The following is a 56,357-nucleotide window of genomic DNA, read 5'->3' as shown; positions in this document are numbered from 1 at the left end:
GTACGGGTCCTGACCACTCTCCTGCGCCCCGACAGCGGCAGGGCGTTCGTGGCCGGCATCGACGTGCTGAAGAAGCCCAACGAGGTACGCCGCAGCATCGGGCTCTCCGGTCAGTACGCCGCGGTCGACGAGTATCTGACCGGCCGCGAGAACCTTCAGATGGTCGGGCAGCTCTACCAGATGAGCGCCCGCGACGCGAAGGCCCGGGCGGGCGTCCTGCTGGAGCGGTTCAACCTCGCCGACGCCGCCGACCGTACGGCCAAGACGTACTCCGGAGGGATGCGCCGCCGCCTCGACCTCGCGGCCGCCCTGGTCGTCTCGCCGCCCGTGATGTTCATGGACGAGCCGACGACCGGCCTCGACCCGCGCAACCGGCAGCAACTGTGGGACGTCATCGAGGACCTGGTGGCAGGCGGTACGACGCTGCTGCTGACCACGCAGTACCTGGAGGAGGCCGACCGCCTGGCCCACGACATCTGCGTCATCGACCACGGCAAGGTCATCGCCCGCGGCACCTCCGACGAGCTCAAGGCCCGCACCGGGGGCGAGCGCGTCGAGGTCGTCGTGCACCGCCCGGACGAGATCGAACCCGCCCGGTCGGTGCTGGCCGCCCTCGGCAAGGGCGAGGTCACCGTCGTACGGCTCTCCCGCAAGCTGACCGTCCCGGTGAGCGGCGGGGCCAAGCTGCTCGCCGAGATCATCCGCGAGCTGGACAGGAGCGGCGTGGAGATCGACGACATCGCCCTGCGCCGCCCGACGCTGGACGATGTCTTCCTCTCGCTCACCGGCCACGCCGCCGCGGCGGACGACAGCGACGACGCCGACGCCGACGCCGACGCCAAGGAGGACACCCCGTGAGCGTCACCACCAAGGACGCCCCTGCCCTGGCCCCCCGCCCGTCCGGCGGTGTGGTCCAGTCGGTCAGGGACTCGCTCGTCGTCGCCAAGCGGAACCTGATCAGGATGACCCGGATCCCCGAGATGGTGCTCTTCGGGGTCATCCAGCCGGTCATGTTCGTCGTGCTGTTCACGTACGTCTTCGGCGGCTCGATGAGCGTCGGGGGCACGACCGATCCTGACGTCTACAAGAACTTCCTCATGGCCGGGATCTTCGCGCAGACCGTCACCTTCGCCACCGCGGGGTCGGCGGCCGGGATCGCCGACGACATGCAGAAGGGCCTCGTCGACCGCTTCCGGTCCCTCCCGATGGCGCGGGGCGCGGTGCTCACCGGCCGGACCGTCGCCGACCTCGTGCAGACGTGCATCACCCTGCTCGTCCTGGCGATCGTCGCGCTGATCGTCGGCTGGCGCACCGGCTCGGCCGAGCCGACCAACGCCGGCCGGGTCCTGGCCGCCTTCGGCCTGCTGCTCCTCCTGGGGTACGCCTTCACCTGGATCGGTGCCCTGATCGGGCTGTCGGTCCGGACCCCGGAGGCCGCGACCTCGGGCGGGATCATCTGGCTGTTCCCGGTCACATTCATCTCGAACGCGTTCGTCGACTCCAGCCAGATGACGCCCTGGCTGCGGCACGTCGCCGACTGGAACCCCTTCAGCGCCACCGTCCAGGCGTGCCGCGAGCTGTTCGGCAACCCGGGAGTGGTGGAATCCAGCGCCTGGCCGATGCAGCACCCCGTCTGGGCGTCGCTGCTCTGGTCCGTGCTGATCATCGTGGTCTTCCGCACGCTCGCGGTCCGCAAGTACCGGCGGTCGAGCGGCTGACGTGTCGTGGCCCGTCCCGCATCCGTGACGCGGAGGGAGCCCCGGCCTACACAGGCCGGGGCTCCCTCCGCGTTCCGTCGTGGTGGCCGGGCGTCAGCCCGTGTACGGCTTCGCCGCCAGGATCTTCACCGTGGCCGTCTTGCCGTTCGGCAGCTCGTACTCGGCTTCCTCGCCCGTGCGCTTGCCGTTCACGCCGATGCCGAGCGGGGACTGCGGGGAGTACGTCTCGATGTCCCCGCTGGCGTACTCGCGGGAGGCGAGCAGGAACGTCGTCGTATCGTCCTCGTCGCCGTCGAAGGCGATCGTCACGACCATGCCGGGCTCGACCACGCCGTCGTCGGCCGGAGCCTCGCCGACCTTCGCGTGCTCCAGGAGCTGGGTGAGCTGGCGCACCCGCAGCTCCATCTTGCCCTGCTCCTCCTTGGCCGCGTGGTACCCGCCGTTCTCCCGGAGGTCACCCTCCTCACGGGCCGCCGCGATCTTGACGGCGATCTCCGTGCGCGCGGGACCAGACAGGTACTCCAGCTCGGCCTTGAGCTGGTTGTACGCCTCCTGCGTGAGCCAGGTGACGTTTTCGCTGGTCTGGGTCACAGGTGCTCCTCGTCGGTGCTGGGAATACAAAGCATCGCCCTACCCGGAAGCATGCGCTTCCTCGGGTGGGCGAAACCACGAGCCTAACAATTCCCCAGGAAAAGGGGGAGAAGGTAAACCGTCACACGTCCGGGTGGGCTGCCCCGCTGACGGAAGATGCAGGTCAGAGGGGGTGCTCCGGATCAGGTGCGGTGGAAAGTCGGCCGGCGGCGAGTCAGCCGGCGGGAGAGTCGCCGGCCGTGCAGCCCGTGAGCTCGACCGCGGTGGCCCGTGCCCGCGTCCGCATCACCACCAGCTCGTCGACCCGGCCCGCGCCCGGGCCGAAGCGGGTCTCCTTGCGGCCGACCTCGCTGCCGTCCTTGCTCAGGGCCCGTACGGTGCAGTAGCCCTCGGTGCCGCTGTCCTTGCGCACTTCGAGGTGGGCCTCGGTCCGTACGTCGGAGACGATGTCGAACTTGATCAGCTCGGCGCTGATGCCCTGGCCGGTCACGTACCCGAAGCCGATCCATCCGACCACGCCGAGCAGGGCGACACCCAGCACCGAACCGACGATCTTCAGCTTGCGGTCCGCGCGCTGATCATCGGTCCTGCCGTACCGCCCCTCGGGCGTGGCTTCGCGAACCGCCGTCATGATCTTTCCTTCCGGTCCGTGCGACGAGGAATTTTCGACCTCCCCGTTCGGTCACTATAGAAGTCGCCCATGCGTCATCCGACCACGCCCCACATCGCGACCACATCACTGAGGATCGAGCCTTGACTGAGCAGCTGCGACTGATGGCCGTGCACGCCCACCCCGACGACGAGTCGAGCAAGGGCGCGGCCACCATGGCCAAGTACGTGTCCGAGGGGGTGGACGTGCTGGTCGTGACCTGCACGGGAGGCGAGCGCGGCTCCATCCTCAACCCGAAGCTCCAGGGCGACGCGTACATCGAGAAGAACATCCACGAGGTGCGCAAGAAGGAGATGGACGAGGCCCGGGAGATCCTGGGCGTCCAGCAGGAGTGGCTCGGCTTCGTCGACTCCGGGCTCCCGGAGGGCGACCCGCTGCCCCCGCTGCCCGAGGGCTGCTTCGCCCTGGAGGACCCCCAGGTCGCGGCCGGGCGGCTGGTGGCGAAGATCCGCGCGTTCCGGCCGCAGGTCATCACCACGTACGACGAGAACGGCGGCTACCCGCACCCCGACCACATCATGACGCACACGATCTCGATGATCGCGTTCGACGGTGCGGCCGACGCGGAGGCCTTCGGCGAGGACGAGTTCGGGCCGGTCTGGCAGCCGAAGAAGCTCTACTACAACCAGGGCTTCAACCGGCCGCGCACCGTCGCGCTGCACGAGGCGCTGCTCGCCCGCGGCCTGGAGTCGCCGTACGGGGAGTGGCTGGAGCGCTGGAAGGAGTTCGAGCGCGTCGAGCGCACGCTGACCACGCACGTGCCCTGCGACGAGTTCTTCGAGATCCGCGACAAGGCGCTGATCGCGCACCGTACGCAGATCGATCCGGAGGGCGGCTGGTTCCGGGTCCCGATGGAGATCCAGCGGGAGGTCTGGCCCACCGAGGAGTACGAGCTGGCGAAGTCTCTGGTCGATACCTCCCTCCCCGAGAGCGACCTCTTCGAGGGCATCCGCGACAATGCCTGATATGTACGCGACCCAGGCACTGACGCACGTCGTCCCGCTCGCCGCCGAGCTCGACAAGAACAAGGTCACTCCCGGTGTCCTCGGCTTCCTCGTCTTCGCGGCCCTCGCCGTCGGCGTGTGGCAGCTGATGAAGTCGATGAACCGGCACATGGGGCGGGTCAACTTCGAGGAGGCCCCGGAGCCGGGGGCGGCCGCGGCCGCCGAGACCGGGGTCTTGGGGGGTTCCGCCGAGAAGTAGGCCCGGGGCCCCCGGGGGGCGGACTTCCGGGCGGAGCGGGGCATGGACCTGGAGGACGGCTTGGCAGGCCCGGGCGGGGACGTCTGTTCCTCGCGGCGGCCGGGCTGCCCCAGCCCGTCGTGATCCCGTGAACGGCGGAGCAGGGCTTCGGCCCGGTCCCTCCCGGCTCACCCCGCCATGCCGCCCCCGCCCGGCTGCCGCGGTCCGAGCGCGGCGCGTGCTGGAGGCGCTCGGGCTCACGGCGGCCATCCCGTCCACGGTCTCGATGCCGGCGCACTGCTCCGCGGACCAGGAGTCGTACTGCTCCGCGCCGATCTGCGTGTGCATCCACGCGGGCGCCACCATGTCGGCGGTCATGGTGTGCCTCCTTCGGGGAGCTTCCGCAGTTCCGGCACTGCCGGGCTCGGCCTAATGTCCTGTGAGGCGGAGGCGCCCGACTTCGCAAGGGCGCGGTTGCCCCGCCACCACCCCGTTCCCGCCGCCCGGCCCGTGGCGCGCGGGTGTCCTGGAAGGGGGTGCGCGAGGATGGGGTGTATGGCCAACCGACTTGCGCAGACCACCTCCCCCTATCTTCTCCAGCACGCCGACAACCCCGTCGACTGGTGGCCGTGGTCGCCCGAGGCGTTCGAGGAGGCCCGAAGGCGGGACGTGCCGGTGCTGCTCAGCGTCGGGTACTCCTCGTGCCACTGGTGCCACGTCATGGCCCACGAGTCGTTCGAGGACGAGACCGTCGCGGCCTGCCTCAACGAGCGCTTCGTCGCCGTCAAGGTGGACCGGGAGGAGCGGCCCGACGTCGACGCCGTCTACATGGAGGCCGTCCAGGCTGCCACCGGGCACGGCGGGTGGCCGATGACCGTGTTCCTCACGCCGGACGCAGAACCCTTCTACTTCGGGACCTACTTCCCGCCCGAGCCCCGGCACGGCTCGCCCTCCTTCCAGCAGGTGCTCGAAGGGGTGAGCGCAGCGTGGACCGACCGGCGCGAGGAGGTCGCCGAGGTGGCCGAGCGGATCGTCGCCGATCTGGCCGGGCGGTCGCTGGCCCACGGGGGCGAGGGGGCGCCGGGGGAGCCGGAGATCGCGCAGGCGCTGCTCGGGCTGACCCGGGAGTACGACGAGCAGCACGGGGGGTTCGGGGGGGCGCCCAAGTTCCCGCCGTCCATGGCTGTGGAGTTCCTGCTGCGGCATTACGCCCGTACCGGGTCCGAGGGGGCCCTCCAGATGGCCGCCGACACCTGCTCGGCGATGGCCCGCGGCGGGATCTACGACCAGCTCGGCGGCGGGTTCGCGCGCTACTCCGTGGACCGGGAGTGGGTCGTCCCGCACTTCGAGAAGATGCTCTACGACAACGCGCTGCTGTGCCGCGTGTACGCCCACCTCTGGCGTACCACCGGGTCCGCCGAGGCCCGGCGGATCGCCCTGGAGACCGCGGACTTCATGGTGCGGGAGCTCCGTACCACCGAGGGCGGCTTCGCCTCCGCGCTCGACGCCGACAGCGAGGACGCGGACGGCAAGCACGTGGAGGGCGCCTTCTACGTGTGGACGCCCGAGCAGCTGCGTGAGGTGCTCGGTGAGGAGGACGGGGCCTTCGCCACCGCGTACTTCGGTGTGACGGAGGAGGGGACCTTCGAGGAGGGCGCCTCCGTGCTCCAGCTCTCCGGTGAGGCGCGGCCCGTGGACGCCGGGCGCGTCGCCGACGTACGGGCCCGGCTGCTGGCGGCACGCGCGGAGCGGCCGCGTCCCGGGCGGGACGACAAGGTGGTCGCCGCCTGGAACGGGCTGGCCATCGCCGCCCTCGCCGAGACCGGCGCCTACTTCGACCGGCCCGACCTCGTCGAGCGCGCCACCGAGGCCGCCGACCTGCTGGTCCGGGTCCACCTGGGCGAGGTCGCCCGGCTGACCCGGACCTCCAGGGACGGGCGCGCCGGCACCAACGCCGGGGTGCTGGAGGACTACGGGGATGTGGCCGAGGGCTTCCTCGCGCTGGCAGCCGTCACCGGTGAGGGCGCGTGGCTGGAGTTCGCCGGGTTCCTGCTCGACATCGTGCTGGAGCAGTTCACCGGCGAGGGCGGGCAGCTCTACGACACCGCCCATGACGCCGAGCAGCTGATCCGGCGGCCGCAGGATCCGACCGACAGCGCCACCCCGGCCGGGTGGACAGCCGCTGCGGGGGCGCTGCTCTCGTACGCCGCGTACACCGGGTCCGAGGCCCACCGCACCGCCGCCGAAGGCGCGCTCGGGGTGGTCAAGGCGCTGGCCCCGCGCGCGCCCCGGTTCATCGGCTGGGGGCTCGCCGTCGCCGAGGCGCTGCTGGACGGGCCCCGCGAGGTGGCCGTGGCCGGACCGGTCGGCGGTGAGCTGCACCGTACGGCGTTGCTGGGCCGGGCCCCGGGGGCGGTCGTCGCGGCGGGCGAAGGGCCGGGCGCGGGCGCCGAGTTCCCGCTGCTGGCGGACCGGCCGCTGGTGGGCGGGGAGCCGACCGCGTACGTCTGCCGGCACTTCGTCTGTGACGCGCCGACCACGGACGCGGCCGAGCTGGCGGTGAAGCTGGGCGGCTGAGGCCGCAGAGGATGAGTGAGGGGCCGGTCGTTGCTCGCGACCGGCCCCTCCCCCTGCCCGTACGGCCTATCCGTGCTGGTACGCCACCAGCGAGATGCCCACGTAGTGCGCCACGAACGCCGCCAGTGTCAGCGAGTGGAAGACCTCGTGGAAGCCGAACCAGCGCGGCGACGGGTTCGGCCGCTTGATGCCGTAGATCACGCCGCCCGCGCTGTAGAGCAGCCCGCCCACGATGACCAGCACCAGCACCGCGATGCCGCCCGTCCGCATGAAGTCGGGCAGGAAGAAGACCGCGGCCCACCCCATCGCGATGTAGCACGGCGTGTAGAGCCAGCGCGGGGCGCCGACCCAGAAGACCCGGAACGCGATGCCGGCCGCCGCGGCCGCCCAGACCGCCCAGAGCAGGGGCCGTCCGGTGGATTCGGGCAGGAGCAGCAGGGTCAGCGGGGTATAGGTCCCCGCGATGATCAGGAAGATGTTGGCGTGGTCCAGGCGGCGCAGCACCGCCTCCCCGCGCGGGCCCCAGGTGCCGCGGTGGTAGACCGCGCTCACGCCGAAGAGCAGGCATGCGGTCGCGATGTAGATGGCGCACGCGATCCGGCCGCGGGTGCTGTCGGTGAGGGCGATCAGGGTGATCCCGGCGATCAGCACCGCGGGGAACATGCCGGCGTGCAGCCAGCCGCGCATCCGGGGCTTGACGGGAACGGGGTCGAGTTCGACGGGTCCGGCCGTCGGCTCGGCAGGCCCTGGGGTCGCGGCGGCATCAGTCATATCCGCATGCTACCTACGCAACCGTAGGTAACGGATACGAGTGGCGATGCTCACGTGTGCGGCCCCCTGGACATATGGGCGAAACGGTCGGATGATCAAATGAGTGCGGTCGGCACCGGATGAGCGCCAGGGGATCGAAGGGTACGAAGCATCCGGGTCGCAGCCCCCACGGGGCACCTGACAACACACACCCTCATCAAGGAGCGATCGTGGCGCGCGACATCGCGGCTCCCCTCACTGTCCCCACCCACCACCAGGAGCTGATCTCCTGGGTCGACGAGATCGCAGCGATCACCCAGCCGGACCGGGTGGTCTGGTGCGACGGCTCCGAGGCCGAGTACGAGCGCCTGTGCGGGGAGCTCGTCGCCAAGGGCACGTTCACCAAGCTGGACGAGATCAAGCGGCCGAACTCGTACTACGCCGCGTCCGACCCGAGCGATGTCGCCCGCGTCGAGGACCGTACGTTCATCTGCTCCAAGGAGGAGAAGGACGCCGGGCCGACCAACCACTGGAAGGACCCCGCCGAGATGCGGGAGATCTTCACCGGTACCGAGGGCGTCTTCCGCGGCTCCATGCGCGGTCGCACCATGTACGTCGTCCCGTTCTGCATGGGCCCCGTCGGCTCGCCGCTCTCCGCGATCGGCGTCGAGATCACCGACTCGGCGTACGTCGCCGTCTCCATGCGCACCATGACCCGCATGGGCCAGGCGGTCCTGGACGAGCTGGGCACCGACGGCTTCTTCGTGAAGGCCGTCCACACCCTCGGCGCCCCGCTGGCCGAGGGCGAGCAGGACGTCCCGTGGCCCTGCAACAGCACCAAGTACATCTCGCACTTCCCCGAGGACCGCGAGATCTGGTCGTACGGCTCCGGCTACGGCGGCAATGCCCTGCTCGGCAAGAAGTGCTACGCGCTGCGCATCGCCTCCGTCATGGCCCGCGACGAGGGCTGGCTCGCCGAGCACATGCTCATCCTGAAGCTCACGCCCCCGCGTGGCGAGTCCAGGTACGTCGCCGCCGCGTTCCCGAGCGCCTGCGGCAAGACCAACCTCGCCATGCTGGAGCCCACGATCCCCGGCTGGACGGTGGAGACCATCGGTGACGACATCGCCTGGATGCGGTTCGGCGAGGACGGCCGGCTCTACGCGATCAACCCCGAGGCCGGGTTCTTCGGCGTCGCGCCCGGCACCGGCGAGCACACCAACGCCAACGCCATGAAGACCATGTGGGGCAACTCCGTCTTCACCAACGTGGCGCTGACGGACGACGGCGACGTCTGGTGGGAGGGCATGACCGAGGAGGCGCCCGCGCACCTCACGGACTGGAAGGGCAACGACTGGACCCCCGAGTCCGGCACGCCCGCCGCCCACCCCAACGCCCGCTTCACCGTCCCGGCCGGGCAGTGCCCGATCATCGCGCCCGAGTGGGAGGACCCCAAGGGCGTGCCGATCTCGGCGATCCTCTTCGGTGGCCGCCGCGCCTCCGCCGTACCGCTGGTCACCGAGTCCTTCGACTGGCAGCACGGCGTCTTCCTCGGCGCCAACGTCGCCTCCGAGAAGACCGCCGCCGCCGAGGGCAAGGTCGGCGAGCTGCGCCGCGACCCGTTCGCCATGCTGCCGTTCTGCGGCTACAACATGGGCGACTACATGAACCACTGGGTCAAGGTCGGTGCGGACAAGGCCGACCAGTCGAAGCTCCCGAAGATCTACTACGTGAACTGGTTCCGCAAGAACGACGCGGGCAAGTTCGTGTGGCCCGGCTTCGGCGAGAACAGCCGCGTCCTGAAGTGGATCGTGGAGCGCCTGGAGGGCAAGGGCGAGGGCGTCGAGACGCCGATCGGCATCCTGCCGGCCAAGGGCGCGCTCGACACCGAGGGCCTGGACCTCTCAGAGGCCGACCTCGACTTCCTGCTCACGGTCGACAAGGAGGTCTGGCGCGAGGAGGCCGCCCTGGTCCCCGAGCACCTCAACACCTTCGGTGACCACACGCCCAAGGAGCTGTGGGACGAGTACCGCGCGCTGGTGGAGCGGCTGGGCTGAGCCCGGCACTCCCGCGATCTCCGCGGCAGGGTCCATCGGACATCCGCCCTGACCTGTGGGTACGACGACCCGCCGCGGTACGGGGCCTGTCATCGCTGACAGCCCCGGGGCCGTCCCCGACCACGGACAGCCCCTCCGGCCCCCGGAACCCCCTCACGGTTCCGGGGGCCGCCCCCGTTCCGGGGAGGACGTCGTGGCACCCGGTCCGTGCGCCGAGGCGGCACGCGGACCGGGGCCGTCAGCGGGCGCCGACCAGCTGCTCGGCGGCGGTGGAGGCGAGGGCCTCGGTGTGGGCGTCCATCCGCTGCGCGGAGAGGATGGCGGCGGTGGTGTCGGCGCGGGACGCGGCCACCACGAGCGCGCGGCCCGCCAGGGCGTGGGCGCGGCGGTGCAGGGACGCCGGGGCGGCGTCGGTCAGGGCGGCGTGCCGTGCGGGCGGGCCGCCGCGCAGCCGCGCCACCTGTTCGGCGATGCGGTCGCCCGCCGGGACGAGGCCGAGTTCGTCGGTGACCGCGAGGAGGGCGGCGAGGTGCCCCGCGAGCTGGATGTCCAGCTCCTCCTCGCGGCTGCGGTGCGGAAAGTCCGCCTCGTCGGCCGGGCTGTGGACCGATGGGGTGCGGATCGGCTCGTACATGGATGGCCTCCCGGTGATGCTGGGATATCCATCCTACATTGGATTGAGTCTAAGTTTGTGCCCGGTCCGGGTGAGGCCCGGGCGCACTTCGGGGAGTGGGCGCCCTACGGCTGTCCGTAGCCGTCCAGGAACGAGCCGATCCGGGTCATGGCGTCGGTCAGCTCCTCCGTCGCCGGCAGCGTCACGACCCGGAAGTGGTCGGGCTCCGGCCAGTTGAACCCCGTCCCCTGCACGACCATGATCTTCTCGGCCCGCAGCAGGTCCAGGACCATCTGCCGGTCGTCCTTGATCTTGTAGACCTTGGGGTCGAGCCGGGGGAAGAGGTACAGCGCCCCCTTCGGCTTCACACAGGTCACCCCCGGGATCGAGGTCAGCAGGTCGTACGCCACGTCCCGCTGCTCCAGGATCCGGCCGCCCGGCAGCACCAGGTCGTCGATCGACTGCCGCCCGCCGAGCGCGGTGGCCACCGCGTGCTGGGAGGGCATGTTGGCACAGAGCCGCATGTTGGCCAGGATCGTGAGCCCCTCGACGTACGAGGTGGCGTGCGCCTTCGGACCGCAGACCGCCAGCCAGCCGGAGCGGAAGCCGGCCACCCGGTAGTTCTTCGAGAGGCCGTTGAAGGTCAGCACCATCAGATCGGGTGCCAGCGCCGCCGTCGGGGTGTGGGTCGCGCCGTCGTACAGGATGCGGTCGTAGATCTCGTCGGAGCAGACGACCAGGTTGTGGCGCCGGGCGATCTCGGTGAGACCGCGCAGCATCTCGTCGTCGTACACCGCACCGGTCGGGTTGTTCGGGTTGATGATCACCAGGGCCTTGGTGCGGTCGGTGATCTTCCGCTCGATGTCCGCCAGGTCCGGCATCCAGTCGGCCTGCTCGTCGCACCGGTAGTGCACGGCCGTCCCGCCGGCCAGCGAGACCGACGCCGTCCACAGGGGGTAGTCCGGGGCCGGTACGAGCACCTCGTCGCCGTCGTCGAGCAGCGCCTGCATCGACATCTGGATCAGCTCGGAGACCCCGTTGCCCAGGTAGATGTCCTCGACGTCGAGGTCGATCCCCTTGGTCTGGTAGTGCTGCACCACCGCTCGCCGCGCCGAGAGCAGGCCCTTCGCGTCCCCGTAGCCGTGCGCGCCCGCGAGGTTGCGCAGGATGTCCTCGAGGATCTCCGGCGGGCACTCGAACCCGAACGCGGCCGGGTTGCCCGTGTTGAGCTTGAGGATGCGCTGACCGGCTGCTTCGAGCCGCATCGCCTCCTCCAGCACGGGGCCCCGGATCTCGTAACAGACATTGGCGAGCTTGGTGGACTGGATGACCTGCATGTCCGCGAGCTTACGGCCGCGTTTCGCGCGGTGCGCGGAGATTGCGCCGTCCTCGCGACCCCGGTCGCGCCCGCCGCCGCGCCCCGGCTTCCATCGGCAAGGCCGCCCGGCCCCCGACCGTGGGAAGGGCCGGTCCGGGCGGCGTCGCGGCTTGGAATGGGGCGTGAGCCACCCGGCCGGGTGAGATGCGCCACGCGGCGGCGCGCCCGGGCGCCGGCCACTCCGGCCGCGGGGGCGGGCCGTCACCCGGCGGGTTCACGCGGGCAGCACGGCACCCTCGGGGACGCGGATGCCGAAGCTGTCCTCCAGCACCTGGTGGAGTTCGCCGGGGCCGGACAGCAGCCGCTCCTTGATCGTCCCGTCCCCGGCCGTCTCGACCAGGTCGAGCCCGGCGAGCGACCGATGGGAGGAGTCGGGCAGGGCGCGCTGCGCGTACACCGCCTGCTGGAACGGTGAGTGGGGGCTGGTCGCGACGTACCAGTTGATCATCTCGAAGTCCGGGCCCTCGAACGGCTCCCGTGTGAAGGCGTACTGCGCCTCCCAGCTCCCGCCCTTCTCCGCCTGCAGCTCCCACATCTCCAGCGGCCCGCCGTGCGCCACCGTGACGAGCCGGTGACGGCGCGGAGCGTCGTGCAGTTCCGCCCCCGCCACCAGCTCGATCGGCTCCAGGAGCGCGCCGATGCTCCCGAATCCGACATCGGCCACGTACGGGGTCGCCACGCCCGGCACGTCCACCCGCAGCAGTAGGTGGCTGCGCGGCCGGATGTCCCCCGGCGCCGCACCCAGCACCACCCGGCCGGCTAGCAGCGTCACGGTGAAGCCCAGCTGCCGCAGGGCGGTCCCGAAGAGGGTGTTGTGCTCGTAGCAGTAGCCGCCCCGCCCGCCGCGGACGAGCTTGGCCTCCAGATCGGCCACGTCCAGGGAGGGCGCCGAGCCGAGCACCGGGTCCAGGTTCTCGAACGGGATGCCCAGGGCGTGCGCCCGGTGCAGGGACCGCAGCACCTCCACCGTGGGGTGGGGCTCCCCGGTCCAGCCGATCCTGGCGAAATAGGCGTCGAGGTCGAGTGTCATACCCCGACCGTACGCAGGCGGGGCCGCGCGGCGCCTCAGGCTGTGTGACCAGGCGCCGCGACCGGGGGGACCAGGACTTCGGACCGAGCCCGAACGGGCCCAGCGGACCCAGGGCCTCGTTCAGCGAGACGCCCCGCGGCGTGAGCGAATACTCCACCCGGGGCGGCACCTCGGCGTGCTCCTCGCGGTGCACGGAGCCCTACGCGAGCACGTTCTCCGCGGTGCGCGGGCCGACGCGGCCGCGGCTGGAAATGACCCCTTGTGATGGCCTGACATCTGCGCCACCATGCGCATGTCAAAAGCCGGAAGATCTCCGGTCCTTGGCGTCACTGGAGGGGACCCCCCACATGCACAAGCCTCTCATCGGTGCGTTTCTTGCTGCCCTGCTCCTGGGGGCGGGCGTCACGCCCGCCGCCGCGGCCGCATCCGTACAGGCGCGAGAAGCCGCCACCGAGACCACCCCCACCGCGAAGGCCGTGACCTTCGCCGGGACCGTCGCACTCAGCAACTGTTCGGGTTCCGTCGTCCGTTCGCCCGACTCCGCCCCCACCGACCCCGCCCTCGTGCTCTCCAACGGGCACTGCCTGGAGACCGGTTTCCCGGGCCCCGGCGAGGTGCTCGTCGACCGCCCGTCCACGCGGACGTTCACGCTGCTCGACGCCTCGGGCAGTGGCGTCGGCACGCTGAAGGCGAGCAGGATCGCGTACGGCACCATGACCGACACCGACCTCTCGCTCTACGAACTCACCTCCACCTACCAGCAGATAGACGACAGCTACGGCATCCAGGCGCTGGAGCTGGAGACCGCGCACCCGGTGGCGGGCACCGCCATCACCGTCGCGTCGGGCTACTGGAAGCGCACCTACAGCTGCGACATCGACGGCTTCGTCCACCAGCTCAAGGAGGGCCGGTGGACCTGGAAGGACTCCGTCCGCTACACCCCGGAGTGCCGGACGATCGGCGGTACGTCGGGTTCGCCGGTGATCGACGACGCCACCGGAAAGGTGGTCGCCGTCAACAACACCGGCAACGAGAGCGGCCAGGAGTGCACGGACAACAACCCGTGCGAGGTCGACGAGAACGGCGAGGTGACCGTCCGCGAGGGCATCAACTACGCCCAGCAGACGTACACCATGGTCCCGTGCATCGGCACCGGCAGCAAGATCGACCTGGACCGGGAGGGCTGCGGGCTGCCCAAGCCGTAGGGGTACCCACCCCGTAGGCGTGGGGTACCCACCCCGTAGGCGTGGGGTACCCACCCCGTAGGCGCGCCGGGCGGCCCTGGGCCTCAGTGCCGCCCGGTGTCCGTCGTGGGGGGTTCAGGCCGCCCCCGCGCCCCGGACCGCCCGGCCCGCCAGCACCGAGGTGCGCCGGCCGTCCTCGATGACGAAGCGGCCGTCGATCAGCACGTGCGGGATGCCCACCGGCGGCGTGCGCGGCTCCTCGAACGTGGAGCCCGCCGCCACCGTCTCCGGGTCGAACAGCACCAGGTCCGCGCGGTACCCCTCGCGCACCAGGCCCCGGTCCGCCAGCCGCAGCCGGGCGGCCGGACGCGAGGTCAGGCGGGCCACGCACTCCTCCAGCGAGAGGATGCCCAACTCCCGCGCGTAACGGCCAAGATACTGCGGGAACGTGCCGTAAGCCCTCGGGTGCGGCTTGTCGCCCTGGAGGATGCCGTCGCTGCCGCCGGTGTGCACCGGGTGGCGCATGATCTGCTGGACGTTCTCCTCGTGCCCCACGTGCTGGAGGATCGTCGTCCCGAGCCGGTCCTCGGTGAGCAGCCGCCGCGCGGTCACCCAGGGCTCCTCGCCCCGCAGCGCCGCCGACTCCGCCACCGTACGGCCCACGTACTCGGCCAGGTGAGGTGCGCTGACGCCCGAGATCTCGATGGTGTCCCACTCGATCGGCACCCCGTGACAGCCGTCCGAGCCCAGCACTTCCAGTTGGTGCCGGATCTTCTCCGCGCTCTCCGGGTCCGCGAGCCGGGTCAGGACCGATTCCGGGCCGCCCTCGCCCGCCCAGCTCGGCAGCATGGCCACGAGCGTTGTGCAGCCCGGGGTGTAGGGGTAGGTGTCGAGCGATATGTCGGCCCCGGCGGCGAGCGCGTCGTCGAGCAGGGCGAGAAGATCCGGCGCTCTGCCCTTGTTCACGCCGAAGTTCATGGTGGCGTGGGCGAGATGCAGGGCGCAGCCGGCGTTCCGGGTGAGCTGCACCATCTCCTCGTACGCTTCGAGAGCTCCGGCCCCGTAACTGCGGTGGTGGGGGCAGTAGTAGCCGCCGTGGCGGGCCACCACCCGGCACAGTTCGGTGAGTTCGGCGTCGTCCGCGTACATCCCGGGGGTGTAGGTCAGCCCGGACGACATGCCGACCGCGCCCTCGCCCATGCCCTGGTCCACCAGTTCCTTCATCCGGGCCAGTTCGGCGTCGGTGGCGGGGCGGTCGTCCCAGCCGACGGCGTACATCCGTACCGTGCCCTGCGGGATCAGGTAGGCGGCGTTGACGGCGATGCCCTGGCCGCCGAAGTTGCGGTCCAGGCGGTCCAGATAGCCGCCGACCGTGCGCCAGTCGAAGTCGATGTCGGAGCCGTCGCCGTTCCAGCCGGTGATGGAGCGGCGCACCTCGGCGAGTGCGCGGTCGTCGACGGGGGCGTACGACAGGCCGTCCTGGCCCAGCACTTCGAGGGTGACCCCCTGCGCCGCCTTCGCGCTGTGGTCCGGGTCGCGCAGCAGCGCCAGGTCGCTGTGGGCGTGCATGTCGATGAAGCCGGGGGCCAGGGCGAGGCCGTCGGCGTCGACCGTGCGGGTGCCGGTGGGGCGCGGGCCGGGGGAGCCCTCGTGGTGGATCTCGGCGATCCGGCCGCCGTCGACCGCCACATCGGCGCGGTAGGCGGGCTCGCCGGTGCCGTCGACGACGAGAGCGTCGCGCAGGACCAGGTCCATGGGTGACCTTTCGGAGAGCGGAAGCGGAACGGCTCAGAAGAACGTGCGGATGTAGTCGCCGACCGTGCCGTCCGCCTCCACCAGCGGGATCAGCTGCCACTTGTCGAAGCTCGTGCAGGGGTGCGAGAGGCCCATGCCGACCCAGTCGCCCACCTCCAGCTCGGCCCCCGCCTCCGTACGGACCCAGGTGTGCTGGTCGGAGAGGCCGGTGACCGTGATTCCGGTGGCGGGGCGGACCGAGCCGTCCCGGGCGGAGCGGACCACCTGCGCCTCGGGCAGGTCCAGGTCGTACGCCGCGTCCCGCTTGCCCGCGTTCAGGAACGCCTGCTCGCCGGTCGGGCGGGAGACGACCTGGGCCCAGAGGCGGAAGGCGGGCTCCAGCGCGCCTTCCTCGGGGACGCGGTTGAACGGGGTGAGGTGCTTGTAGTGGCCGTCGTCGTGCGAGACGTACGCGCCGGAACGGAGCAGCTTGAGCACGGGGGAGCTGAGTTCGCCGATCTCCGCGAAGACGTCCGCGACCGCGTCGAACCAGGCGCTGCCGCCCGCGCTGATGACGATCTCCTCGGCGCCGGTGAACCGCTTCTCGCCGTCGAAGCCGGCCGCGAGCTGGATCAGGCGGCGCAGCCACGCCCGCACCCGCTCGGGGTCCGCGTCCGGCACCTCGCCCTCGTACCCGGCCACGCCCACCAGGCGCAGCGACCCGGCCGCCGCCACCGCGTCGGCCACCGCCGCGCAGTCGGCCCCGGTCCGGGCGCCGGTGCGCGCGCCCTCGCCCGCGCCGAGCTCCACGACCACGTCGAGGGGGCGGGTGGCGCCCGCCGCGCTCAGGGCCTCCTCCATCAGCTCGACCCCGCGCACGGAGTCGGCGTAACAGATGAAGCGGAACTCCGGGTCGGCCGTCATCTCGTCGGCCAGCCAGCGCAGCGCGACCGGGTCGACCAGCTCGTTGGCGAGGAAGATCCGCCCGATCCCGTACGCGCGGTAGACCCGGGCCTGGTGCGGCACGGCGGCTGTGATGCCCCAGGCACCGCGCTTCAGCTGGTCCGCGAAGAGCTGCGGGGACATGGAGGTCTTGCCGTGCGGGGCGAAGGCGAGGCCGTGGCGTTCCGCGTACGTCTCCAGCAGGGCGAGGTTGTGCTCGACGGACTCGGCGGAGAGGGCGAGGACGGGGGTGGTGAACCCGCCGGTGAAGAGGTTGCGGCGCTCGGCGGACAGGGCTGCGACGGTCAGGCCCTCGGCGTCGGGCGGGAGCGCCTTGAAGCGGTGGTCGACGCGTTCTTCGGCGAGACCGGCGGCCAGCTGTTCGGCTCGGGCGGTGAGGCTTTCGGCTGCCAAGGGAAGCTCCTCGAAATACGTTGCATCCTGTGCAACACTCATTGCGCATATCGCTCAACGCTGTCTAACATCCGAGCCGACGCGCGGTCAATGGTGACCAGCGGCCCGCACGCCGATCAGCGAGGAGCCTTCAGTGTCCGGACCCGCAGGAGGGACGGCCCGCGCCGCCACGACCACCGATGTCGTCTGTCTCGGTGAGTCCATGGTGACGTTCCTGCCCTCGCAGCCCGGCCGCCTCGCCGATGTGCCGTCCTTCGGGCGGGGGATCGGGGGTGCCGAGTCCAACGTGGCCTGCGCGCTCGCCGCCGCCGGGCACCGGGCGGCGTGGGTGGGACGGGTCGGAGCGGACGGCTTCGGCGACCACCTGGTCGAGACGATCGCGGGGTACGGGGTCGATACGTCGGCCGTGCGGCGGGACCCGGTCCGGCCGACGGGCATCTACTTCCGTACGGCGACGGATCGCGGGGCGGGTGTGCACGAGGTGGCGTACTACCGGGCGGGGTCCGCGGCGTCGGCGATGTCGCCGGCGACTGTGCCGTACGAGGAGGTCTTCGCCGGGCGCGTCCTCCACCTCTCCGGGATCACGGCGGCGTTGTCGGCGGAATGCCTGGAGCTGCTGCGGGACCTGACCGCGCCCCGGCCCGGGCGGCCCCTGGTGTCGTTCGACGTCAACCATCGGCCGCACCTGTGGCGGGGCGCCGACGCTTCCGTGCTGCTGGAGCTGGCCCGGCGGGCCGATGTGGTGTTCGTGGGCGAGGACGAGGCGGAGGAGGCCTGGGGGGTCGTGGGCGCGGAGGCGATCCGGGCGGCGCTGCCGGAGCCGGGCGTGGTGGTCGTGAAGCGGGGGAGCGCGGGCGCGACGGTGTTCTCGGAGCGCCGCCCCGGACCCCGCTCCTCGAACGCCGGAGGGGCTGAATCCGGCCCGGCCTCGCGCTCCGTGGAAGGCGCCGGGGCTGAATTCGGCCCGGCCTCGAGCTACCCGGAAGGCGCCGGGGCTGAGATCGCTCCGGACCGGCGCTCCACGGAAGCCGCCCAGGCCGCAGGCGGCGACACCGTCACCGTCGTCCCCGCCCTCCACGTCGACGTCGTCGCCGCCGTCGGAGCCGGGGACGCCTTCGCCGCCGGGTTCCTCTCCGCCACCCTGCGAGGCCTCCCCGTACGGGACCGGGCCCGGCACGGGCACCTCATGGCCGCCGCCGTCCTCACCGTCGCCGGCGACCTCACCGACCCGCCCGCCCGCGACCACGCCGACCGTCTCGTCGCCCTCGACGACGGGGCCTGGGGGAGACTTCGTCTCGGCCCCGGCTGGACCGCAGCCGACCGGGCCCCCGAGGAGGTACGTACGTCATGAGCCAGACCGTCGACCGGGCACTCAGCATCCTGCCGCTGCTCGCCCAGGGACCCGCCGACCTCGGCCAGGTCGCCGAGCGGCTCGGCGTCCACAAGTCCACGGCGCTGCGCCTGCTGCGTACGCTCCACGAGCACGGGCTCGTCTACCGCCAGCAGGACCAGCGCTACCGCCTCGGCGCCCGCCTCTTCGCGCTCGCCCAGGAGGCCGTCGAGAACCTCGACGTACGCGAGATCGCCCACCCCCACCTGGTCGGACTCAACGACCGGTGCGGGCACACCGTGCACCTCGCGGTCTACGAGGAGCAGGAAGTCCTCTACATCGACAAGGTCGAGAGCCGTTACCCGGTCCGGATGTACTCGCGGATCGGCAAGCCCGTCGCGATCACCGTCGCGGCCGTGGCCAAGCTGCTGCTCGCCGACCTCACCGAGCCCGAGCGGCGAGCGATCGCCGAGAAGCTCGACTACCCCGTGTACACGTCCCGTTCGACGCCCAACGCGGCCGCCTTCCTCAAGGAGCTGGCCGTCGTGCGCGAACAGGGATGGGCCACCGACCTCGGTGGCCACGAGGAGTCCATCAACTGCATCGGCGCCCCGATCCGCGGCGCGGACGGGCGGGTCGTCGCGGCCATGTCCGTGTCCGCACCGAACGTGGTCGTCACGGCCGAGGAACTCCTCACCCTGCTCCCGCTGGTCCGGCGCACCGCCGAGACCATCAGCCGGGAGTACTCCGGCACCAACCGACCCAGGAAAGCCTGATCGCCATGACCGAGAAGACCGCCCTCACCCCCTCCACCCACACCACGCCGCCGGCGAAGTTCTCGCACGGCGTGCGGAAGGGGAACATCCTCCAGGTCGCCGGCCAGGTCGGCTTCCTCCCGGCCGTCGACGGCCAGACCCCGACCCCCGCCGGCCCGACCCTGCGCGAGCAGACCCTCCAGACCTTCGCCAACGTCAAGGCGATCCTGGAGGAGGGCGGCGCGAGCTGGGACGACGTCATGATGATGCGCGTCTACCTCACGGACGTGGACCACTTCGCGGAGATGAACGAGATCTACAACGCGTACTTCGCCGGGCAGAACCTCAAGGAGGCCCCCTCGGCCCGTACGACGGTCTACGTCGGCCTGCCCCAGGGGCTGCTGATCGAGATCGACGCCCTCGCGGTACTCAGCTGACCGCTCACGGACCCACCGAACGTCCAGCCCCACCGATCGTCTGATCCTCTTGCCTCACCCGCACCATCCCTCCCCCTCGCCGTACGGCACGGCGCCCCGCTCCCCGGGGGCGCCGTGCCGCGCTCCCCCCTGCCCTCCAGCACCATCGGAGTCCCCTTGTCGCCCGCCGCCACCCCACCGCCGGTCGAGACGCCACCGCACACCGGTGGCCTGCTCCTCCTGATCGACGGCACCGCCGGTCTGCTGACCGTCGCCGCCCTCGGTATCGCGCTCCTCCTCTTCCTGATCATCAAGGTCAGGCTCCAGCCCTTCGTCGCCCTGCTCGCGGTCTCCATAGCCGTCGGCCTCGGCGCCGGGCTCTCGGTCACCGAACTCTTCGGCACCGTGCAGAAGTCCGCCGCCGTCTCGGTCATCGAGTCCGGCATGGGCGGCATCCTCGGCCATGTCGCGATCATCATCGGGCTCGGCACGATGCTCGGCGCGATCCTCGAGGTCTCCGGCGGGGCCGAGGTGCTCAGCGCCCGCCTGCTGAACCTCTTCGGCGAGAAGCGGGCCCCGCTCGCGATGGGCCTGACCGGTCTGATCTTCGGTGTCCCGGTCTTCTTCGACGTCGGCATCTTCGTCCTCGCGCCGATCGTGTACGCCGCCGCCAAGCGCTCCGGAAAATCGATCCTGCTCTACGCGATGCCGCTGCTGGCGGGTCTGTCGATGACCCACGCGTTCCTGCCCCCGCACCCGGGCCCGGTGGCCGCCGCCGGACTCTTCAACGTGTCGCTGGGCTGGGTCATCCTGATGGGCGCCGTCGTCGGTACACCGTCCGTCCTCGCCGCCTGGGTGTACGCCGCCTGGATCGGGAAGCGGATCTTCGTCGACGTACCGCAGGACATGGTGGAGGCCGCCGCCGAGGCGAAGGAGGCCGTCGCCGCCGAGCAGCGGGCCGCCGGGGTCACCCCGCACGAGAAGCCGGTCCCGCTCCTCACGGTCCTCGCGATCATCGGGACCCCGCTGCTCCTGATCCTCGCCGCGACGTTCTCCTCCATCGCGCTGGCCCCTTCGCCCCTCCGCTCGGTCGTGGAGTTCTTCGGCAACCCGTTCGTGGCCCTGACGATCGCCCTGTTCCTCGCGTACTACCTGCTCGGCATCCGCCGCGGCTGGTCCCGCAAGTCGCTGGAATCGGTCTCCACGTCCTCGCTCAAGCCCGTCGGCAACATCCTGCTGGTGGTCGGCGCGGGCGGCATCTTCGGCGCCGTACTCAAGGGCAGCGGCATCGCGGACGCGCTGGCCGACACCTTCAACGACGTCGGCCTGCCGGTCATCCTGCTCGCCTGGCTGATCTCGGTCGTCCTGCGCGTCGCCCAGGGCTCGGCCACCGTCGCGATCGTGACCACGGCCGGGATCGTGGTCCCGCTGGTCGAGGGCCAGGACCTGTCCCAGGCCCACCTCGCGCTGATCATCATGGCCATCTCGGCGGGCTCGATCTTCGCCTCGCACGTGAACGACGGCGGCTTCTGGATGGTGTCGAAGTACTTCGGCATCTCCGAACGCGACACCTTGAAGTCCTGGACTGTGCTGGAGACCGTGCTGTCGGTGGCGGGCTTCGTGGTCGCGGCACTGCTGAGCCTGGTGATCTAGCGGTGTGGCCCGGGAGGCCGGCCGGCCTCCCGGGCCTTCCCTCAGCTTCCCTTGCGCGCCACGTAGTAGACGTTGAGGATATCGCCCTCCACCTCACGCACCGCGACGTCCCCGAAGCCCGCCTCCTTCAGCATCCGCAGCGCGGTCTGCCTGCCCCACGCGGTCCCCAGCCCCGCACCGCCCTCGCTCAGCGAGGTCGTCATGCAGTAGAAGACGGAGAAGGCGTAGAGCGTGGGGCCCAGCGGCAGGTCCAGGTTCTCCTCCAGCTTGCTGGAGGCCGCGATGTCCCCCATCAGGAACACCCCGCCGTCCCGCAGCGCTCCGGCGACGGCCGCCAGGGTCTCCGCAGGGCGGGCCAGGTCGTGGATCACGTCGAAGGCGGTGATCAGGTCGTACGGCCCGGTCACCGCGGCCGCGTCCGCCAGGTCGAAGCGGGCGTTCTCCAGGCCCAGCCGTTCCGCCTCCGCCCGGGCCGCCGCGATGCCGCCCTCCGACATGTCCACCCCGCGGAACCGGCTGGCCGGGAACGCCCGCGCCAGCAGGTTGACCGCGTGCCCCTGGCCCGTACCCACATCGAGCACGTCCAGCCCGCCGCCCGGGCCCAGCCGCTCCGGCAGACCGGGGACGAGCGGGATGATCGCGTCGACCAGCGCCGCGTCGTACACCCGCGCCGTCTCCTCCGCCTGAAGCTCCTGGAACTTCGGATACGAGGAGTACGGCACCCCGCCCCCGTCCCGGAACGCCGTGACCACCTCGTCCTCGACCAGCCCGATCAGGGCCAGGTCCTGGAGGAAGGAGGCCAGGTTGTCGGGCCCGGCGGCGCGGCACAGGGAGGCGGCATGCTCGGGCGGCAGCCGGTAGGTACCGTCCGCCGGGTCGTACTCGACGATCCCGCCCACGGTCACCCCGCCCAGCCACTCGCGCACATAGCGCTCGTCCAGCCCGGCGGCCCCGGCGATCTGATCACTGGTCGACGGCGGCAGCTCCGCCATGACGTCGAACAGCCGCGTCCGGTGTCCGAGACTGCACAGATACCCCAGGCAGGAATCGTTGAGCACCTGCAGCATCCGCCCGGCGGACGCATCCTGCCGGACCGGATCCGTCGCCTGCTGATTCATGGAAGTCATGGCGCCTCCTCAGGAAGGCCACAGCGCGCGGGCCGGAACCGCGTCCCTTCTCCCCCTGTCCACCGCTCACTGCCGACCGACGGGTCCCCCGGCAAACGCTACGCCGCCCCGCACGGAATGGCGTGTGCTCGCCCCGGCCTTAGCAGACGGCCATGACCTGGACGTCGTACCGCGGGATCCACTTGTCGCGGGTGACGATGGTCAGGCCCTCTTGTGCCGCCCCGCCGATTGCGCTTCCTTGATCGGCATGGCGGAGACAAGCGCAACCACAGAGACAGGGGAGCCGGCCTCCCGACCACGTGAGTCCAGCTGGAAGTACATCGGCCCCGGCATCGTCGTCGCGGCGACCGGGGTCGGGGCCGGCGACCTGGTCGCGACGCTGATCGCGGGCAGCAAGTTCGGGTACACCCTGATGTGGGCGGCGGTGATCGGCTGCGTCGTCAAGATCTCGCTCGCCGAGGCGGCCGGCCGCTGGCACCTGGCGACCGGACGCACGCTCTTCGACGGCTGGCGCAGTATCGGCCCGTGGACCACGGTGTACTTCGCGATCTACGTCGTCGTCTGGGGCTTCATCTACGGGGCGACGGCCATGTCCTCCAGCGCCCTGCCCATCGTGGCGCTGTTCCCCGACGGCCCCGGGCTGAAGTTCTGGGCGATCGTCACCGGGCTGACCGGACTGGCCTTCGTCTGGTTCAACCGGTACGCCGTCTTCGAGAAGGTCATGACGGTCCTGATCGGCATCATGTTCGTCGTGGTCGTGTACGTGGCCGTCCGCGTGGTGCCGGACGCCGGCGCCTCGTTCGCCGGGCTGCTGCCCGTACTGCCGGACGGTTCGCTGCTCTACACGCTCGGGCTGATCGGCGGGGTCGGCGGCACGATCACCATGGCGGCGTACGGGTACTGGGTCAACGCCAAGGGGTGGGGCAACTCCTCCTGGATGAAGGTGATGCGGCTCGACAACCGGGTCGCCTACATCACCACAGGGATCTTCGTCGTGGCGATGCTCATCGTCGGCGCCGAGCTGCTGCACGCCTCGCAGATCGCCCTCACCTCGGGCGACCGCGGGCTGATCGATCTGGGCAAGGTGCTGGAGGACCGGTTCGGTTCGGCGACCGCCACGCTCTTCCTCGTCGGATTCTTCGCCGCGTCGTTCTCGTCGCTGATCGGGGTCTGGCACGGGGTGAGCCTGATGTTCGCCGACTTCGTGGAGCGGTTCCGGGCCCCTTCCGCCGCGGACGCCTCGGGCAAGGAGCACGCGGGTCCGGCCGTCGTCGACCGTCAGCAGCGGTCCCTGCCGTTCCGCGCGTACCTGCTCTGGCTGACCTTCCCGCCGATGACCCTGCTCTGGCTGGACGAGCCGTTCGGCCTGGTCATCGCGTACGGGGTGCTCGGCGCGTTCTTCATGCCCTTCCTCGCCCTGACCCTGCTGTGGCTGCTCAACTCCTCCCGTACGCCGAGGGAATGGCGCAACGGCCGGCTCAGCAACGGGATGCTGGCCCTCGCCGGGCTGCTGTTCATCGTGCTCTGTGTGCAGCAGGTGCGCGAACTGCCCTGGTGAAGCAGAGAGCTTAGGGAACGCCGCAGCGCCGCCGGGGGAGCGGCGGCGCTGCAGGTTTCGGGGTGGTGATACCGGTTGCGGTTACGGCAGGCTGCGGACGTGCGGGCCGACCGCCTTCGACCAGGCGTTGCCGGCCGTCGCGTCCCAGTTGGTCGACCAGGTCATCGCGCCACGGAGCGACGGGTAGGTCTTCGAGGGCTTGAAGGAGCCGCAGTTGGTGCCCTTGGTCAGGCAGTCCAGCGCGGCGTTCACGACCGACGGGGCGACGTAGCCGCTGCCCGCGCCCCGGGTGGAGGCCGGGACGCCGATGCCGACCTGGGACGGGTCGAGGCCGCCCTCCAGCTGGATGCAGGCGAGCGCGGTGAGGAAGTCCACCGAGCCCTGGGAGTAGACCTTGCCGTCGCAGCCGAGCATCGAACCGCTGTTGTAGTACTGCATGTTGACGACCGTCAGGATGTCCTTGACGTTGAGCGCCGTCTTGAAGTACTCACCCGACGTCGACTGCATGTCGATCGTCTGCGGAGCCATCGTGATGACGAGCCCGCTGCCCGCCTTTGCCGACAGCTGGCGCAGCGCCTTCGTCATGTACGTGGCGTTGAGGCCGTTCTCCAGGTCGATGTCGACCCCGTTGAAGCCGTAGTCCTGCATCAGCGCGTACACCGAGTTGGCGAAGGCGGTGGCGGAGGCGTCGTTGTCGACCCGGACCGTGCCGAGCTCGCCACCGATCGAGATGATGACGTTCTTGCCCTGCGTCTGCTTGGTCTTGATGTCCGCCCGGAACTGGGCGTCGGTGTAGCCGCCCAGCCCGGCGCTGTCGAGCTTGAAGGTGACCGCGCCCGGCGTCGGCGTGGCGTCCGCGAAGGAGACCGCGATGATGTCGTAGTCGGCCGGGACGTCGGTGAGCTTCTGGACGGCCGCGCCGTTGTTGAAGTTCTGCCAGTAACCGGTCACCGCGTGCTTGGGCACGGCGGGGCCGGGGCCGCCCGTACCGGGCTTGGCCGTACGGGCGCTGACGGCGGCGGACCTGACCGACTCGCCGGCCGCGTTGGTGGCGCTCACCGAGAACTGGTACGCCGTGTCGGAGGCCAGCCCCGTGACGGTCGCCGAGGTCCCGGTGGAGGTGGTGGCCTGCACACCGTCCCGGTACACCTTGTAGCCCGTGGCGCCCGGGACCGCGTTCCAGGACAGGGCGACGGAAGAGGTCGTCGTGGCGCCCGCGGCGAGATCGGCGGGTGCCGCCGGGATGACCGGGCCGGGGCCGTCACCGCCGCCACCGCCGTCGGGGCCGGTCACCTCGACGTCGTCGGCGAAGTAGGCGGACTGCCCGTACCAGCCGTGGGTGTAGACGGTCACCGACGTGGTGTTCGCCCCGGTCTTGAAGCTGGTGGACAGCTTGGTCCAGCTGGTGGAGCCGGGCGTCCAGGCGGAGACGTCGGTCGTTCCGCTGCCGGTCACCCCGAGGTAGGCGTAACCGCCCTGCACCCAGGAGCTCAGCGCGTACGTCGAGTTGGGCTTCACGGCCACGGTCTGCGTGCACTTGGCGTGGTCCTGGCCGGCCGGGGTGGCCTTCAGCGCGGACGTGCCACTGCGCACGGGGGTGGAGACGGCGGCGCCGCTGCCGGCGGAACAGGACCAGTTGGCGAGCCCCGACTCGAAGCCCGCGTTCCTCGCGTTGTTCACATCGGCGGCCTGGGCGGTGGAGACGAGTCCGGTGACGGTCAGAGCGCCCGCCGCGATGACGGCCATGGCGCCGCCGAGGAACGGACGGGAGTTGTGCCTTCTGCGTCTTCTGCTGCCTGCGGAGCGTTGCACGTGGGCCTCCGTGGGGAGTTGGTGGTGCGTGGCGGGGGTGGTGCGGCGGTGCGGGCGTGCCGGACGGGCGAGTGCACGGCGGTGGGGACGGGGAAGGCCGTGCGGGTGGAGCGGAAGCGGTCGTCACCGCTGGCGGATAAACTGGTCCAGACCAATCAAGTTGTCAAGACCTCTGGCAGCGAGGGGGACTTCCGAAGGGGTGGGCGGCCACTCGCGCGGGAGGCCTCCGGGGCGCCCGCGGGGTGCTCGGCGAAGCGCCCCGGGCCGGAATTTCTTTGCCGGGAGGCGGCCCGCTACCCGCACCCGCTACCCGCACGGGTGATCTTGCTGAAGGTCTTCGTACCGTGACGGAACCGCCCGCCGAAATGATCCGGAACGCGCCCCTATACGCCCTGACGTGCGGGAATGGAAGCGCGCCCGGATTCCGGATGGCGGGTTCGGTAACGCTCCGCAGTGGCGGGGAAGTTGACCGGAATCGATTTCGTCCTGTTTAGCACCCGACCCCCGTACGAACGGTGTTCGCATGATGACGCACTGGTCTCCGATAACTGTTCTCTGCCTGGTGAGACGTGGCTAAAGTGCTGAGGCAGGAGCACGGAGCAGGAGCGATTGCGGCCGACGTCTCGACGACGGCCGGAGCCGAACGGGGAAGAGCGTGCCGACCGCAATAGCAGTGACGAGTGCAGATCTGGTGCTGCCGCCCACCGATCAGCAGACACCGACCGCGGCCCTGCTCCAGGCCCCCGAAGCCCAGGTCCTGGAACTGGCGATCGGCGACATGCATCTGCTGCTCGAACAGCACGGATACGTGATCGCCCTCTACCCCTCCGGCATCCGGCCCGAGCACGAACGCCGCCTCCACTCCATCCGCTCGGTCCTGGAGAGCGACCGGATCGCTCTGGTCAAGGTCGATCTGCCGCCCCTCGGCGTGGCCGTCCTGGTCCGCCAACTGCGGCAGTTGTCCATCTGTGACTTCAGCCCCGGGGTCGTCGCCTCCGCCGCCCGGCTGCTGTCGCACTACGTCTACGCGGGCGCCCTGCTCAACTCGGTCGCCAAGCTCGACCGGGTCCCGGTCAGCCTCAAGAGCCACGCCAGGTCATGGGTCCCCGGCTCCCAGTTCGCCGTACTCGCCGGCCCCGAACCGCAGCTCGTCAAAGTGGGCCCGGCCGCCGAACCCCTGGCCGGACCGGAATTCCATACGCATCTACTCGTCGCCAAGGGGCAGTTGCAGTCGGACTGGGTACAGGAGACCCTCGCGCCCGCCTGGAAGGTCCAGGCCGTACACGAGACGCGAGTCCCCGCCGATTCCCCGCGCTGGTGGGGCACGGGCAAGCTGGTGGAGTTCGCCGCCCATCTCCCGGACCTCTCCGTGCTGTACCAGCTGGTCTCCTCCGTCCGCCGGGAGAGATGCCACTGGTGCCAGATGGAACTCATCGGTGACCGCTGCGCCTTCTGCTCCGCACCGCTCGCCGCCCCCGAGAACCGCAGGCCCTCCAGCGGTGTCCTTCAGTTGGAAGCCGGCGAGCGCTCCGGCCCCTAGGCCCGCCCGGCCCCGGCGCTCGGCCCCCGGCCCGTACCGCCTCACCGCGCATCCCTCTCTGTCCGCTGCCCCACGCATCCGATTCGAACGAGGTTGTCCGGCCATGAACTCCCGCCAGCGCCGCGGCGTGATACTCCTGCTCCTGTCGGTCCTGTGTGCCTTCGGTGCCTTCGCCGGCGTGCTCTCGGTGATCAGCGATGTGAACTCCAAGGTGGGGCCCGAAGTGACCGCCTACCAGCTGAAGACCGATGTGGCCCCTTATACGGCCCTGAACAGCGGTCAGTTCGAGAAGATCACGATGCCCAAGCGCTGGCTCTCGGAGAACGCGGTGACCGACCTGCGGGAGGTAGAGGCCAAGATCGCCGTCACCGAACTCCGCGCGGGCTCGCTGCTCCAGTCGGACATGATGGTGCGCAAGCCCGAACTCCGCGCCGGCGAGCAGGAGATCGCCATCATGATCGACGCCGCCACCGGCGTCGCGGGCAAGATCACCCCCGGCGCCACGGTCAACGTCTACGCCACCTTCGCCGGTGAGCAGCAGGAGAACGGCAATCCCGCCCAGTCCAAGGTCATCGTCTCCAACGCCAAGGTGCTGGAGGTCGGCAAGCTCACCGCACTGAACCCGAGCGGCGACGACCGGCGCACCCAGATCACCGAAGCCGTGCCGATCACCTTCGCACTGAACACGCTGGACACCCAGCGCATCGCCTACGCCGAGTCCTTCGCGGAGCACGTACGTCTCGCACTCGTCGCCCCCGGCAGCGACGGCACCATCCGCCCGGGCGACCGCACCTACACCCTCGACAAGGACAAGTGAGGGACCGGATGACCACCAGAATCCTCCCGGCGGTGGGCGACCCCGACGCGGCCCGCTCCCTCACCACTCTGCTCAGCCAGCTGCCCGACGCCGAACCGGCGGGCCCGGTCACCGACTCGACCCAGCTGATCGACACCCTGGCCCGCCTCGCGGGCGAGGCCCTGGACGAGCTGCCCGAAGTGGTGCTGGTGCACGAGCGGATCGGCCCGGTCCCGGCCCTTGAGCTGATCCGGGAGGTGTCCCTGCGGTTCCCCTCCGTCGGGGTCGTCATGATCACCACGGATGCCGGTCCCCAGCTCTTCGCCGACGCGATGGACTCCGGCGCCCGCGGCCTGGTCACCCTGCCGGTGGGATACGAGGAGCTCGCCAACCGGGTCCAGGCGGCAGCCCAGTGGTCCACCGGCGTACGCCGCCACCTCTCCTCCGCCGGCGATGTCTTCGCCGGCCCCGGCGGCACGGTCGTCACGGTCACCGGTGCCAAGGGCGGCGTCGGCGCCACCGTCACCGCCATTCAGCTCGCCCTGGCCGCCCAGGCGTCCGGCCACACCGTCGCTCTGGTCGACATGGACCTCCAGACCGGGGACATCGCCTCCTTCCTCGACGTACAGTTCCGGCGCTCCCTCGTCGACCTCGCCCTGATCACCGACATCTCCCCCCGGGTGCTCGCCGACGCCGTCTTCTCCCACTCCACCGGCCTCGCGCTGCTGCTGGCCCCCGGCGAGGGCGAACGCGGCGAGGAGGTCAGCGACCGCTCGGCCCGCCAGATCGTCAGCGCCCTGCGCTCCCGGTACGAGATCGTCGTCATCGACTGCGGCGGCCAGATGAACGGGGCCAACGCGGCGGCCATCGAGATGGCGGACACGGCCCTGCTGGTGACGACCCCGGACGTGGTCGCGGTGCGCGGCGCGAAACGCGTCGTACGGATGTGGGAACGGCTCCAGATCCGCAAGGCCGAGGAGACGGTCACCCTCGTCAACCGCTTCACCCGCAACACCGAGATCCAGCCACCGCTGATCCAGAAGATCACCGGCACCCGGGTCGCCGCGGCGGCGGTCCCCGCCAACTTCAAGGAGCTCCAGGCCGCCGTCGACTCCGGCCGCCTGCACGAACTGGACGCCAAGAGCACCGTCAAGCAGGCCCTGTGGGGTCTGGCCGGAGAGCTGGGCATCGTCAAAGCGAGCGCTACGCCCAAGAAGGGCGGCGCCCTGGCCAAGAGGAACAGCGGCACCTTCAAGAACGACCGGGGCTCCGTCGGACGCCCGCGCCGCCGGCGCGGCGGGCCCGCAGACGCCGAGGGGACACGTTGAGCGATGACGACCACCACAAGGACGGCCCGCACAGGCATACGGGGGCTCAGGGACCTCCGGGAGCGCCCCGGCCCCAGGCGTCTTCGGCGCCTCCGGGGGGATGACCGGGGGCAGACCGCGGTCGAGTTCCTGGGCATGACCCCCTTCATCATCCTGATCATGCTCGTGCTCTGGGAGTGCGCCCTGATCGGTTACACCTTCAGCCTCGCGGGCAACGCGGCGGACGTGGGCGCGCGCAAGGGGAGCGGAGCGGAGTACGGGGCGGGCGCGGCGTGCCGGGCGGGTGCGATGGAGGACCTGCCCGACGCCTGGTCGAGTGCGGCCCGGGTGAGCTGCGGCCGGGGCTCGGGCCTCTACGAGGCGAAGGTGACGCTCAAGGTGCCGGTGCTGGTGCCCGGCCTGTTCAACCTCGACATCCCCATCACGGGCGAAGCCGGATCGGCGCTGGAGGACTGAGTGATGACGACCATGCCGTTCAGCGCACGCCTCCGGGCCGGGCGAGCCAGGAAGGACCGGGACCGGGGCCAGGTAGCCATGGAGTACCTCGGCTTCCTCCCCCTCCTGCTCCTCGTCGCCATGGGGGCCCTCCAGCTCGGCCTCGCCGCCTACGCCGCCAACCAGGCGGGCACGGCCGCACGCGCCGGAGCCCGTACGGCGGCCAGCTACGACGCCCACGGCGACCCGCGGTCGACGGCCCGCAGCGCGGTGAGCGGCTGGCTGGGCGACGGCGGGTTCCGTTACGCCCAGAGCGGCGGCCGGGACATCACCGTCACGGTCGAGGTCAAGGTCCCCCTGGTCGTCCCCGGCCTGGACGGCTGGTGGGCGAAGCGGAGTGCCACGATGCCGCGGGAGTAGCGCCACGGACGGCACGGACGCCCTGGGCCGGCCGGAGGAACAGCACCATCCGCGACACCGAGGAGAGTTGGGCAGATGAGCCTGCGGGCACGCATGACCGCCCCGGACGAGCACGGCGGCGCACGGGAGGACGGCCACATGGTGGCCACCTACCGGGCCAAGCTCCTGGAGGAGATCGACCTCGCGGAGATGTCCTCGCTGGCCGCCGCCGACCGGCGGGCCCGTCTGGAGCGCGTACTCGGCCACATCATCAGCCGCGAGGGCCCGGTCCTCTCCACCGTCGAGCGCTCGCAGCTGATCCGGCGCGTCGTGGACGAGGCGCTCGGCCTCGGCATCCTGGAACCGCTCCTGGAGGACGCGTCGATCACCGAGATCATGGTGAACGGCCCGGACCAGATCTTCGTCGAGCGCAGCGGCAAGGTCGAGCAGCTCCCGATGCGCTTCGGCTCGCACGAGCAGCTGATGCAGACCATCGAACGCATCGTGTCGACCGTGAACCGCCGTGTGGACGAGTCGAATCCGATGGTCGACGCGCGGCTCCCCAGCGGTGAACGTGTCAACGTGATCATCCCGCCGCTCTCCCTGACCGGCGCCACGCTCACCATCCGCCGCTTCCCGCGCTCCTTCACCCTCCAGGAGATGATCGGCTTCGGTTCGCTGGACGAGCAGATGCTGATCCTGCTCGCCGGGCTCGTCCAGGCCAAGTTCAACATCATCGTCTCGGGCGCCACCGGCACCGGAAAGACGACGCTCCTCAACGCGCTCTCCGGGCTGATCCCCAACACCGAGCGCATCGTCACCATCGAGGACTCCGCCGAACTCCAGCTCCAGCAGAACCATGTGATCCGGCTGGAGTCCCGCCCGGCCAACGTCGAGGGCAAGGGCCAGATCACCATCCGCGACCTGGTCCGCAACTCCCTGCGTATGCGCCCCGACCGCATCGTCGTCGGTGAGGTCCGCGGCGGCGAGTCCCTCGACATGCTCCAGGCGATGTCGACCGGCCACGACGGCTCGCTCGCCACCGTCCACGCCAACAACGCCGAGGACGCGCTGATGCGTCTGCAGACCCTCGCCTCGATGTCCGAGGTGGAGATCCCCTTCGAGGCGCTGCACGACCAGATCAACAGCGCCGTCGACGTGATCGTCCAGCTCACCCGGCACGCCGACGGCACCAGGAAGATCACCGAGATCGCGGTGCTCGACTCGCACGGCCGCGACCCGTACCGGATCGTCACGGTGGCCCGGTTCGACGGGCAGCCGATGGCGGCGGACGGCCGCATCCACGGCCGCTTCCGGTACCTGCCGCTGCCCCGCAGGGTCGCCGACCGTCTCTACATGGCGAGCCAGCCCATTCCGCAGGCGTTCGGCATCGCGGAGAGCGCCGAACAGCTCGCCATCCGAGAGGCCAACTAGGTAACGAGCCATGGACAACGTCAACCTCCCCCTGCTCACCGTCGGCGCCACCCTGATCGCCTGCGTGCTCGGCGTGACGGGCCTGTACGCCTACTCCGGCGGCAAGGCCGACCGCGACGCGCTCGTCGAGCGGCTCTCCCACGTCGGCCAGGTCCCCGAGACGGGCCGGCGCCGCCGGTTCAGGGGCGTGGACCGGCGGCTGCGGGCCACCGCGCTCGGCCGGAAACTGGAGCTGAAGCTCGCGGCGACCGGCATGGAGCTCACCCCCGGCGAGTTCTTCGTCTACGCGCTGCTGGCGATGGCCGGGCTGTGGATGATCGCCTCCTCCATGCTCGCGGCCTTCTTCGGCCCGGTCGCCGCGCTGATCGGCCTGTGGGGCACCAACGCCTTCCTCAACTGGCAGCGGACCAAGCGCACCGAACGTTTCATCAACCAGCTCCCCGAGCTCTCCCGCATCCTGGCCAACGCCACCCAGGCGGGCCTGGCCCTGCGCACCGCGCTCTCCATGGCGGCGGAGGAGCTGGAGGACCCGGCGGGCGAGGAACTGGCCCGCGTAGCTCGACGTCTTGCCGTCGGGGAGTCCCTGGACGAGGCGCTGAGCGAGCTGACGGACCGGCTCCCCTCCCGCGAACTGGTCGTCCTGGTCACCACGCTGGTCCTCTCCAACCGGGCCGGCGGTACGGTCGTCAGCTCGCTGCGCAACCTCACCGAGACCCTGGAGGAGCGCAAGGAGACCCGCCGCGAGGTCAAGACCCAGCTCTCCCAGGTCACCGTCACCGCCTACGCCGTGCCCGCCTTCGGTGTCGGCGCGATGCTCCTGATGAACGCGGTCATGCCCGGCGCCCTGGACCGCATGACCGGCGCCTTCATCGGCCAGGCCGCGGTGGTCGTGGCCATCGCCCTGTACGCGATCGGGTTCGTGGTCATCCGCCGCCTGTCCCGCATCGACGTCTGACACCAGGAAGAAGGGGGACGGACATGGACCTGCTGCTAGCCCTGGTCGTCGGCCTCGCCGTCTACGGGGCCATCCACGGCGTCCGGATGTACCGGGCCGACGCCAAGCTTCCCGGCGACCTCGCCGTCGCGCTCGAGTCCGGCTCCTCGCGGACCAGCGCGGTGGGCTCCGGCATCGACCGGCTCGGCATCCGCTGGGCCCCGATGGTGCTGCGGATGATGGGCCCCAAGGCGGTCAACAAGAAGCGCCGTCAGATCGACCTGGCCGGAAACCCGGGCGGCCTCACCATCGACCGTTACGCGGCCCGCCGGGCGGTCTACGGAGCACTGGGCCTCCTCGGCGCCTTCTCCATGCTCCTGCGCGGCCAGCTCTTCTTCGCCCTCCTCATGGTCGCGTTCGGCCTGTTCTGGGTGGAGGCGGGCATCTGGTCGGCGATCCGGGTGCGCCGCGAGCACATCGAACGCACCCTGCCGGACTTCCTGGACGTCCTCGCCGTCGTCGTCTCCGCCGGCCTCGGCTTCCGGCAGGCGCTGGACCGGGTGGCGGAGAAGTACGAGGGCCCCTGGTCCGACGAACTACGCATCACCCTGCGCCAGATGGACATGGGCGTCAGCCGCCGCCAGGCCTTCGAGGAGCTGCGCCGGCGCAACGACTCGGAGCAGGTCGCGATGTTCGTCACCACGCTCCAGCAGGGCGAGGAACTGGGAGCGCCCATCGTCGAAACACTCATCCAGATCGCCAACGACATGCGCCGCACCGACGCCCAGAACGCCCGCCGCAAGGCGGCCAAGGCGGTCCCGAAGGCGACGTTCGCGGTGACGTCGTTCCTGCTGCCCGGCACGCTCGTCCTCCTCACGGTCGGGTTCGTGTACGGGGCCGATGTCGACTTCTCGTTTCTCACGGGCGGCTGACATGAACGGCGGGAGGGATGGGGACGACGGGGGCAGCGGAGCGTTGAGGGGAACGAGACGGAGGTGACAGGAACATGGCGTATCAACTGAGCGGTTCCCAGCCGGGCCTGACCGCGGACCTGACCCGGGCCCACACCGGCACCCCGGCAGCCCCGGCCTTCGCCATCCAGGTCAACGCCCTCCAGGCCATGTGCCGCCAGGTCTTCGGCTTCCGGCTGGCGATGATCGCGATCGCGACCCCGTACGCCATCGGCCACACCGCCCCCGGCCTGCCCACCTGGTTCATCGGCTCGGCGGTCCTGGTCACCTTCATGGGCTCGTACGTCCTGTTCCGCGACTGGGAACGCTTCGGCCCCGTCCTCCTGCGCCACCCCTGGCTGCTCGCCGTCGACGTGTCCTTCGGCTCGCTCCTGCTGATCACGGCGACCCCCGAGTCGACCCTCGCGTACGTCACGGTCTGCACCCCGCTGCTGGCCGGCCTGGTCCATGGCTGGCGCGGGGCGGCGGTGTTCGCGGCGCTCCAGGTGGTGATCGTCTTAGGCGTGTACACGAGTGTCCCGAAGCTGGAGGCGGGTGGGGCGACGGGACTTCTCCTCCCCGGCTTCTGCGTGATCGCCGGGGCGGTGGGGGTCACCCTGCGCAACCTGCTCCTGCGGTTCGGGACGGCCACACAGGCGCTCACCGAGACCCGGGCGCGGCTGGCGGTGAACGAGGCGGTGGAGGGCGAACGCACCCGCCTGGCGCGGGAGATGCACGACTCGGTCGCCAAGACCCTGCACGGCCTGGCCCTGGCCGCCGACGGCCTGGCGCGCTCGGCCGGCCGGATGGACCCGCCGACAGTGCGGCACCAGGCGGAACTGGTCGCCCGAGCCGCGCGCAGGGCCGCCGCCGAGTCGAGGGAGCTGCTCACGGACCTGCGCCGCGAACAGGGGCTGGAGGGCGGCGTGGACATCGTCACGGAACTGGCGGCCCAGGCGGCGGACTTCACCGCCCGCCACCCCGTCACGGCGACGTTCCGACGCCTGTCCGAGAACACTCCTGTCCCGCCCGTCCCCCAGGCGGTGGCCCGCCAGCTCCTCAGGGTCGCCTCGGAGGCCCTGGAGAACGCGAACCGCCACGCGGGCCCCACGTACCTGGTCGTCCTGGCCGGGGTGAAGGGCGACGTGCTGAGGGTGAGCGTGTACGACGACGGCCGCGGCCTCCCCGCCGGGACCACCCTGGAGGGCCTGCGCCGGGCGGGCCACTTCGGCCTGGTCGGCATGGTGGAGCGCGCGGCGTCGATCGGAGCCCGTATCCGGATCGGCCGGGGCAAGGCGGAGCGGGGGACGGAGGTGCGGGTGGAACTCCCACTGGCGGCGCTGGCGCCACCGTCCCAGCCCCCGCCTCCGTTCGTGCCCGCCCCGGACCTCCCACGCGCCCCGGCCTCCGCCGCCACCCCCCACTTGTCATCCTCGTGACCCCCACGACCTCCGTAAGCCCCATAACCCCCGTAACCCCCGTAACCCCCTTAACCCCTGTGATCCCGACTCAGAGAGGAGGCCGCAGCATGCCGGACGACGTCTTCGAACCAGCCCCCCCGCACCCCGCGACCGGTCCCCCCGCCCTGCCCCCCGCTCCCGCCACGACCAGGCTCCGGGTGGTGGTGGCCGACGACAACCCCGTGGTCCGGGCCGGCCTGGGCGTCCTGCTCTCGGGCCGGGCAGACATCCAGGTCGTCGCGGAGGCGGCGGACGGCCGGGAGGCGTATGAGAAGACGCTGCACCACCGCCCGGACGTGGTCCTGCTGGACGTCCGTATGCCCGGCGTGGACGGCATCTCGGCGCTGCCGCACCTGGTGGGCATCGCGCCCGTGCTGATGCTGACGTACAGCAGGGAGAGCGAGATCGTCCACGAGGCCCTGCGCCTGGGGGCCGGCGGCTACCTGGTGCACGGCGAGTTCACGGCGGACCAGCTGGTCCAGGCGGTACGGGACACGAGGAACGGCCGCGCCAACTTCACCGCCACGGCCGCCGACGCCCTGCTGGCCCACATGCGCCACGGCACGGCCCCGAACCGCACCCCCCTGCCCGACGGCCTGGGCGCGGCACTCACGACGGCGCCCGTCCAGACGCCCTCACGACAGCGAGAACATTCCGAAAGCCTTTCGCAACTGCAACCTCTTGTGGGACAGTCTTCTGTAACCGGGGGGTCGGTCTTCTCCCCCAACAGGCAGCAGTACGGGCTGAGTTCGAGGGAGGTGGAGGTCATGGAGCTGATTGCGTCCGGAATGAGTAATCAGCAGATCGCCGCCACCTGTTTCATCAGCGAGAAGACCGTCAAGAACCACATCAACCGCATCTTCACCAAGCTCCACAGCGCCAGCCGCAGCGAGGCGATCGCCCGCTGGCTCGGCACGGCACCCCGGGACCCCGGACGGCACCCATGACCGCCGGGATGCCCGATGAGGGGGCCCAGGAGACCTTTTGGGCCCGGGAATGGGCCCACGGACCCTCTGAGCGTGCGGCGGTTCCCTCCTATGTTTCTCACGTCGCCCCCGGCACCGGCCAGGAGGAAGCCGGTACCGGGGACGGCACCGCAGAAACGCCCGAGTCGGCCGGCACACGGTCGGCCCAACCAGGAGGGGAACACCATGCCGGACATCACCCTGAAGGCCGCCGTCCGCGTCAACGGCTGGGCCAGCACGGCCGTCAGCGCCATCCAGAAGCGCTACGCGGACAAGGACCGGGGGCAGACGGCGTTCGAGTACCTGGGCATCATTCTGGTCGTCGTGGCGATCATCGGCGCGATCGTGGCGACGGGCATCGGCACCGCGATCTCCACGCGCATCAGCAATCTGGTGACCTCCATCACGACGCAGTGATGAGTCGTCGCTTCCGCGGCGACGCAGGGCAGGCCTTCCCCATCTACATAGTGATGGTGGCGGGCCTGCTCTTCCTTGCGTTCGCCTTCTTCGCCGTCGGCAAGGCATCCGCCTTGCGTAACGGGTCCCAGGGCGCCGCGGATGCGGCCGCTCTGGCCGCCGCACAACGCGCCCGTACCGAGATGGGCCCGGGGTTCTTCGCCTCGCTGCCGGGCAACACCCTGGCACTTTTCCTGGGCTCCCCGTTCGCCCCGCCCTGCGCCGAGGCGGAGAGGCTGGCTTCCGCCAACCGTGCCGACGGGCGTGCCTGCTACCCCGTGTACGGCTATTTGCGCGACCGGATCACGGTCGAGGTCGAGGGGCGCAAGCCGGTGGACTCGCCGGTCATTCCCGGTACAAAGAACACGTTCGCCAAGGCCAAGGCCACCGCTCTGATCGAGTTCCGCTGCCCCGACTGGAAGGCCGTGGATGTCAATAGTGACGGTGTCCAGGACCTGTTCGTCTTCACGTGCTCGAACGGCCGAGTGGTGGAAATCGCGCCGGGCAGCCCTCCGCCATGGTCCACGGTGAGCAAGATCCTCTTCGACGTGCGGTTGGTCGACCAGTGACAGCGAACGACGAGTAAAGGAATCGGACCATGAGCATGCGGTACACCACAACAACCAGAAGGACGACGGTGGCAGTGGCGATGACGGCTGCCTTCGCCCTTGCCCTTGCCGGCTGCGGTGGTGAGGACGGCGGTGACGCGCCGAGCGCAGGTTCTACGAAGCCGTCCGCCCCGACAGCAAGTCCTACCTCGGAGGACAAGGGGGAGCCGGAGCCGGGTACGGCTGCCGGGGAGGAAGTGGATCCGGACGTGAAGCTGGCCGAGGCCCGTGGCGAAGGCCTGACGCTCGTCATCCATCAGGCCAAGCGTGATTCCGGAGGTTTCGTCACCGTCCAGGGCACGATCACCAACGACAGCGAACAGACGCGCAACTCCATCGGCTGGGTGGGTGCCGAGAGTTTGCTGGCCGCAAAGAACCCCAACTCGGTCGCGGGTGCCACGCTGGTCGACAAGGAGGGGAAGAAGCGCTACTACGTCCTGCGGGACACCGAGAGCCGCTGCCTGTGCACGACGGGCATTCCCCCTCTCGTCGGGGGCCGCTCCACGCCGGTCTTCATGCAGTTCCCGTCGCCGCCCAGTACGACGACGGAGGTCGACTTCACCCTCCCGACCTTCGGGACGACGTCCCTCAAGATCTCCGGGTGACGGCCGACATGACGCACACACGCACCCGCACGAGGCCGGCGGGCCTGTCGGCCGCCTCGTTCCTGGTCGTCGCGAGTCTCACGCTGTTCGGGGCGACGCCCGCCCTGGCCGACGACGGGCCCAGCGTTCCACCCGGCACGGAGGCCCAGTCGGTCCCTCCGGTGGAGGTCGACGCCAACGACCCGGACCTCAAGATGCCCGACGGCGGCACGTTGGGGCCCGCCAAGGTCCTCGACATCGTGCAGGTAGTAGAAGACCTGGGCGGCGAGGAGCGCCGCGAGGACAGCAACGCCGACATCAAGTTCGCGCTCCAGGCGGAAGTCCTCTTCGGCAAGGACAGCGCGAAGCTGAGCTCGGCCGCCAACGCCCGTATCGCCGCCATCGCCGACGAGGTCAAGAAGCAGAACGCCACCAAGGTCCGCGTCTTCGGCTTCACCGACAACCTCGGCTCCTCCGCCCACGGCGACGTGCTCTCCAAGAAGCGCGCCGACGCCGTGCACGGGGTTCTCTCCAAGGCGCTCGGCCCCACGATCACGTACGAGATCCGGGGCTACGGCGAGCAGTACCCGATCGCCAGCAACAGCAACGAAGAGGGCCGGAAGAAGAACCGCCGCGTGGAGGTCTCCTTCCCTCGCGGCGAGGGCTCCTGAGCCGTAACGGATCTGACGGACCTGGGATCTGACGGACCTGGGACCTGACGGACCTGACGGACCTGACGGACCTGACGGACCAAGCAGCCGGGCCCGGCGTGCGACGACCTCGCGTGCCGGGCCCCGCCCAACACGCCAGCTGCCGCCGCACCAGCTCGTGCAGAGGGCCCCCGCCCTCGCCAACAGGTCGACAGGCCGCGCCTGTTCGCCGATCCGGCCGCTGCGCCATCACGATCACCCGGTCCGCGTCCATGACCGTGGAGAGCCGGTGCGCGATCACCAGGCGGGTGGCGTCGAGGCGGGGCCGCGCTTCGATCCCGCCGGACAGCACGCCGGGCCGGGCGCTCGCGGCCTTCACCTCGGGGGTCTCCTCCAGAACCGGCCTCACCGGCTCGAACATCGGCAGGGCGGCGGCCGCCGACACCAGGGGCGCCGGTCAACTGGGTCACCGACGTCAGCAGCATCGTCACCGACGTGCTGAAGGTCTGGAACGCCCCGGCCGACATCGTCCCGCGCGCGGGACCTACCAGCAGCATGAACATGACGAGCGAACAGAGCGGCAGATACACCGAGTCGAGGACCGTGGTGATGTCCCTGATCCGCTCCACCCGCTGGTGCATCTCCCGCGAGCGCGCGAACTCCCGGGCCCAGGCGGCGTACGGGAAGCTCTCGGCGGCGGCGACGCGCAGCTTGGCAGCCCCCGCAAGGTCTGGAACGCATGGTTGGTGATCCGGTTGTTCAGCTTCACCAGCCCTCGCTGCCAGCGCAGTTGCCACAGGCCCTGCGCCAGGAACACGGCGGCGATGACGACGAGCATGCCGATCGCCGCCAGCGCCAGCGGCACGCTGCGGAAGAGCAGCAGCCCGAGGTTCACCGCCCCCGCCGTCCCCGCCTGCACGACCACCGGGCCCACCCCGGCCAGTACCCGCCGGATCGCGCTGATCTCCATGGCGGCGCTCGCCAGTTCGCCCGTCGAACGCTCGGTGAAGAACTTCGCAGGCAGCCCCAGCAGCCGGTACCGGACGGCCGGTTGCAACGTGCTCTCGGTCCGGTCCTCCATCCGCAGCAGCGTCAGGCTCTGCAGCAGCATGAACGTGGCGCCGACGACGCTCGTGATCATCAGGACAAGGCACACCTGTGCGATCAGGTCCGTCTGCGCCCGGGGCACGAACGTACCGAGAATCTGTCCGGTCGTGCTCGGCACCAGAGCGCCGAGCCCGACCGTCACCAGCCCGCTGATGAGGAGGTTACGCAGGTCCGTCCGCGTGCCCCGCAGGCTGAACAGCAGCAGCCGGGCCGTGCGCATAGGCTTCTCGGGCAGCGGCCGGTAGAACATCACCGCCCGCGGCGTGAAGTCCTCCGCGTTGTCCTCGTCGCCCCGGATCCGGCTGCCTGTGGCCGGGTTGACCGCCTCGTACCGGCCCCGCCGCCACAGCAGCGCGACCGGCGACCCGGACTTGGCGCGCTGTCCGACCAGCGGGCCCGCGTCATTGCGCCACCAGGCCCCGCCGAGCCGTACGGCACGGGTACGGACCCGGGACCCGAGCGCGATGCGTCCACCGCGCCGATGCGGTCGCTCTCCCCGGCCGGGCCCTTCGGCGGCTCGGTCGGGGTGATCCCGACGCCGCCGCCACCCGTCGGCACACGGCGTACGTCGCGTCGTCTCCGGCCGCCGGGCCGCCGGCGGCCCCTGCACCGCCGCCCGGCCGCCCGATCGAGGCCAGCAGCGCCGGGTCGGCGCTCGCCCGGACCGCCTCGCCCGCGCGCGTACCGGCGGCCGTACGGTCCTCGTGGGCGCGCTCCACCTGCTCGATCCAGCGGTCTACGGCGGTGAGCAGCCGGTACAGCGGGTCCACCATCCGCTGCCACAGCGGCGCGTCCATCAGCAGATCCCCGGCGGCCTCCGCGCCGTAGGACGCGCCGTACTGCACGCTCCCCGGCGGGACCGGCAGCCACAGCACGTCGTCGTCGGACACGGCCTCGCCGGGGGCGGCGCCGGGGCGGCCGTCCAAAGGCGCCGCGGAAAGGACACCGGTGCCACGCCCGGCCCCGAGGGGGACCGCGTGTTCCAGCGGCGCCGGTCCGGCGGGGGCGTACTCCTCACCGTATGAGCGGCCGTACCCCTACTTCACCGTGATCGACCCCACGAACGCCTCCAGGTCCTCCCCGTCCACCGCGTCCTTCACCGCGTTCAGCCGCACCACGAACGGCACGCCCCCCGAGTCCACGCCCGCCACCAGGACCCCCGTCATCGGAGTGCCCCTGTTCGGGGTGTCCTCCTTGCCGTCGGCCGTGAAGTCGTAGTCGATGCGGCGGGCGTCCCGGGCCTTCGCCGGGCCTGCCAGGCGGACGTCCTGCGTCGCCTTGCGCGTGGAGCCCAGGCCGATTCCCGCGCCCGCCGCGGCCGCCGCCTCGGCCGCGTCGCTCACGCCCGTGGCGAAGTCCAGCTGGACGGAGACCATGCCCGTGCGGATGCCGTCCTCCACCTTCAGCGCCACCGCCGCGTTGTTCCTGCTCCGCTCGGCCGCCGGCTGCTCCGCATACCCCTGGTCCTTCGGGTAGCCGACGCTCAGGCTGTCCGTGACCAGGGTGGACCAGCCCTCCGGGACCGAGGCCTTGCCGTCGGCGTCGTCGCCGCAGCCGGCCGGCGCCAGGAGGAGCGACAGTCCCAGGACGGCCGCCGCGGCCCGCCTGTTCGTGTGATGCCTTCTCGTCATCGTCATCGCCTCTCAGGCCCACCGTGCGAGCGGTGGCCGTCAGTTCGCGCAGTAGCTGTACGGAAGATACGTGCGTCCGTCACCCCGCGGCGCCCCCAGGAACCGCGCGTCCGTCAGCGTCTGCTTCTTCTGCTCGTCGGAGAGCGAGAACCCGAGGCTCATCCCGAGCGAGATCTCGAAGCCGAACTCCTGGGCGTCCGTCTCCCCGAGGTAGCGCATCGTGCTGGACAGGCCGTCCTCGAACATGAGCTGTTCGAAGGGGTCGTTGCCCGTGGGGCGCGTCTCCATGCCGCGGTCGCCGAAGAGGTACGCGAACGGGGCGGTGTTGTTGCCGGAGCCGTCCAGCCACTGCTCGGCGACGGCCCGCTTCGCCTCGGTGGCCGCGTCGCTCTCCTTGCCGAAGACGATCGAGTTCGTCACCACGTCGATGCCGGTCTCGCCCGACGAGTCCGACGCGCTGCCCTTGCCGCCGCGCTTGTCCGCGCCCGACTCGCCGTTGTCGCCGCCCACTTCGACCTTGCCGGAGGTCGAGCCGCTCTCCACCGTCTGCGTCATGTCGATGCGGACGATCTTCCCGGTCTTCTGGTCGCGGGTGACGGTGATGGCGCCGGTACGGTTCTGCTTGCCGCTCAGCGTGCCCTTCAGCGGGCCCGTGTTTCCGCTGAGCTTGCCCTCGAGTTCGAGCTTGGCGGTGTACGTGTACGACTCGTTGCCGCTCACGTCGTCCTTGGTGATCGTCACCTCGGGCGAGAACTTCGCCTTGCCGCCCAGTTTGGCGCCGAGTTCTTCCTCGTCGCCGCCCTTGACGGACAGGCCGCCGTCCGCGTAGGCGTTGAGGCCGACCGTCGAGTACGAGATCTTCTTGTCGCCGATCTTCCGCTCGATGTCTTCCTTCTTCTCCGCCCACTTCATGCCGGAGTACCAGTTGCCCCCGTACCCGCCGCCGTGTTTGGTGGCGGTCTCCCACATCTTCATCTCCTCGATGTCGTCCCGCATCTTCTGCGCCTCTTCTTCGCTCGCGAAGATCCAGGTGTCACCGTTCGTGATCTTGATGCCGCCACCGATGTCGACGTCGGCCTTGCCGATCTTCCCGAGCTTCACGCCGGGCGTGCTGGCCGTGACACCGGCGGAGGCCGCGTCGGTGAACGTCATGGAGACGACCTTGTCGTTCCCGTCGACCTTGCCGTCCCCGTTGACGTCGGTGCCGGCCTGGGAGACCTTCTGCTGGAAGCCGTACTCCTCGCCCCACTCGAACCAGCCGATCTTGACCTTGCCGCCGGCGGTGTCGGAGACGGACGACACCTGGCACATCTTCGGCTCGTAGTCGGCGTCCGTCCTCGGTCGCGCCTCGGGGTCCCCGCCGCCCGCGGCGCACGACCCGCCGCCACCCGCCATCGCACTGATCGCGCAGCGGATGCGCTCCCCGATCTGCCCGCCGACCCCCGCCATCGCCATCGCGCCGATCAGCGTCACGACGAGGACCACGACACCGAGGTACTCCGTCGCCGTGGCGCCGCTGTCACGCCAGTTGTACGAGTACGTCGGCGGGGGAGCGGGCCGGGTGGCGCGCTCTTCCAGGAGCCGGTCGACGGCGACCCCCGATGCCGCGCCCGTGGCCATCGCCACCACGGGCATCAGGACGCCCTCGATCCCCACCGCCTCCCACGAGACCGCGAAGCCGTACGCCAGGCCGGCCAGCGGTACGGCCAGCGCGGCGAGCAGGTAGAGGGCGCGGGACTCGCGGTGTTCGTCGGGGAGCAGGCGGGCGGCGGCCAGGACGGTGAGCAGGGTGACGGCGAGCGCGGGGATGTGCAGCAGGGACAGCCGCCACCCGAAGGACTCCAACCGCGCCTCGCTGCCCAGCAGTTCGAGCAGGACCCGGCTCAGGAGGAATCCGGTGCCGAGGTACACCAGCGCGCCCGCCGCCCAGCTGCGGGTCAACGCGAAGAAGCGGCCGCCCGGTTCCGTGCCTGCCGGGGCGCCGGAGTCCCCTGCGCCCCGGCGTCCTGGCGGTATGTGGCCCGCGCTCCGGTCTCCCATGCCCCCGCCTCCGCCACCGCTCACGGCGCATCCTCTCTCCGAACCCGCAATCCGTAACTCGGCACCCGAAAACACCGCGCGTGCTGCCTGTCGGCCGTGAGCGTACGGCCGGGCTACGTCCCCGGCGCGGGTCCCCGGCCCCAAAGCCGGGCCCAAGCCTGCCGGGCGCGGCCTCCCGCCTCGCTCTCTGGGCCGCCCGTGGGTCCGTGGGCCCACGCCGCACCTGTGGGCCGATCGGTACGCTCGGAGATGCCGATGGCCGCCCACTCTTGCATTTGCGCACGCGAATTATTAGATTCATGTCGTGATGAGGGCGGGGGCGTCGATGAGTGCCGGGTTCTTCTACTCGTACCACCTGGGCTGGACTCGGCTGGACGCCGCGACGCTCCTGAGTGACCTGGAGGCGGAAGGGCTTCGCCCGGAGCATCCGGTGACCGGGCGGACGGTACTCGTCAGTCTGGACCACCCCTCGTCCGGGGCCCGGTCGCCTGTGACGCGGGAGCAGCTTCTCTCTCTTTCCGGCCTGCAAAGGCTCCAGGAGCTCGGCTTCCGGTTGTGGGTGGACGAAGGCCCCGATCTCCTCGTGCGTGTACGGCGTGCACGCGGCGGTGTCGTCGCCGTCGAGTTCTGCCTTGGGGAGCTGCCGGCGGTGGAGCGGGAACGGGCGGTGAGCGCCATCCGGCGGACCATCGGCCGGGCCTCCGTGCTCTGCGTCGGCTTCGTCGTCGACCGGAGCGGGGCGACGGCCGGCACCGACTGGGACGGGGTCGTCATCGAGGGCTCGGCGCCCCTCGACTCCTGGCCGGACGCCGTCGCCGTACGGGAGGAAATCGCCGACAGGCACCCGCAGTTGACCGTGATGGACTCCGTCACGATCTCGCCCTGGAAGGTGTTCGGGAGCGCCGTGCCCAGTCTGTGAGAGGGCCGGGAGCGTTGTAGCCGGGCACGTGCCCCGGGCGCCGGCCCCCGGATCCAAGACGCCCTTGCGCGACGGGAGCCGGCGTCGCTCCCGGCGTGCCCACGGAGGAGTCCGCCGTGGCCGTGGGCTTCGACGGCACGGAGGGCCTCCATCACCGCTCGCTCCGGATCCGTGCCGCCCTGATCGCCCGGGAGGCGCCCGAGCCGATGGACCGGGCGCGGGCGCTTCTCGGTACCCGCCCGTCCCTTCCCCCGGCGATCGGCTGACGGGACCACCGGGGACCGGACCAACCGGGGACCGGACCAACCGAGGACCAGACGCCCAGGACCGGACCGCCGAGGACCGGACCGCCGAGGGGGCACGCGGTCGGGACGGCCTGAGTCGGAGGAGATAATCGGCAGTATGTCCGATCACCAGCTCCGTACCCGGATGCCCGGTGCCCCGGCCCCGCACCCCCGCGACCCCAGCCCCCGGCCGGCCGCCGCACTCCGGGCCGCCGCGCCCGCGCTCGCGGTCTACGCCGCCGTCCGGGCCCTGGGGCTCCTGGGTCTCTGGGCGGCCGCCCAGGCCGCCGGCAAGGACCCTTTGGCGCGGCTCACCGGGCGCTGGGACTCCGTCTGGTACCAGCGCATCGCCGAGGACGGTTACGGCTACTCCGTCACCCTCCCGGACGGGGCACTCCACTCCGACCTGGCCTTCTTCCCCCTCCTCCCCGCCCTGGAGCGCGGCCTCGCCGAGGTGACCCCGCTCACCCTCGGCGGCGCCGGGCTCCTGGTCGCCTGGACGGCCGGGCTGTTCGCCGCCTGGGGCATCTTCGCCGTCGGGGCAGAGCTGTACGGGCGGCGTACGGGGGTGGTGCTGGCCGCGCTGTGGGGCGTGTACCCGACGGCGTTCGTGCAGTCGATGGCGTACACGGAGACGCTCTTCACCGCACTGGCCGCCTGGGCGCTGTACGCCGTCCTCAAGGGCCGCTGGCTGGTGGCGGGCGCCCTCTGCGTCCTGGCAGGACTGACCCGGCCCTCCGCCGCCGCCCTCATCGCGGCCCTGGCGATCACGGCCGCCGCCACCCTGGTACGGGAGATCCGCTCCGGGCAGGGGATCGGGCCGGTACTCCGCCGCAATGCCCGGATGATCGCCGGGGTGGTGCTCGCACCGCTGGGCTGGCTGGCGTACGTGGTGTTCGTCGCCGTGCGCGAAGGCAGCCCGTTCGCGTACTTCGACGTCCAGGCGCAGTGGGGCAACAGCATCGACGGCGGACGCGCGCTCGCCGCCTTCATCGCCGGGCTGCCGCTGCCCGCCGCCCTCGGGCTCTGCGCGGCGCTCGGTCTGCTCGGCGGGCTCGTGGTGCTCTGCGTACGGCAGCGGCAGCCGCTGCCCCTCCTCGTCTACGGCATCGCGATCGTCGTCATCTCGCTGATCGGCGCCGGGTACTTCGGCTCCCGGCCCCGCCTGATGATGCCCGCCTTCCCACTGCTCCTCCCGCCCGCCGCCGCTCTGGTACGGCTGCGGAGCACGGCCCCACTGACCGTCGTCATCGCCGTACTGGCGTCCGCGTCGGCGGCCTACGGCGCCTGGACCCTGCTCGGCGCGGGCCCTCCCTAACGGGATTCCGCCGCCCGCAGTTCCACCCGGACGCCCGGCCGCAGCCCCCACCGTTCCATCGCCCCCGCCTCCGCCTCCAGCACATGGCGGGACCGCAGCCGGGGCAGGCCGAGGCGGCCGGGCTTCATCGTGCGGACGGCCAGCACGGTGAACTTCCGGTCCAGGTACGCCACATCGATGGCGAACCGCATCCGGAAGGTGTGCACGCTCCCGGCCGGCGTGAGCAGCAACGCCCCGTCGATCCCGTCCCGCCCCAGCAGCCCGCGCGTACGGGCCCGGTACGAGGCCGCTATCCGCAGTGGCACCTCCCGGGCCCCCCCGTCCCCGCCGACCGTCAGCGTTCCCTCGCCATCATGCCAAGTCCTCATGGGCACCGACCGTAGCCCCCGGCGCCCGCCCCTGGGTCCCGAACGGCCCGGAGTGGGCCCCAGGGCCCAAGTCCCTTGTCCGTGCGGCCGACTAGGGTCGTGGCGTGGACCTCGTGCTGCTCGCCGTCGCCGCTGTCTGGGGTGGTGCCACCGGACTGCTGATCCCGCGCGCCGCGTACCGGTTCGCCGTCGAACCCGAGGAGCCCTGGCGCACCGCCTGCCCCGCCGGGCACCCGTTCACCGGCCCGTTCGGCGGCTGGTGGGGCCCGGCCCGCTGCACCTCCTGCGGGTCCCGCGCGCAGGCCCCGGCACCGTACGAGGCCGAGGCCTCCGCACCGTACGAGGCCGGCGCCGACGCCGACACCTCCGCACCGTACGGGGGCGAGGCCGACGGACCCGTACCGTACGGCGACAAGCGCCGCGCCCCCGTCCCCTACGCCCCCGGCGCCCTCGCCCCCCTGGTCACCGTCCTCGCCTGCGTCGCGCTCGCCGCCGCCACGGGGGCCCGACCCGAGCTCGCCGGGTGGTTGCTGCTGGCCCCCGTCGCGGTCCTCCTCGCCACCGTCGACCGCCGCGTCCACCGGCTGCCCGACCCGCTCACCCTGCCCCTGGCCGCCGCGGCCGCCCTCCTGCTGGGCGTGGCGGCCCTGCTCCCCGGGCACGCCGGATCCTGGACCTCCGGGCTCCTCGGCGGGCTGGTGCTCGGCGGCTTCTACCTCCTGCTCTTCCTCATCAACCCGAACGGCATGGGCTTCGGCGACGTGAAGCTGGCCCTCGGCCTCGGCATCGCCCTCGGCTGGTACGGCTGGGAGGTGCTGTTCCTGGGCGGGTTCGCCGGGTTCCTGTTCGGCGCGGCGTACGGACTCGGGCTCGTCGTCCTGCGCCGGGCGGGGCGTAGGACGGGCATCCCGTTCGGCCCGTTCATGATCGCGGGGGCGCTCACCGGGGTGCTTCTGGGGGCCCTGGCGGCCTGAGAGCCCGAGCGCGCACGCCCTGGGGGAGCACGGGCGCCGGAATCCGGTCGCGCCACCCGCCCCGGCCTGACACGATTTTCGTATGTCCGCACAGTTCCCTCCACCCCCTCCTCCCCCTCAGCCCCCTCCGCACCCTGCGTCCTTCTCCTCCCCCGCTTCCCGCGACCGGTTCGAGGCCCTCCTCGCCGAGGCCGGCTCCGTCTCCGTGGACGGGTGGGACTTCTCCTGGCTCGAGGGCCGGGCCACCGAACAGCGCCCCTCCTGGGGGTACGCCCGCGCCATGGCCGGCCGGCTGGGCGAGGCCCGCGCCGCGCTCGACATCCAGACCGGCGGCGGTGAGGTGCTCGCCGCCGCGCCGAAGCTTCCGCCGGTCACCGTGGCCACCGAGTCCTGGCCGCCGAACATCGCCCGCGCCACCGCCCTCCTGCACCCCCTCGGCGCCGTCGTCGTCGCGGACGCGGACGAGCCGCCGCTGCCCTTCGGTGACACGGCCTTCGACCTGGTGGTCAGCCGGCATCCGGTGACCACCTGCTGGCTGGAGATCGCCCGGGTGCTCGTCCCCGGCGGTACGTACTTCTCACAGCAGGTCGGCCCGGCGAGCGTCTTCGAGCTCGTCGAGTTCTTCCTCGGTCCGCAGCCGCCCGAGGTGCGCCGAGGCCGCGACCCGGAGGACGCGCGCGCGGCCGCCGAGGCGGCCGGGCTGGAGGTCGTCGATCTGCGTCCGGAGCGGCTGCGCACCGAGTTCTTCGACATCGGCGCGGTGGTCTACTTCCTCCGCAAGGTGATCTGGATGGTGCCGGGATTCACCGTCGAGCAGTACCGGCCGCACCTGGCCGCACTCCACCGGAAGATCGAGGAAGAGGGACCGTTCCTCGCCCACAGCACGCGCTTCCTGATTGAGGCCCGTAAGCCCCTGTGACGTATCAAGAAGTGTCAACCTGCTTACCCCGGACGTCAGTTCGGCTTCGCCTCTCAGGCAACGCGATCGCGCGGGCCGTCGTCCTACCGGGTGGGAGCAGGCCCAGCGAGGAGACGGGGAGCGGCCATGACGGTGGAGAGGGAAGAGTACGGCGGCCCGGTCGGACGCACCCGGAGCGGCAACTCCGACTGGCTCACGGGTTCCCGGATCACCGCCGTGCACGGGGTCTTCTACCGGCCTGAGGGGCGCGCGGGCGAGCCTGAGGCCGTGGAGTTCGTGATCGACCGGGGCCAGTCCGTCCTGCTGACCTGTACCTCGGACTGGACGTTACGCGTCACCCCGGGCGCCTGGCCGCTGCTGCCCGACTGGTGCGTACCGGCGAACCAGTGGCAGCACGCATCGCTGACGCAGCTGCCGCCGGTGCCTTACGACGGTGGCTGGACGGTCGTCGGCACGCTGGAGCGCCGGGACGGCAACGGCGAGGTCCACGAGGCGGTCATCCGGTGCGAGGGCGGCGACTTCGTGGTCGCGGCGGGAGACACCCTGGCGGTCCGCTTCCACCCGCACTGAGGGGCCCGCTGAGGGCACCGGCCGCCCCGTCCCCAGTCCGCTGCGCGCGCAACCCCACGCCCCCGGTGCCCCCGCCCCCTACGCGCAGCCCTACGTCCCCGCCCCCACCCCCTACGCGCAGCCCCACGCCCCCACTCCCTACGCGTGAGCCCCCACCGACACCGCCCCCACCGTCAGCTCCGCCCGCCCCTCCAGGATCGCGCCCGCCCGCTCCACCTCGTCCTCCAACGCCCGCAGACGCCCCGTCGGCAACGGCTCCAACGGCTCCACCGTCACCGCGATCCGCTTCCCTGAACGCCGCTGGTGCCAGACGCCCGCGACCGTGCCGTCCACCAGCAGCACCGGGTAGTTCCCCGCCTGCCCGCCCGCGAGCGCCCGCTCGAAGGCCCGGCCGGGGAAGAGCCGCTCGCGGGGCTGCGAGGCGATGGCGAACGCGTCGAAGTAGGGGAGCAGGCGCACGCCCCGTACCGGACCGGCCGGGAACTCCGTGTCACCCGCCACCACCCAGGCGGACCCGGCGGCCTCGAAGGCGACCTCCTCGATCGTCCCGGATCCGGCCAGCGAGGCGAACAGCTCCGCCGCCCACCGCTTCGGCGCGGCGAGCCAACGGGCGAAGTGGGCCGGGGTGGCCGGACCGTACGCGTACAGGTACCGCTCCACCAGGGCCGCCCGCGCCTGGGGGCCGGGCAGCGGGGTGTACCCGGGGTTCGTGTAGGTCGCACGGCGGCCCCGGTTCGGGGCGTAGGCCAGCGCGCCCCGGTGTCCCGCCAGGTGCAGGACCTGCCGCCAGCGCGGCCACATCGCCTGGAACCCGGGCATCACCAGGTCCCCGGCCCACGGCCCGGTCCGGGCGACCACCTCCGCGGAGAGCTCGTCGACCGTGAGCTCCACCCCGGTCAGCGCCGCCCCGATCGCCGCCACGACCTCCTCCACCTGCTCCGGGGTCATCCGGGCGTCCTTGGGGAACGGATTCGGGCCCGTCGGTACGGCGGAGAGCGCGCCGGTCCACAGCGGGAGGTCAGCCGCCGGCAGGAGGTGGACCGTGCCACGAGGCCCGAACGTCTTGACCAGGCTCCGGTCGGTCCACAGCGCGGTACGCACGTCCGTGCGCGTCAGACCCGCGCCGCGCAGCCCCACCGAGAGCTCGGCCGCCGACAGCACCTGGGCGTGCGCACCGAGCATGGCGCCGACCGCGTCGGCGGGGGCGAGAGCGGGCGCCGGGCCCGACAGGCGCTGGCGGGCCAGCCTCCGGGCGTTCGCCTCGGGCCAGGTCACGGTCACGGTCGCATGGGCACGGGTCGTCATGGCACGAACCTAGAACCTCTTCAGGCCGGCTTCTGTCCGCAAGGGCAACGGGCCCCGCACCGCGTGGCGTCAAGCCCGCACCGTCCCGCGTCCCCCTCGATACCGGGGACGAATCCGGACGGGCGAGCGTGGCCCGGCGGGCGCTCTCCCTGCCCGTTTCGGCGTCCCGCACCGCCCGATACGGAGTCCGGTGCATCAGGGAAGTAGTTGTGGAGTGGCGCGGCACGCGGCAGGACTTACGAAGGGTTATGGTGGAAACCCCCCCTCGGGCCGGTCCGTATCCCCCCCCACGGACCGGCCCGTTTTTTCTGCGCGGGTACGGGCCCGGCCCGCCGGAGACCTGCCGAGGCCCCCTGAACCCCTCCCGGCCACGAGGTTCCCGGAGCCCCTCCCGGCCACGAGGTTCCCTGAACCCCTCCCGCCAAGGCCCCTGAACCCCCTCCGGCCAGGTGTCAGCCGCGTCCGGCCCAGATGTTGGTGCCCTCGGTGTCCACGGCGAAGGCGTCGATCTCCTTCAGCTCCCCGGCCGTCAGCGCTGGTCCGGCCAGCGCGGCCACGTTCTCCTCCAGCTGCTGCACGCTCGACGCGCCGATCAGCGCCGAGGTCATACGGCTGTCGCGCAGCACCCACGCGATGGCCAGCTGGGCGAGCGACTGGCCGCGGCCCTGCGCGATGTCGTTCAGGCCACGCAGCCGGCGCAGGACCTCGTCCGAGAGCAGACCCGGGTCCAGCGACTTGCCCTGGGTGGCGCGCGAGCCCTCCGGGATGCCCTTCAGGTACTTGTTGGTGAGCAGGCCCTGGGCGAGCGGCACGAAGGAGATGCAGCCCATCCCGGCCGCCTCCAGGGTGTCGAGCAGACCGTCGTCCTCGATCCAGCGGTTGATCATGGAGTAGGACGGCTGGTGGATCAGGGCCGGGACGCCCATCTCCCTCAGCAGCCCGGCCGCCTCGGCGGTCTGCTCCGCGGTGTACGAGGAGACGCCCGCGTACAGCGCCTTGCCCTGCCGCACGGCGGACGCCAGGGCGCCCATCGTCTCCTCCAGCGGGGTGTGCGGGTCGAAGCGGTGCGAGTAGAAGATGTCGACGTACTCCAGGCCCATCCGCTTCAGCGAGGCGTCGAGCGAGGACAGCAGGTACTTACGGGAGCCCCACTCGCCGTACGGGCCGGGGCGCATCAGATAACCGGCCTTGGTGGAGATGACCAGCTCGTCCCGGTACGGGGTGAAATCCTGCGCGAACAGCTTGCCGAAGTTCAGCTCGGCCGAGCCGGCCGGCGGCCCGTAGTTGTTGGCCAGGTCGAAGTGCGTGACCCCGAGGTCGAAGGCGCGGCGCAGGATCGCCCGCTGGGAGTCCAGCGACCGGTCGTCGCCGAAGTTGTGCCACAGGCCGAGCGATAGGGCGGGCAGCTTGAGCCCGCTGCGGCCGGTGCGGCGGTACTCCATGGAGTCGTAGCGCGTGCCGGCAGCGCGGTAGAAGAGGTCGGGGGAGAGGTAATCAGTCACTTTCCCTCCTTATCACGGAGTTGTGACAGACCAGGTTGGGCCCCCGTGACCCGATCGCAGTAATGTGGCGGCTTCGGGGAATGCCGACGTGCGGCGCGGCTGATGCCCGCGCGGGTCCGTGCGGACCACGCGGCGCTCCCCTGCGGGGGCGGACCCCGGACGACCCCCGGCGACGGGGAGGGCGGGCCCCGGGCCCGTACGGAACCGAGAGGGTGAACTCAGTGAACTTCCGCGACCTGGTGTACAGGCTCTACGCGCGCCGGGTGGAAGGCCGCCTGGACCACGACCAGGTGCCGAAGCACATCGGGGTCATCCTCGACGGCAACCGCCGGTGGGCGAAGGCGTCCGGCGGCTCGGCCGTGCAGGGCCACCAGGCGGGCGCGGACAAGATCTCCGAGCTGCTCGGCTGGTGCAGCGAGACCGATGTCGAGGTCGTCACCCTCTGGATGCTCTCCACGGACAACTTCGACCGGCCCGAGCACGAGCTCAAGCCGCTCCTGGGCATCATCGAGAACACCGTACGCAATCTCGCCGCCGACGGCCGGTGGCGCGTCCACCACGTCGGCACTCTCGACCTGCTGCCCGCCGAGACGCAGATGGTGCTCAAGGAGGCCGAGCAGTCGACGTCCCATGTCGACGGAATAATCGTCAACGTCGCCGTGGGCTACGGCGGTCGCCAGGAGATCGCGGACGCCGTGCGCTCGCTGCTCCTGGAGCACGCTGAGCGGGGTACTACGTTCGAGGAGCTGGCCGAGGTCGTCTCCACCGACCTGATCTCCGAGCACCTCTACACCCGCGGCCAGCCCGACCCGGACCTGGTGATCCGGACGAGCGGTGAGCAGCGCCTGTCGGGCTTCATGCTCTGGCAGAGCGCCCACTCGGAGTACTACTTCTGCGAGGTCTTCTGGCCGGCCTTCCGCAAGGTCGACTTCCTGCGGGCGCTGCGTGACTACGCCGCCCGCCACCGGCGCTACGGGGCCTGAAAGGTCCCCGCCACCCGTACCGCCCGATGACTCCTCTATATAGGGGAGTCATCGCGTATACAGGGGCGTCATCGGGCGTCCACCGGGACTTCTCCACACCGTGTCATATGCAGCGGCATGGCTTCGGGCCGAACAGGGAATACCCCTGACAGGTCGACATCCGGTCACCAACCAGGCGGATGTCGCATCCAAGTGAGCGGCACCCAGTCCGCTCGCCCGGGAGGCCCTTTGCACACGAAGGACCGTAGACAGCCTGCGGCCGACGCGGAGGCCGTGGTCCGGCCCGCGCACAGGGGCCCGATCCCGGTCCGTCCTCTCCCTTCGGGAAGCTCCGCGACCGTTCGTCGCACTCCCCGACCTCGTCCGAGGGGGTACGTCCTTCCGTGGTGACCAGTAGCAAGCGCCGCATGCCCGACAGGCGCACATACGTTCTCGACACCAGCGTCCTGCTGGCCGATCCCGGTGCCATGGCCCGCTTCGACGAGCACGAAGTCGTGCTGCCGATCGTGGTGGTCACGGAGCTGGAGGCCAAACGGCACCATCCGGAGCTCGGATACTTCGCCCGGCAGGCCCTGCGCCTGCTGGACGACTTCCGGATCCGGTACGGCCGGCTGGACGCGCCGATCCCCCTCGGGGATCTGGGCGGGACGCTCCGGGTCGAGCTCAACCACTCCGACCCCGGCGTCCTGCCCGCCGGATACCGGCTGGGGGACAACGACTCACGGATTCTCGCGGTCGCGCGCAACCTCCAGGCGGAGGGGTACGACGTCACGGTCGTCTCCAAGGACCTGCCCCTGCGGATCAAGGCCTCCTCGGTCGGTCTCCTCGCCGAGGAGTACCGCGCCGAGCTCGCCATCACCGACTCCGGCTGGACCGGGATGACCGAGCTGTCCCTCTCGGGGGAACAGGTCGACCTGCTCTTCACCGAGGAGACGCTGTACGTCCCCGAGGCCGCCGAGCTGCCCGTCCACACCGGCCTGGTCCTCCAGTCCGAGCGGGGCAAGGCGCTCGGCCGGGTGACGGCCGAGGGCAATGTGCGGCTCGTGCGGGGCGACCGGGAGGCCTTCGGCATCCACGGCCGCAGCGCCGAGCAGCGGATCGCCCTCGACCTGCTGCTCGACCAGGACGTCGGCATCGTCTCGCTGGGCGGCCGGGCCGGCACCGGCAAGTCGGCCCTCGCCCTCTGCGCCGGCCTGGAGGCGGTGCTGGAGCGCCAGCAGCACAAGAAGGTGATGGTCTTCCGCCCGCTGTACGCGGTGGGCGGCCAGGAGCTCGGCTATCTCCCCGGCAGCGAGGCCGAGAAGATGAGCCCCTGGGCGCAGGCGGTCTTCGACACGCTCTCGGCGGTCGCCGGGCGCGAGGTCATCGAGGAGGTGCTGGGGCGCGGGATGCTGGAGGTCCTGCCGCTCACCCACATCCGCGGCCGCTCGCTCCACGACGCTTTCGTGATCGTGGACGAGGCGCAGTCCCTCGAACGGAACGTCCTGCTGACCGTGTTGTCCCGGATCGGGGCGAATTCCCGTGTGGTGCTCACCCATGACGTGGCCCAGCGGGACAACCTCCGGGTCGGCCGGTACGACGGAGTCGTCGCCGTGGTGGAGAAGCTGAAGGGTCATCCGCTCTTCGCCCATGTGACGCTCACGCGTTCGGAGCGTTCGCAGATCGCCGCACTGGTGACCGAAATGCTGGAGGAAGGGCACATCTGACCTGCATGTCCTGTTGATGCCGCCCGGCGAGCCAAGGAGCTTAGCCGGGCGGCATCGTGCTGCGCCGTCATTTCCGTAAAACCGATGACCCAAACGGGGTGTGAGCTTTCCCACGCAGCAGAGAATTGCCCTGTGGCGTCCCTGTCCGGCAGAGTCTTGCTTCCGTCAGGCCCCGCATACGGCACTTGGGCACCTCCAGAGGTGCCGCGCACCACACAACTCCACACAAGACCGCCCGTATGCCGCCCGCGAGCACCACGCGGCGACCCCTTCCACCCGGGGGTTGCCCAACGGGCCCGTGCCTCCCGTGACCCACGCAGTAGGGAGGCCAGCGCCAGGGGCACGAACGCGCCCGCGAGGTCACCTAAGCGGACGATGCTGGAAGGACACCATGTGAGCCGGATCTCGGTCCGGGGGTTCGCCGTGGCATCTGCCACTGCGGTCACCACCGTTGGCGCCGTCGTAGGCGTTGCTGCGGGCGGCACTCCTGCCGCCGATGACAACAACTTCGAGGCTGCCGCAGCCGACACCACGCTGCTCGCAGACATCCCCGCGGGCCAGCAGGCCCAGGTCCAGACCGCTTCGCTGACGCAGCAGGCCGATGCCCAGGCATCCGCGGCCGACTCCGCCGCGAAGAAGTCCGCCGAGGAGTCCGCCCGTCTGCAGGCCGCCAAGGACGCCAAGTCCAAGAAGGCGGCGGCCGAGGCGAAGGCCGAGGCCGAGCGCCAGGCCGCGGAGAAGGCGAAGAAGGAGAAGGAAGAGGCCGAGCGTGCCAGCCGGTCCTCCGTCCGCGACGCCTCCTCGTTCTCCGCGCAGGGCTCGTACACCGTGGCCCAGGTGCAGGCGATGGCCCGTCAGATGGTCCCTGCGGACCAGTTCCAGTGCTTCAGCAACATCGTGAACCACGAGTCGACCTGGAACTACCGCGCGACCAACCCGTCCTCCGGTGCGTACGGACTGATGCAGGCCCTCCCGGGCCACAAGATGTCCTCCGCCGGCGCCGACTGGCAGACCAACCCGGCCACCCAGATCAAGTGGGGCCTCAGCTACATGGACGGCCGCTACGGCTCCCCGTGCGGCGCCTGGTCCTTCTGGCAGGCCAACAACTGGTACTAGGGGCGAACAGCCCGGCCGAGGCCCCCCACCGCGCACGCGGTGGGGGGCCTCGCGCGTGTACGGTCGCATCCGGCGATCCAGGGCAGCGCTGGGAAGCGAACATGGGGGAAGGAAAAGAGACATGTCGAAACTGCCGGGCTGGCTGGGCCGCTTCGGGTCCGAACTGACGGAACTGGGCGCACGCCTGGAAGAGCGCCGGGCGCGCGCCGATGACGACGACGATCCCCTCGGGAGCGACGCGACGGCCGGAGCCCCGGAGCCCCAGGACCCCGGACACGTGCCCGCGCCCCCCTCGTACGCCCCCTCCGTCGCCGCCAAGCCCGACCCCGTCGCCGCGATCCCGTGGGGGATGCGGGTCGCGGCCGAGGCGGGGTGGCGGCTGCTCGTCCTCGCGGGGACCCTCTGGGTGCTGATGCAGGTGATCAGCGCCGTACAGCTGGTCGTCCTCGCCTTCTCCGCCGCCCTGCTCGTCACCGCGATGCTCCAGCCGACCGTCGTGCGGCTCAAGCGGTACGGGCTGCCGCACGGGCTCGCCACCGCCGTGACGGCCGTGCTCGGGTTCGTCGTCATCGGCCTGGTCGGCTGGTTCGTGGTGTGGCAGGTGATGGAGAACCTCGACACGCTCTCCGACCGGGTCCGCGACGGCATCGACGAGTTGAAGCGCTGGCTGCTGGACAGCCCCTTCCACGTCACCGAGTCGCAGATCAACGACATCGCCAAGAACCTCAACGACACCATCGGCACCAACACGGAGGAGATCACCTCCGCCGGGCTCCAGGGCGTCACCTTCATGGTGGAGTTCCTCACCGGCCTGCTGCTGGCGATGTTCTCCACGCTCTTCCTGCTCTACGACGGCAGGCGCATCTGGGAGTGGTCGCTGAAGCTGGTGCCCGCCGCCGCCCGCCCCGGCGTCGCCGGGGCCGGGCCGCGCGCCTGGCGGACCCTCACCGCCTACGTACGCGGCACGGTGCTGGTCGCCCTGATCGACGCCATCTTCATCGGCCTCGGCCTCTACTTCCTCAATGTGCCGCTCGCGGTGCCGCTGGCCGTGTTCATCTTCCTGTTCGCCTTCATCCCACTCCTCGGTGCCGTGGTCTCCGGGGCGCTGGCGGTGGTCGTCGCACTGGTCACCGAGGGTGTGTTCACCGCGCTGATGGTGCTGGTGGTGGTGCTTGCGGTGCAGCAGATCGAGGGCCACATCCTCCAGCCGTTCATCCTCGGCCGGGCGGTGCGGGTGCATCCGCTGGCCGTGGTCCTCGCAGTGGCGACGGGCGGCCTGGTCGCGGGCATCGGCGGCGCGGTGGTCGCCGTACCGCTGGTCGCCGTCGTCAACACGGTGGTCGGCTATCTGCGGTCGTACGCGACCCCCGCCCCGGTCGGCGGACAGCACGGGGCCACCGCGCTCGGCGTCGCCCCGACACCGCCGCCTGCCGCCCCGCAGGCGGTGCTGGACGAGCCGGGGGGGGGGGGCGGGGCCGCCGCCCCCCCCCCCCCCCCGCCGCCGCCCCCGCCCGGGAAATAGGCGGACAGCGGACGAAGTAGAGACCCCGCGACGGTGGGTGGTGCGCGGGGGGGTTGTCGTATG

At 71.2% G+C, this 56,357-nt stretch carries 51 protein-coding genes and 3 pseudogenes (1 of these 54 running past the window's edge); 36 read left to right on the top strand and 18 right to left on the bottom strand.

Features of this window, described 5'->3' with window-relative positions:
• Together ABZ154_RS16685 and ABZ154_RS16680 are read left to right on the top strand one after the other, a co-directional pair.
• A protein-coding gene (locus ABZ154_RS16685) for an ATP-binding cassette domain-containing protein (protein ID WP_356833191.1) crosses the window boundary here: on the top strand, nt 1–858 show its 3' portion. The gene continues 138 nt to the left of window position 1, outside the view; only the last 858 of its 996 coding nucleotides appear in the window; the start codon falls outside the window, past its left edge; it ends in the stop codon at nt 856–858.
• A complete protein-coding gene (locus ABZ154_RS16680) occupies nt 855–1,718 on the top strand; it encodes an ABC transporter permease (protein WP_356833189.1) in 864 nt (287 codons plus the stop codon). Before ABZ154_RS16685 ends, ABZ154_RS16680 begins: the two co-directional genes overlap by 4 nt.
• A gap of 93 nt (nt 1,719–1,811) precedes the next feature.
• On the opposite strand, the gene greA is transcribed toward ABZ154_RS16680, so the two are convergent.
• Together greA and ABZ154_RS16670 are read right to left on the bottom strand one after the other, a co-directional pair.
• Entirely contained in the window at nt 1,812–2,309 is a 498-nt protein-coding gene (gene greA, locus ABZ154_RS16675) for a transcription elongation factor GreA (RefSeq protein ID WP_073878955.1), read from the bottom strand.
• A gap of 214 nt (nt 2,310–2,523) precedes the next feature.
• Nucleotides 2,524–2,940, bottom strand: coding sequence for a DUF4307 domain-containing protein (locus ABZ154_RS16670; protein WP_356833187.1), 417 nt, complete (start codon nt 2,938–2,940; stop codon nt 2,524–2,526).
• 122 nt (nt 2,941–3,062) lie between these two features.
• Between ABZ154_RS16670 and mca the strand changes: the two genes are divergently transcribed.
• Both mca and ABZ154_RS16660 read left to right on the top strand, forming a co-directional pair.
• Nucleotides 3,063–3,944 (top strand): mycothiol conjugate amidase Mca, encoded by an 882-nt coding sequence (gene mca / locus ABZ154_RS16665; RefSeq protein ID WP_356833185.1) that lies wholly within the window; start codon nt 3,063–3,065, stop codon nt 3,942–3,944.
• Between the two features lies 1 nt (nt 3,945).
• Nucleotides 3,946–4,182 carry a hypothetical protein gene (locus ABZ154_RS16660; RefSeq protein WP_356833183.1) on the top strand — a complete coding sequence of 79 codons (237 nt, stop codon included), beginning with the start codon at nt 3,946–3,948 and terminating at the stop codon, nt 4,180–4,182.
• Nucleotides 4,183–4,404: 222 nt separating this feature from the next.
• Here the strand turns inward: ABZ154_RS16660 and ABZ154_RS16655 are convergent.
• Nucleotides 4,405–4,539: pseudogene (locus ABZ154_RS16655) on the bottom strand (Uma2 family endonuclease); the annotation flags it as partial.
• A 177-nt stretch (nt 4,540–4,716) separates the two neighbouring features.
• On the opposite strand from ABZ154_RS16655, the gene ABZ154_RS16650 reads away from it, so the two are divergent.
• The gene (locus tag ABZ154_RS16650; RefSeq protein ID WP_356833181.1) at nt 4,717–6,738 is read left to right on the top strand and encodes a thioredoxin domain-containing protein; all 2,022 of its coding nucleotides are present in this window, start codon (nt 4,717–4,719) and stop codon (nt 6,736–6,738) included.
• A gap of 66 nt (nt 6,739–6,804) precedes the next feature.
• Here the strand turns inward: ABZ154_RS16650 and ABZ154_RS16645 are convergent, their stop codons facing one another.
• Nucleotides 6,805–7,509 carry a hemolysin III family protein gene (locus ABZ154_RS16645; RefSeq protein WP_356833179.1) on the bottom strand — a complete coding sequence of 235 codons (705 nt, stop codon included), beginning with the start codon at nt 7,507–7,509 and terminating at the stop codon, nt 6,805–6,807.
• Between the two features lie 209 nt (nt 7,510–7,718).
• Between ABZ154_RS16645 and ABZ154_RS16640 the strand changes: the two genes are divergently transcribed.
• Nucleotides 7,719–9,545, top strand: coding sequence for a phosphoenolpyruvate carboxykinase (GTP) (locus ABZ154_RS16640; RefSeq protein WP_356833177.1), 1,827 nt, complete (start codon nt 7,719–7,721; stop codon nt 9,543–9,545).
• A gap of 238 nt (nt 9,546–9,783) precedes the next feature.
• Here ABZ154_RS16640 and ABZ154_RS16635 read toward each other — a convergent pair whose 3' ends face one another.
• From ABZ154_RS16635 to ABZ154_RS16620, 4 genes and pseudogenes are all read right to left on the bottom strand, one after another.
• Nucleotides 9,784–10,179 (bottom strand): hypothetical protein, encoded by a 396-nt coding sequence (locus ABZ154_RS16635; RefSeq protein ID WP_356833175.1) that lies wholly within the window; start codon nt 10,177–10,179, stop codon nt 9,784–9,786.
• A gap of 104 nt (nt 10,180–10,283) precedes the next feature.
• A complete protein-coding gene (locus ABZ154_RS16630; RefSeq protein WP_356833173.1) occupies nt 10,284–11,495 on the bottom strand; it encodes a pyridoxal phosphate-dependent aminotransferase in 1,212 nt (403 codons plus the stop codon).
• Nucleotides 11,496–11,750: 255 nt separating this feature from the next.
• Nucleotides 11,751–12,566, bottom strand: a complete 816-nt coding sequence (locus tag ABZ154_RS16625; RefSeq protein WP_356833171.1) for an arylamine N-acetyltransferase — start codon at nt 12,564–12,566, stop codon at nt 11,751–11,753.
• Between the two features lie 109 nt (nt 12,567–12,675).
• Nucleotides 12,676–12,759, bottom strand: a pseudogene (locus ABZ154_RS16620) (winged helix-turn-helix transcriptional regulator); the annotation flags it as partial.
• Between the two features lie 154 nt (nt 12,760–12,913).
• On the opposite strand from ABZ154_RS16620, the gene ABZ154_RS16615 reads away from it, so the two are divergent.
• Nucleotides 12,914–13,771 (top strand): serine protease, encoded by an 858-nt coding sequence (locus ABZ154_RS16615; RefSeq protein ID WP_356833169.1) that lies wholly within the window; start codon nt 12,914–12,916, stop codon nt 13,769–13,771.
• 114 nt (nt 13,772–13,885) lie between these two features.
• On the opposite strand, the gene ABZ154_RS16610 is transcribed toward ABZ154_RS16615, so the two are convergent.
• A complete protein-coding gene (locus ABZ154_RS16610; RefSeq protein WP_356833167.1) occupies nt 13,886–15,505 on the bottom strand; it encodes a D-aminoacylase in 1,620 nt (539 codons plus the stop codon).
• A gap of 33 nt (nt 15,506–15,538) precedes the next feature.
• The gene (locus ABZ154_RS16605) at nt 15,539–16,882 is read right to left on the bottom strand and encodes an alanine racemase (protein WP_356833165.1); all 1,344 of its coding nucleotides are present in this window, start codon (nt 16,880–16,882) and stop codon (nt 15,539–15,541) included.
• A gap of 91 nt (nt 16,883–16,973) precedes the next feature.
• Between ABZ154_RS16605 and ABZ154_RS16600 the strand changes: the two genes are divergently transcribed.
• The 4 genes from ABZ154_RS16600 to ABZ154_RS16585 all read left to right on the top strand — a co-directional run bounded on the left by ABZ154_RS16600 (nt 16,974) and on the right by ABZ154_RS16585 (nt 20,994).
• Nucleotides 16,974–18,191, top strand: coding sequence for a sugar kinase (locus tag ABZ154_RS16600; protein ID WP_356833163.1), 1,218 nt, complete (start codon nt 16,974–16,976; stop codon nt 18,189–18,191).
• The gene (locus tag ABZ154_RS16595; RefSeq protein WP_356833161.1) at nt 18,188–18,946 is read left to right on the top strand and encodes an IclR family transcriptional regulator; all 759 of its coding nucleotides are present in this window, start codon (nt 18,188–18,190) and stop codon (nt 18,944–18,946) included. The genes ABZ154_RS16600 and ABZ154_RS16595 overlap by 4 nt, the downstream gene beginning before the upstream one ends.
• A gap of 5 nt (nt 18,947–18,951) precedes the next feature.
• Nucleotides 18,952–19,362, top strand: a complete 411-nt coding sequence (locus tag ABZ154_RS16590; protein WP_356833159.1) for a RidA family protein — start codon at nt 18,952–18,954, stop codon at nt 19,360–19,362.
• A 156-nt stretch (nt 19,363–19,518) separates the two neighbouring features.
• Nucleotides 19,519–20,994: a gluconate:H+ symporter gene (locus tag ABZ154_RS16585; protein ID WP_356833292.1), complete on the top strand. Its 1,476-nt coding sequence runs from the start codon at nt 19,519–19,521 to the stop codon at nt 20,992–20,994.
• Between the two features lie 41 nt (nt 20,995–21,035).
• On the opposite strand, the gene ABZ154_RS16580 is transcribed toward ABZ154_RS16585, so the two are convergent.
• Entirely contained in the window at nt 21,036–22,121 is a 1,086-nt protein-coding gene (locus ABZ154_RS16580; RefSeq protein WP_356833157.1) for a methyltransferase domain-containing protein, read from the bottom strand.
• Nucleotides 22,122–22,368: 247 nt separating this feature from the next.
• On the opposite strand from ABZ154_RS16580, the gene ABZ154_RS16575 reads away from it, so the two are divergent.
• Complete coding sequence (locus ABZ154_RS16575) at nt 22,369–23,679, top strand: Nramp family divalent metal transporter (protein ID WP_356833155.1); 1,311 nt, start codon at nt 22,369–22,371, stop codon at nt 23,677–23,679.
• Nucleotides 23,680–23,760: 81 nt separating this feature from the next.
• Here ABZ154_RS16575 and ABZ154_RS16570 read toward each other — a convergent pair whose 3' ends face one another.
• Nucleotides 23,761–25,491 carry a glycoside hydrolase family 18 protein gene (locus tag ABZ154_RS16570; RefSeq protein WP_356833153.1) on the bottom strand — a complete coding sequence of 577 codons (1,731 nt, stop codon included), beginning with the start codon at nt 25,489–25,491 and terminating at the stop codon, nt 23,761–23,763.
• Between the two features lie 673 nt (nt 25,492–26,164).
• Here ABZ154_RS16570 and ABZ154_RS16565 point away from each other — a divergent pair.
• The 14 genes from ABZ154_RS16565 (at nt 26,165) to ABZ154_RS16500 (ending at nt 38,051) form a co-directional block, all read left to right on the top strand.
• Nucleotides 26,165–27,031: a hypothetical protein gene (locus ABZ154_RS16565; RefSeq protein ID WP_356833151.1), complete on the top strand. Its 867-nt coding sequence runs from the start codon at nt 26,165–26,167 to the stop codon at nt 27,029–27,031.
• A 103-nt stretch (nt 27,032–27,134) separates the two neighbouring features.
• Nucleotides 27,135–27,848 carry a Flp pilus assembly protein CpaB gene (gene cpaB / locus ABZ154_RS16560; RefSeq protein WP_356833149.1) on the top strand — a complete coding sequence of 238 codons (714 nt, stop codon included), beginning with the start codon at nt 27,135–27,137 and terminating at the stop codon, nt 27,846–27,848.
• An 8-nt stretch (nt 27,849–27,856) separates the two neighbouring features.
• Nucleotides 27,857–29,155: an AAA family ATPase gene (locus tag ABZ154_RS16555; protein ID WP_356833147.1), complete on the top strand. Its 1,299-nt coding sequence runs from the start codon at nt 27,857–27,859 to the stop codon at nt 29,153–29,155.
• 3 nt (nt 29,156–29,158) lie between these two features.
• Nucleotides 29,159–29,611: a TadE family protein gene (locus ABZ154_RS16550; protein WP_356833145.1), complete on the top strand. Its 453-nt coding sequence runs from the start codon at nt 29,159–29,161 to the stop codon at nt 29,609–29,611.
• 3 nt (nt 29,612–29,614) lie between these two features.
• Nucleotides 29,615–30,010, top strand: coding sequence for a TadE/TadG family type IV pilus assembly protein (locus ABZ154_RS16545; protein ID WP_356833143.1), 396 nt, complete (start codon nt 29,615–29,617; stop codon nt 30,008–30,010).
• A 75-nt stretch (nt 30,011–30,085) separates the two neighbouring features.
• A complete protein-coding gene (locus tag ABZ154_RS16540; protein ID WP_356833142.1) occupies nt 30,086–31,423 on the top strand; it encodes a CpaF family protein in 1,338 nt (445 codons plus the stop codon).
• 10 nt (nt 31,424–31,433) lie between these two features.
• Nucleotides 31,434–32,378 carry a type II secretion system F family protein gene (locus ABZ154_RS16535; protein ID WP_356833140.1) on the top strand — a complete coding sequence of 315 codons (945 nt, stop codon included), beginning with the start codon at nt 31,434–31,436 and terminating at the stop codon, nt 32,376–32,378.
• 23 nt (nt 32,379–32,401) lie between these two features.
• Nucleotides 32,402–33,289 carry a DUF5936 domain-containing protein gene (locus ABZ154_RS16530; protein WP_356833138.1) on the top strand — a complete coding sequence of 296 codons (888 nt, stop codon included), beginning with the start codon at nt 32,402–32,404 and terminating at the stop codon, nt 33,287–33,289.
• A gap of 74 nt (nt 33,290–33,363) precedes the next feature.
• Nucleotides 33,364–34,746, top strand: coding sequence for a histidine kinase (locus ABZ154_RS16525; RefSeq protein WP_356833136.1), 1,383 nt, complete (start codon nt 33,364–33,366; stop codon nt 34,744–34,746).
• Between the two features lie 89 nt (nt 34,747–34,835).
• A complete protein-coding gene (locus ABZ154_RS16520; RefSeq protein WP_356833133.1) occupies nt 34,836–35,714 on the top strand; it encodes a response regulator transcription factor in 879 nt (292 codons plus the stop codon).
• Nucleotides 35,715–35,918: 204 nt separating this feature from the next.
• A complete protein-coding gene (locus tag ABZ154_RS16515; RefSeq protein ID WP_356833131.1) occupies nt 35,919–36,149 on the top strand; it encodes a hypothetical protein in 231 nt (76 codons plus the stop codon).
• A complete protein-coding gene (locus tag ABZ154_RS16510; RefSeq protein ID WP_356833129.1) occupies nt 36,149–36,757 on the top strand; it encodes a pilus assembly protein TadG-related protein in 609 nt (202 codons plus the stop codon). The genes ABZ154_RS16515 and ABZ154_RS16510 overlap by 1 nt, the downstream gene beginning before the upstream one ends.
• A gap of 29 nt (nt 36,758–36,786) precedes the next feature.
• Nucleotides 36,787–37,401, top strand: a complete 615-nt coding sequence (locus tag ABZ154_RS16505; protein ID WP_356833127.1) for a hypothetical protein — start codon at nt 36,787–36,789, stop codon at nt 37,399–37,401.
• An 8-nt stretch (nt 37,402–37,409) separates the two neighbouring features.
• Nucleotides 37,410–38,051 (top strand): OmpA family protein, encoded by a 642-nt coding sequence (locus ABZ154_RS16500; protein WP_356833125.1) that lies wholly within the window; start codon nt 37,410–37,412, stop codon nt 38,049–38,051.
• Here the strand turns inward: ABZ154_RS16500 and ABZ154_RS16495 are convergent.
• From ABZ154_RS16495 to ABZ154_RS16485, 3 genes and pseudogenes are all read right to left on the bottom strand, one after another.
• Nucleotides 37,933–40,129 (bottom strand): annotated as a pseudogene (locus ABZ154_RS16495) (ABC transporter transmembrane domain-containing protein); the annotation flags it as partial. The gene ABZ154_RS16500 and the pseudogene ABZ154_RS16495 overlap by 119 nt on opposite strands.
• A gap of 45 nt (nt 40,130–40,174) precedes the next feature.
• Nucleotides 40,175–40,774 carry a hypothetical protein gene (locus tag ABZ154_RS16490; RefSeq protein ID WP_356833123.1) on the bottom strand — a complete coding sequence of 200 codons (600 nt, stop codon included), beginning with the start codon at nt 40,772–40,774 and terminating at the stop codon, nt 40,175–40,177.
• Nucleotides 40,775–40,807: 33 nt separating this feature from the next.
• Nucleotides 40,808–42,808 (bottom strand): hypothetical protein, encoded by a 2,001-nt coding sequence (locus tag ABZ154_RS16485; protein WP_356833290.1) that lies wholly within the window; start codon nt 42,806–42,808, stop codon nt 40,808–40,810.
• Between the two features lie 325 nt (nt 42,809–43,133).
• Between ABZ154_RS16485 and ABZ154_RS16480 the strand changes: the two genes are divergently transcribed.
• The 3 genes from ABZ154_RS16480 to ABZ154_RS16470 all read left to right on the top strand — a co-directional run bounded on the left by ABZ154_RS16480 (nt 43,134) and on the right by ABZ154_RS16470 (nt 45,329).
• Complete coding sequence (locus tag ABZ154_RS16480) at nt 43,134–43,727, top strand: hypothetical protein (protein WP_356833121.1); 594 nt, start codon at nt 43,134–43,136, stop codon at nt 43,725–43,727.
• 116 nt (nt 43,728–43,843) lie between these two features.
• Entirely contained in the window at nt 43,844–43,993 is a 150-nt protein-coding gene (locus tag ABZ154_RS16475) for a hypothetical protein (RefSeq protein ID WP_356833119.1), read from the top strand.
• 136 nt (nt 43,994–44,129) lie between these two features.
• On the top strand, nt 44,130–45,329 hold the full coding sequence (locus ABZ154_RS16470; RefSeq protein ID WP_356833117.1) for a hypothetical protein: 1,200 nt from the start codon (nt 44,130–44,132) through the stop codon (nt 45,327–45,329).
• Here the strand turns inward: ABZ154_RS16470 and ABZ154_RS16465 are convergent.
• Nucleotides 45,326–45,697 carry a DUF192 domain-containing protein gene (locus ABZ154_RS16465; protein ID WP_356833115.1) on the bottom strand — a complete coding sequence of 124 codons (372 nt, stop codon included), beginning with the start codon at nt 45,695–45,697 and terminating at the stop codon, nt 45,326–45,328. The genes ABZ154_RS16470 and ABZ154_RS16465 overlap by 4 nt on opposite strands.
• A 104-nt stretch (nt 45,698–45,801) precedes the next feature.
• On the opposite strand from ABZ154_RS16465, the gene ABZ154_RS16460 reads away from it, so the two are divergent.
• The 3 genes from ABZ154_RS16460 to ABZ154_RS16450 all read left to right on the top strand — a co-directional run bounded on the left by ABZ154_RS16460 (nt 45,802) and on the right by ABZ154_RS16450 (nt 48,160).
• Nucleotides 45,802–46,671, top strand: coding sequence for an A24 family peptidase (locus ABZ154_RS16460; protein WP_356833113.1), 870 nt, complete (start codon nt 45,802–45,804; stop codon nt 46,669–46,671).
• Nucleotides 46,672–46,753: 82 nt separating this feature from the next.
• On the top strand, nt 46,754–47,590 hold the full coding sequence (locus ABZ154_RS16455) for a class I SAM-dependent methyltransferase (RefSeq protein WP_356833111.1): 837 nt from the start codon (nt 46,754–46,756) through the stop codon (nt 47,588–47,590).
• A 126-nt stretch (nt 47,591–47,716) separates the two neighbouring features.
• Nucleotides 47,717–48,160, top strand: coding sequence for a hypothetical protein (locus ABZ154_RS16450; RefSeq protein ID WP_356833109.1), 444 nt, complete (start codon nt 47,717–47,719; stop codon nt 48,158–48,160).
• 138 nt (nt 48,161–48,298) lie between these two features.
• On the opposite strand, the gene ABZ154_RS16445 is transcribed toward ABZ154_RS16450, so the two are convergent.
• Nucleotides 48,299–49,465, bottom strand: coding sequence for a winged helix DNA-binding domain-containing protein (locus tag ABZ154_RS16445; RefSeq protein WP_356833107.1), 1,167 nt, complete (start codon nt 49,463–49,465; stop codon nt 48,299–48,301).
• Between the two features lie 452 nt (nt 49,466–49,917).
• A complete protein-coding gene (gene mgrA / locus ABZ154_RS16440) occupies nt 49,918–50,967 on the bottom strand; it encodes an L-glyceraldehyde 3-phosphate reductase (protein WP_356833105.1) in 1,050 nt (349 codons plus the stop codon).
• A gap of 221 nt (nt 50,968–51,188) precedes the next feature.
• Between mgrA and ABZ154_RS16435 the strand changes: the two genes are divergently transcribed.
• The 4 genes from ABZ154_RS16435 (at nt 51,189) to ABZ154_RS16420 (ending at nt 56,294) form a co-directional block, all read left to right on the top strand.
• Complete coding sequence (locus ABZ154_RS16435; RefSeq protein ID WP_356833288.1) at nt 51,189–51,950, top strand: isoprenyl transferase; 762 nt, start codon at nt 51,189–51,191, stop codon at nt 51,948–51,950.
• Nucleotides 51,951–52,333: 383 nt separating this feature from the next.
• Nucleotides 52,334–53,656 (top strand): PhoH family protein, encoded by a 1,323-nt coding sequence (locus ABZ154_RS16430; RefSeq protein WP_128847652.1) that lies wholly within the window; start codon nt 52,334–52,336, stop codon nt 53,654–53,656.
• Between the two features lie 393 nt (nt 53,657–54,049).
• Entirely contained in the window at nt 54,050–54,772 is a 723-nt protein-coding gene (locus ABZ154_RS16425; protein WP_356833103.1) for a transglycosylase SLT domain-containing protein, read from the top strand.
• A 121-nt stretch (nt 54,773–54,893) separates the two neighbouring features.
• Nucleotides 54,894–56,294, top strand: coding sequence for an AI-2E family transporter (locus ABZ154_RS16420; RefSeq protein WP_356833102.1), 1,401 nt, complete (start codon nt 54,894–54,896; stop codon nt 56,292–56,294).
• Nucleotides 56,295–56,357: the final 63 nt, after the last annotated feature.

Origin of the sequence: Streptomyces sp. NPDC006261 (genome assembly GCF_040613515.1) — a bacterium.
Classification (GTDB): domain Bacteria; phylum Actinomycetota; class Actinomycetes; order Streptomycetales; family Streptomycetaceae; genus Streptomyces.
This window is presented reverse-complemented; position numbering and strand designations above follow the sequence as displayed.

Excerpts from the sequence above, each read along its gene's own strand:
- ABZ154_RS16540 (WP_356833142.1), top strand. The coding sequence starts at position 30,086 with ATGAGCCTGCGGGCACGCATGACCGCCCCGGACGAGCACGGCGGCGCA.
- cpaB (WP_356833149.1), top strand. The coding sequence starts at position 27,135 with ATGAACTCCCGCCAGCGCCGCGGCGTGATACTCCTGCTCCTGTCGGTC.
- ABZ154_RS16485 (WP_356833290.1), bottom strand. The coding sequence starts at position 42,808 with ATGGGAGACCGGAGCGCGGGCCACATACCGCCAGGACGCCGGGGCGCA.
- ABZ154_RS16645 (WP_356833179.1), bottom strand. The coding sequence starts at position 7,509 with ATGACTGATGCCGCCGCGACCCCAGGGCCTGCCGAGCCGACGGCCGGA.
- ABZ154_RS16660 (WP_356833183.1), top strand. The coding sequence starts at position 3,946 with ATGTACGCGACCCAGGCACTGACGCACGTCGTCCCGCTCGCCGCCGAG.
- ABZ154_RS16595 (WP_356833161.1), top strand. The coding sequence starts at position 18,188 with ATGAGCCAGACCGTCGACCGGGCACTCAGCATCCTGCCGCTGCTCGCC.
- ABZ154_RS16500 (WP_356833125.1), top strand. The coding sequence starts at position 37,410 with ATGACGCACACACGCACCCGCACGAGGCCGGCGGGCCTGTCGGCCGCC.
- ABZ154_RS16580 (WP_356833157.1), bottom strand. The coding sequence starts at position 22,121 with ATGACTTCCATGAATCAGCAGGCGACGGATCCGGTCCGGCAGGATGCG.
- ABZ154_RS16555 (WP_356833147.1), top strand. The coding sequence starts at position 27,857 with ATGACCACCAGAATCCTCCCGGCGGTGGGCGACCCCGACGCGGCCCGC.
- ABZ154_RS16605 (WP_356833165.1), bottom strand. The coding sequence starts at position 16,882 with ATGAGTGTTGCACAGGATGCAACGTATTTCGAGGAGCTTCCCTTGGCA.
- ABZ154_RS16670 (WP_356833187.1), bottom strand. The coding sequence starts at position 2,940 with ATGACGGCGGTTCGCGAAGCCACGCCCGAGGGGCGGTACGGCAGGACC.
- ABZ154_RS16535 (WP_356833140.1), top strand. The coding sequence starts at position 31,434 with ATGGACAACGTCAACCTCCCCCTGCTCACCGTCGGCGCCACCCTGATC.
- ABZ154_RS16510 (WP_356833129.1), top strand. The coding sequence starts at position 36,149 with ATGAGTCGTCGCTTCCGCGGCGACGCAGGGCAGGCCTTCCCCATCTAC.
- ABZ154_RS16455 (WP_356833111.1), top strand. The coding sequence starts at position 46,754 with ATGTCCGCACAGTTCCCTCCACCCCCTCCTCCCCCTCAGCCCCCTCCG.
- ABZ154_RS16520 (WP_356833133.1), top strand. The coding sequence starts at position 34,836 with ATGCCGGACGACGTCTTCGAACCAGCCCCCCCGCACCCCGCGACCGGT.
- ABZ154_RS16630 (WP_356833173.1), bottom strand. The coding sequence starts at position 11,495 with ATGCAGGTCATCCAGTCCACCAAGCTCGCCAATGTCTGTTACGAGATC.
- ABZ154_RS16490 (WP_356833123.1), bottom strand. The coding sequence starts at position 40,774 with ATGACGATGACGAGAAGGCATCACACGAACAGGCGGGCCGCGGCGGCC.
- ABZ154_RS16505 (WP_356833127.1), top strand. The coding sequence starts at position 36,787 with ATGAGCATGCGGTACACCACAACAACCAGAAGGACGACGGTGGCAGTG.
- ABZ154_RS16525 (WP_356833136.1), top strand. The coding sequence starts at position 33,364 with ATGGCGTATCAACTGAGCGGTTCCCAGCCGGGCCTGACCGCGGACCTG.
- ABZ154_RS16420 (WP_356833102.1), top strand. The coding sequence starts at position 54,894 with ATGTCGAAACTGCCGGGCTGGCTGGGCCGCTTCGGGTCCGAACTGACG.
- ABZ154_RS16480 (WP_356833121.1), top strand. The coding sequence starts at position 43,134 with ATGAGTGCCGGGTTCTTCTACTCGTACCACCTGGGCTGGACTCGGCTG.
- ABZ154_RS16515 (WP_356833131.1), top strand. The coding sequence starts at position 35,919 with ATGCCGGACATCACCCTGAAGGCCGCCGTCCGCGTCAACGGCTGGGCC.
- ABZ154_RS16450 (WP_356833109.1), top strand. The coding sequence starts at position 47,717 with ATGACGGTGGAGAGGGAAGAGTACGGCGGCCCGGTCGGACGCACCCGG.
- ABZ154_RS16470 (WP_356833117.1), top strand. The coding sequence starts at position 44,130 with ATGTCCGATCACCAGCTCCGTACCCGGATGCCCGGTGCCCCGGCCCCG.
- ABZ154_RS16545 (WP_356833143.1), top strand. The coding sequence starts at position 29,615 with ATGACGACCATGCCGTTCAGCGCACGCCTCCGGGCCGGGCGAGCCAGG.
- ABZ154_RS16650 (WP_356833181.1), top strand. The coding sequence starts at position 4,717 with ATGGCCAACCGACTTGCGCAGACCACCTCCCCCTATCTTCTCCAGCAC.
- ABZ154_RS16530 (WP_356833138.1), top strand. The coding sequence starts at position 32,402 with ATGGACCTGCTGCTAGCCCTGGTCGTCGGCCTCGCCGTCTACGGGGCC.
- ABZ154_RS16550 (WP_356833145.1), top strand. The coding sequence starts at position 29,159 with ATGACGACCACCACAAGGACGGCCCGCACAGGCATACGGGGGCTCAGG.
- ABZ154_RS16465 (WP_356833115.1), bottom strand. The coding sequence starts at position 45,697 with ATGAGGACTTGGCATGATGGCGAGGGAACGCTGACGGTCGGCGGGGAC.
- ABZ154_RS16625 (WP_356833171.1), bottom strand. The coding sequence starts at position 12,566 with ATGACACTCGACCTCGACGCCTATTTCGCCAGGATCGGCTGGACCGGG.
- ABZ154_RS16575 (WP_356833155.1), top strand. The coding sequence starts at position 22,369 with ATGGCGGAGACAAGCGCAACCACAGAGACAGGGGAGCCGGCCTCCCGA.
- ABZ154_RS16610 (WP_356833167.1), bottom strand. The coding sequence starts at position 15,505 with ATGGACCTGGTCCTGCGCGACGCTCTCGTCGTCGACGGCACCGGCGAG.
- ABZ154_RS16615 (WP_356833169.1), top strand. The coding sequence starts at position 12,914 with ATGCACAAGCCTCTCATCGGTGCGTTTCTTGCTGCCCTGCTCCTGGGG.
- ABZ154_RS16635 (WP_356833175.1), bottom strand. The coding sequence starts at position 10,179 with ATGTACGAGCCGATCCGCACCCCATCGGTCCACAGCCCGGCCGACGAG.
- ABZ154_RS16590 (WP_356833159.1), top strand. The coding sequence starts at position 18,952 with ATGACCGAGAAGACCGCCCTCACCCCCTCCACCCACACCACGCCGCCG.
- ABZ154_RS16445 (WP_356833107.1), bottom strand. The coding sequence starts at position 49,465 with ATGACGACCCGTGCCCATGCGACCGTGACCGTGACCTGGCCCGAGGCG.